The organism is Paractinoplanes bogorensis, from assembly GCF_018829635.1.
Lineage (GTDB): Bacteria > Actinomycetota > Actinomycetes > Mycobacteriales > Micromonosporaceae > Actinoplanes > Actinoplanes bogorensis.
Genome location: NZ_JAHKKG010000003.1, coordinates 285,036 through 342,706 on the forward strand (window position 1 = coordinate 285,036; position 57,671 = coordinate 342,706).

The following is a 57,671-nucleotide window of genomic DNA, read 5'->3' on the forward strand; positions in this document are numbered from 1 at the left end:
CGGCAGGCGGTCGCCGTGGCCCGGGTCGCGGCCTGGGCCACCAGCGTCGTCATCATGGACGAGCCCACGGCGGCCCTCGGCGTCCGCGAGACCAACCAGGTGCTCGGCCTGATCGAGCGGGTCCGCGAGAACGGGCTGCCGGTCGTACTGATCAGCCATAACATGCCCAACGTGTTCCAGGTCGCCGACCGGATCCACATTCACCGGCTGGGGCGGCGCATCGCCCTGGTCGACCCGAACAGCACCACGATGGAAGAGGCGGTGGCCGTGATGACCGGGGCCAAGTCACCCGAATCCCTGGGCGGTCGCGCATGAGCGACAACCTCGCCTCCCTGGTGGAGTCGGCCCGCGCGCTGGTGGCCGACGGGCAGCGGCGGATCCTCGGCATCACCGGGGCGCCCGGAGCCGGCAAGTCGACCCTGGCCCAGCAGCTCACCGAGGCCCTGGGCGACCAGGCCGTGCTGGTCGGCCTGGACAGCTTCCACCTGTCCAACGCCGAGCTGAACCGGCTCGGGCGGCACGCGCGCAAGGGCGCCGCCGACACCTTCGACGCGGCGGGCTATCAAGCACTGCTGCGCCGGTTGCGGCCGCAGACCGACGAGATCGTGTACGCGGCCGAGTTCGACCGGTCCATCGAGGAGTCGATCGCCTGCGTGGTTCCCGTACGCCGGGAGACGCCGCTCGTCGTCACCGAGGGCAACTACCTGCTCGTCGACGACGAACGCTGGGCCGCCACGGCCGCCCTGATCGACCAGGTCTGGTACGTGGACCCGGGCGAGGACGTCCGGATGGAACGGCTGATCGCCCGGCACGAGCGGTTCGGCCGCAGTCCGCAGGAAGCACACGACCGCTCGTACGGCTCGGATCAGGTCAACGCCGAACTGATCGGCTCGACCCGTCCGCGGGCCCACCGCATCGTTTCCCTGAAGGAGTCCGCATGAGCGTCCTCGACCTGTTCCGCCTCGACGGCAAGGTGGCCGTGGTGACCGGCGGCAACCGCGGCATCGGCAAGGCGATCGCGATCGCGCTGGCCGAGGCGGGCGCGTCGGTCGTGGTGGCCGCGCGGGACGCCGAGCGCAACGAGGAGGCCGTGGCCGAGCTGTCCAAGGTCGGCCCGGCCGCGCTCGCCGTCACCACCGACGTCACCGACCGGGCCGCGCTGGTCGCCATGCGCGAGACGGTCACCGAGCGGCTCGGCCCGATCGACGTGCTCATCAACAACGCCGGGGTGGGCATCCACGGCGAGTCGCTGACCCTCGACGACGAGGGCTGGCAGCGGGTGATGGCGACCAACCTGGACGCGGTCTGGAAGGCCAGCCAGGTGGTGGGGGAGCAGATGGTCGGCCGCCGCACCGGCTCGATCGTCAACATCGGCTCGATGTCCGGCATGATCATCAACCGGCCGCAGTGGCACGCCCCGTACGCCGTCTCCAAGGCCGGCGTGCACCACCTGACCCGGTCGCTGGCCGCCGAGTGGGCACCGCACGGCGTACGGGTGAATGCCCTGGCTCCCGGTTACACCAAGACCGAGATCTCCGACATCGACGACCCGAAGTGGAAGCACTACTGGATCGACGAGGTGCCGATGCAGCGGTACGCCCAGGCGGCCGAGATCGCGCCGTCCGCGTTGTATCTGGCCGCCGACGCCTCCTCGTTCGTCACCGGTTCGGTGCTCGTCATCGACGGCGGATACACGCTCTGGTGACATCCAGGTGAACAACTGCCATACTCCGCGGCCATGGGGATACGTCGATGCATCGCGATCTTGGTGCTGCTCGTGGCCGGCGGGGCGGGGCTCGGTGCCGCGCGGGCGCCCGAAGACCGAACGTTGACGCTGTCCGGCCCCGAACGGGCGGTACCCGGCCGGACCGCGGTGTTCACCCTCCAGGTCGATGGCGGGACGCCCGAAGTCACGGTCGCCCTCACGTTGCCTGTCGGCGTCTCTTACGAGAGTGACGGGCCCGGCGCGATCAGAACGGGGGAGGGTGGTGGCCGCAATTCCGGGCCATGCGCCGTCGACGATCAGGTGGTGACCTGCTCGGTCGACCACCCCGAGGACGGGCTCTTCGGTTGGACGGCGACGCTGCTCGTCTCCACCGCCGACCCGTTCACACTGACCGCCACGACCGGCGATCTCACCAAAACCCTTCAGGTCCTTCCCGTACGCGGTGCCGACCTCGCCGTCGCCGTCGAGAACCCGCCCTCGGGGCCGATAACCCCCGGCAGCACCTGGACTTATGACGTGGTCGTGCGGAACCTGGGTCCCGACCCGATCAGCGAGTTCACCCTGCACGAGTGGTTCGACGGCAACTGGTATCGCGGCGGGACGGTCGACTTCGAAGGCGCCCAGTGCACCCCCGATCCGGGGCAGCTCGCCTGCATCGTCCAGCACGAACTCCCGGCCGGGGGCGAGGTCCGGCTCCCGCACTCGATGCCGACCCTGGCCAACGATCGCACGTTCGGGCGTAGCGGAAAGGTCGAGCTCGACGTGGTCGACATCCCGGCGTCGATCGACCCCTCGAACGACAAGGTGACGTTCCCGGTCCGTTTCGCCGCCAAGCCGTCCACACCCACGGCCACACCCGCCACGCCGGCGGCACCGGGTGACGGGGGCGGACTGCCGATCACCGGACCGGCCGGGATGCCGCTGGCCCTGGGTGGTCTGGCCTTCGTGCTCGCCGGATTCGCCGCTCTGTGGCTGACCCGGCGTCGCTTCGCCCGGCCCTGAGGCGGCTCGCGTTCCGCGGGGTCGCTCACTGATGCTTGTCCATGTTTAGATATCGCTCGAAACGCGACGAGCCACGGGGGTAATCGTGAAGCGTGCCGAGCCGGGCATCCGTATGCCCATCTTCGACTCCACAGCCCGGGAACGGTGACGCGCGGCGTCGCCGGCTTCCGTTCGTACGTAATCAATTCTTTCTGACGCGGCGCGGGGGCCGTGGCGCTGCCGTGCGCCCTCCCGCCGCTCCCGGCTGTGGAGAAGGACGGCGTGAAGACTTCGATGAGGGCGGCCCGATCGGTCGCGCTGGCCGCGGCGCTCGCGGTGTTCGGCGGGGTCGGCGTGCACGCGCCGGCGGCCGCCGCACCCCCGGCGCCGCGTTCGCTGGTGGGAATGCTGCGCAGTGAAGGGGTGCCCCTTCCGCCGATCCCGCCGCTGGTGACCGAGTCGTGGAACGGCACGACCGGCGTCGACGCGACGGCCGAACGGTGGCGCAAGGCCGTCGCCGACGTGGCCGAACTGTCGCCCGAGCCCGAGGTGCGGGTGGCCGCACTGGCCGCGTTGTCGACCGGTGACCCGGTGGCGATCCAGCGCTTCGCCACGGTCGAGAAGCGTCAGCTCGAGACGGAGATCGCGGCCCGCCGGAAGCAGCAGGCGGCCGACAACCTGGTGACGATCCGGGCGATGGCCGGCACCGGCGGCGACTACTTCAACGCCGAGGTGACGCGGGTGCTGGCCGGCACCGACACCGACCGCGAGCTGTTCCTCGCGTACGGCGCCGACGTGGCCCGGCAGCGCGACGAGAAGGTGGCCGCGGACGCTCGTGAGCGGGCCACCCAGCTGCGGGAACGCGTGCGGGTGCTGGCCGCCGCGGCGCCGGCCGAATCACACGTCAAGGTGGCGGCCGAGCAGGCCCTGGCCGGTGACGACGCGGCGGTCGCGGCGTTCTGGAACTCCGGCTATCTGACCGCGGCCAAGGCCGACGCGGCCGAGCGCGAGCAGTATCTGAAGGACCTGGAGGCGCGCAACAAGGCGGCCGAGGAACTGTCCGATCTGGCCCAGCGGGCCAAGCGGGCCTCCGAGGCGCGCACCCGGCTGCTGCGGGCGCATGGCGACGCGGTGAAGGCGCTGCAGCGCGGCGCCAACGACATGGCCGGTGCGGCCAACGCGGCCCGGCACGCCGAACGGGTGCTTGCGCGGGCCGGTACGGCGGCGTCCAAGTCGGCCGACCTCGACGCGGCCAAGACCCAGACGACGAACTTCGTGAACGGCGCCCGGCTGTCGGCCGAGCAGGCGCGGGCGGCGGCGGCGATCGCGACATCCGCGGCGGACGAACTGATCGCCACCGGGCTCGACTACGGGGCCGAGTGGTCGCAGATCGCGCAGGGCATGAGCGAGGCGTCGGCGGCTGCCCTCGGCGCGGCGACCACGGCCCAGCACGCCATCGACGCGACCATCGCGACCAACAACGCGCAGGGCGCCCAGGCCCAGGCCGAGGCGCACGCCAAGCAGGCCGAGCAGTGGCGCAAGCACGCACAGGAGCACGCGGCGGCCGCGGCCAAGCTGGCTACCGCGGCGGCCAAGCAGGCCGCGGCGGCGAAGACGGCCGCACAGCGTACGAAGAAGGCCCGGGAAGAAGCCCAGGCGGCCGAGGCCAAGGCCTGGGCCGCGGCCGAGCGCACCCGCCAGCATCGGCAGACCGCCGAGGCCCGGGCGGCCGAGGCGAAGCAGGCCCGTCAGGTGGCCGAGGCCGAGCGGGCCAACGCCGCCCGCTTCCGGGCCGAGGCCGAGCAGCATGCGGCGACCGCCCGCTCGGCCCGGGGCAACGCCGAGGCCCAGGCGGCCGTGGCCAACCGGGCCCGGGGTAGCGCCGAGGGGGCCGACCGCAACGCCAAGGCGGCCCGCGACCGGTCGTGGAACCAGGAGCGCATCGCCGCCGGAGCCCGCGACGACGCCTTGGCCGCCGAGAAGGCCGAACAGGCGGCCAAGGCCCGCGCTCGCGCCCTGCAGGCGGTTGCGGCGTCGGCGGCCGGCAGCGCCGACTCGGCCGAGGCGCAGCGACAGGCCGACGAGGCCAACACGCAGGCCGGTGTGGCCGGCACGGCGGCCCGCAACGCGCGTTCGGCCGCGAACACGGCCACCGGCGCCGCGGCGAACTCGCGGGCGGCGGCGCACCAGGCGCAGCAGGCGGCCAACCGGGCCTGGGCGGCGGCCCGGCAGGCCGAGGCAGCGGCCCGCGCGGCCGACGCGGCGGCGGACAAGGCCGAGGCCACGGCCGCGCAGGCCCACTCGTGGCGGCTGCGTGCCGACGCCAAGGCAGCGGTGGCGACGACCCAGGAGATCCGCGCCGCTGAGGCGGCCACCGCGGCCGTGAACCTGGCCGCCCAGGCCGCCGAGGAGGCGGTCAAGTCGCTGTGGGCGGCCAACCGCACCCGCGACGAGGCCCAGGCCGCGACCAACGAGGCCGTGGCGGCGGCGGTGCAGGCCGACATCGCCATCGCCGCCGCGTCGGCGGCGTCCTCGTCGTCGGCCGGCATCGCCGAGCCGCACAACACGGCGATCGGCATGGTCACCCCGTTCACCGGGGCCGACATCGACGCCGACTTCGTGACGGTGGTGGCCGAGCAGGCCATGCGTATCGGCGAGGAGCAGGCCGCGGCGGCCCGCGCCCGGGCGGCCGAGGCGGTGCGCGCCGCGGAAGCAGCCGAGGCGGCCGCGCAGCGCGCCAACGAGCAGGTCAAGCCGGCCTACACGGCGGCCGCCCAGGCGGCCCGCTCGGCGGCCCAGGCGGCTCAGTCGGCGGCCGAGGCCAAGCAGTCAGCGGCCCAGGCGGCGGTCGACGGGGCCGCGGCCCGAGCCGCCGCGGCTTCGGCCGGCCGGGCCGACGCACAGGCTCGCGCCGACGCCCTGGCGGCCCGGCAGGCGGCCAACGAGGCCGCCAACGACGCGGCGATCGCCGGTCGCAGTGCGGCGGCGGCCCAGGCCGACGCCAACGCCGCCGACAGCGCGGCCACCCGGGCCGAGTCCGATGCGGCGGCCGCGCGCGGTGCGGCCGACCGGGCCGAGTCCGACGCGGCGGCGGCTCGTACGGCGGCGGACAGCGCCCAGAAGCACGCGGACAGCGCGGCCGAGGCGGCGAGCCGGGCCCTGGCTCACGCGACCGAGGCGCAGCAGGCGGCCGAGCGGGCCGAGGCGGCCGAACGCGCGAAACAGCAGCAGGCGGCGAGCAACGAGGGCGCACCCAACCCGGCCGACGAGGCGGACCTCCTCAAGTACCTGACGCCGGAGCAGCGGGCCGAGTACGAGAAGGCCAAGCAGGAGGCCGGGGAGTCGATCTGGGACTTCCTCAAGGCCGAGGGCCTGGACTTCCTGATCGGGCTGATCGTCCCGGAAGACCTGATGGAGTGCGTCAGCTCGCCCAACTTCGAGGCCTGCTTCTGGACGATCGTCGAGCTCATCCCGTGGGGCAAGCTCAAGAAGGTCGGCAACGTCTGGGACCTCTACAAGAAGTGGGAGAAGTTCGCCGAGAAGGTCCGCGACGGCCGCAAGAAGCGCGACAAGATCGCTGACGACGCCCGCCGCAACAAGGACGCCTGTGATCTCAAGATCCCGCCGAACCCGAACGCCCGCAAGGCGACCGGACCGGCGGCGGCGTCCGATCCCGACTCGATTCCGTGCGACCTCGGACCGAACGGCTGGCCGGTTCCGACCCAGTCCAACTGCCACGCCTGCGCCAAGAAGATCAAGGAGCTGATCGGCGGCGAGATCTACGAGGTCAAGGACTCGCTGGGCTCGGGCCGCCTCGGCCCCTCGACGAACGATCCGCACGGCCAGTGGCACAACCACTTCGTCGTCATCAAGGATGATCTTGTCTACGATGGGTTCACCGGGCGCAAAGGCATACCTTTCGCCCAATACAAGAAACAGTGGACCTACGGCGAATACCTGAGCTTCACCCGGGCGGATTGAGCGAACATGGATCTCACGGAGCTCTGCTTCCACCTGCGCCGACGCCGTCGGATGTATGTGCCGGACGATCGCTACGCGACCGCGGTCGCCTTCGTGCTGGGGTTCGACGCCGCTTCCGACGGCGTCGCCCTGGCCGGCTTCCAGGAATATGTGGGCGACCGGACGACCCACCGGAGCTCGCCCGTCCACTGGCCGTTCCTGATCCTGGAGTCGAAGCTGCCCGGCACCGCGATCGCCGACGTCCCACCCGAGAGCGAGGCCGAGCTGACCACCCTGATGCTCGACCTGCTGGAGGAATTCGAGGTCAGCCGACGCTGAGGCTGTCCAGGTTGGCACCACTCGCCCCGGTCGAGGTGGCGCGGATCCGCACCGCGCTGCCCGCCGGGAGCGTGGCGTTCAGGAGGACCGTGCGCCACGTCTTCCAGCCACCGGTGGGCGGGAACGACAGCGAGGCGGCGACGACCGTGTCGTTGACCGTGATGCGTAACGGCCGGTCCGTGGTGCCGCCGTTGGCGTAGCGGATGCCGAGGGGATAGGCGCCTGCGGTCGGCACGGTGACTGTCCACTCGACGAAGTCAACGGCGGCATTGGTGTAGTCGACGTAGCCGCTGCCGGTGTAGCCCGCGTGCTGCGAGGCGATGGTGACACCGCTGCGGAGGGCGTCCTCGGCTTCGTACACGGTCTGGCGAGCGGGCGCGGGGAAGGTCGCGCCGCTGGGCTCGACGATCGCCGCGACCCCGCCGCCCGAGCCCACGGTGATCAGCGGAGTGACGACGGTCAGGATCTTGCGGGTGGCGTTCCAGACCTGGCCGCTGCCGTTGAGCACGGCGGCCGATTCCCCGGTGTACGCGGGCAGCCCGCCCCCGCCGTTGACCCGCATCCCGACCGGCGCCGCCAGCCCGTGGATCCGGACGACGTAGCGCCGCGCGGTGGGCGCCCCGCTGTAGGTACCGGCCGGGTGTCCGACGGTGACCCGGAGCGCGGCGTGCGTGTAGACCAGCGAGGTCGTGCTGGACGCGCCGCCGGAGCGGAAGTCCTCGGTCACGCCGTCGTCCTCGTACAGGCTGAACGACCCGTCCCGCCCGGCGTACACGTCCATCTCGAGTTGCGTCTTGTCGAGGAACGCGGTGCTCTGTGCGTACTTGTACTTCGGCAGTACGGCACCCGCACGGACGTACATGATGATCTCGCCGGTGCTGGTGACGTAACTCTTCTCGGTCGTGTCGGAGCCCACGTTCTGCGCGTTCCGACCAGAAGTTGAACCACGTGTCGCCGGCCGGCAGCCACACCCGCTGCACCGCGCCGCCGGTGTCCGTGGTCACCGGCATCACCAGGATCGACGGGCCCCACATGTACTGCAGGTCGTGCGTGTACGCCATCGGGTTGCGCTGATGCTCGATCACCATCGCCCGGGCCATCGGCACACCGGTCGCGTACGCGGTATGGGCAATGCTGTAGATGTACGGCATCAGCGTGTACCGCACCTTGGCGTACTTGCGGAAATCGGCCTGATTGGCCGCACCCTGATCGATCGGCCAGCGTGAGGCGGCCGGCCCCTGCACCCCGGTGTCGCCGTTGGAATGCGGCCGCCAGATCGGGGACACGCTGGCCCATGCGGCCACCCAGTTGCGATAGAGCCCGTCCGAGATGATCGCCCCGAAGAAGCCGCCGGCGTCGATGTTGGCGAACGGGAAGCCACCGAGCCCGGCGTTCAGCATGCCGCGGATCTGTTCCTGCATTTCCCCGTACGTGGAATTGATGTCCCCGGTCCACAGATGCCCGTAGCGCTGTTGCCCGGCCGTAGCGCCCCGGGTGAACGTCCACGGCCGCTTCGTCCGGCCGATGGCACGATCCCAGCCCTCCTGGCCGACCCCCTTCTGGCAGTAGAGGAAGAACGCGTTGCGCAGTTCGGCCCAGCGCTGACCGTTGGCGGCGACGGCGTCGTACGGGATCGGGCCCATCTCGTCCGGCTCGTCGATCCACAGCGCGTCTCCCGGATAGCCCAGCGCGGGGTTGAACGCCTTGCTCCAGAACACGTTCCAGACCCAGGCGCGGGTGGCCGGGTTGCTCCAGTCGGGCACGGCGTCGCTGTTGTCGACCCCGGTCAGGTCGGCCGCACGGAAGCTGTAGCCGGGAGGGGGACCGCCGACCCAGCCCGCCATCTCGTTGGAGTTGTTGCGGTTGTAGTCGAGCGTGGTGAGCACGCCGTGCTCGTCGGCCCAGCGCTTGAAACCGGCCGGGTCGGGCCACCGCTGCGGGCTGAACTCGAACCACGACCCGCTCCACCCGCCGGACCCGGCCCGCCACCGGTTGTCGTGCACCTGCACGTCGAGCGGGTAGCCGGCGTCGCGCAGCGCGGTGATCCGGCTCGTCCACCAGTTCTGGTCGCTGACGTTCGGGAAGTTCTTGTCCGACAACTGCAGCCCGAAGACGCCGAGCCGGGGGAAGCGGGGCCGCCCGGTGAGCTGGGTGTAGCGGTCGAGCAGTTGGGTGAACTCCGGGCCCTTGATGAAGAAGTAGTCGAGCTGCGGCTGGGCCCCGGACGCGCCGTGAGCGTCGGCGGAGAACTCGTAGGTGCCGCCGTTGCCGAAGTTGAACGTCGTGTCGAACGTGGTGTTGAAGAACACGGCGTAGCCGCGCGACGAGAAGTACAGCGGCACGATCGCCGGGGCCTGGTCGATGTGGTTCGACTGCAACGGGTAGTTGTGCGCGACGATCTCGCCGGTGCGGTCCACTCTGGGGGCACGACCGTAGAGGCCGTGCCCCGCCTTGACGAAACGCTCGTCGGCTCCGGCCGGGGCGAACGTCTGCCGGACGGTCGCGCCCCAGCCCATGCTGTGCGTCGCGTCCTCGCCGGCCAGCACGGTGTCCTCGTCGCGGGCCGCGAACGTCAGACGAAGCGGATTCTTGCGCAGCACGACCCGCACACCGTCGAGCGGCCCGGTGGTGATGGTGAGCGTGTCACCGGTGTCGGCGACCTGCAGTGTGCCGCCCAGGCCCGAGTGGGCGGCCGGGTCGACCATCTCGTAGCGGTTGTCGGCGAAGAACTCCTCGCCCGCGCGCACCGCCTGAATGCGGACGAGGTGACCCCCGTACGCGGAAATCCTGAGTCTTTGCCCGGTCGTGCTGGTCACCGTGACGCTGCGGACACCGGTGACATGACTGGCGTAGCCGGTGAGCGACTCGTCCGCGGCGAGATCGGCCAGCGCGGGGAGGGGGACGGCGGCCAGCCCGGCCACTTTGAGAAGGTCCCGGCGTGTCGGCGGCATGGCCACAGATTGACTCACATCTATGCGCAATGTCAACGGAAGCCAACACGACCGCACAGGCTCAGCCGGCGGTCTGCCCGCCGTCGATCAGATGCTCGGCGCCCGTGATGTAGGACGACGTTCCGCGACCTACGGCTACAGCTGGACCGGCGTCGGGGTCATCGGTCTGCTGGTGCTCATCGCCGCCGTCATGCTCGCGGTGACCGGCCGCTATCCGCGCGGCCTGTTCGACGTCATCCTCGGCCTGAACCGCTGGGTGCTGCGGGTCGCCGCGTACACCGCGTTGATGACCGACGCCTACCCGCCGTTCCGGCTCGACATCGGCGGCGAGGAACCGGTCGCCCGGCCCGTCGCCGTACAGGGATCCGGGCAGCTCGGATATTAAGGAAAACTCGGTGCGAAGGCCGCTAGCTTCGAGCCCGTACAGGATCGACGGTGTTCGACGGCGAGGTGGCGTACGTGTCCAATGACGTAAAGACGAGCCGGGGCGTGACGGGGCAGCGACTGGTCACGATTCTGGTGGCCGCGGCGGCGACCGCGGTGGTGTGGGTGATCGTGCATCTGGTCTTCGGGGTCGAGCTGTCCGCGCAGTCGGGCGGCACGGTGCAGACCGTCGGCCTGGTCGCCGTCATCCTGGCGACTCTGGTGGCCGGCTTCGTGGCGTGGGGGCTGCTGGTTCTGTTGCAGCGCTTCACGAAGGCGCCGGCCCGGAACTTCCTGATCGTCAGCGCGATCGGTCTGCTGCTCTCGCTGGGCGGGCCGGCCGGCGGCGAGACCACGGGCGCGAAGGTCGGCCTGGCCGTCCTGCACCTGGTGGCGGCGCTGGTCCTGGTGCCCGGCCTGGCGCGTACGGCGGAAAAGCCTTAGAAGGCAACGTCCCCGGACCCCGAGCGAACGGGGGTCCGGGGACGGGCCCGGGTCAGGAGACGCGCAGCTGCGCCATCATGCCCATGGCGCTGTGGTCGACCATGTGGCAGTGGTACGGGAAGACGCCCTTGTAGGTGTCGAAGGTGGCCCGCAGCGTCACGAACTCGCCCGGCCAGAGCAGCACGGTGTCCTTGAGCCCGGTCTCGAAACCGGTCGCCGGACCGCCGTTGCGCCCGGTCACCCGGAACTGCACCAGGTGCGTGTGGAAGTTGTGCGGGATGGTCTGGCTCGTGTTGGTGAGGATCCACTCCTCGGTCGTGCCGTGCTTGATGTCGATGTCGATCCGGTCGGGGTCGAACGCCTTGCCGTTGAGGAACGCGTTGGTGCCGGCGCCGACCTCGTCCATGTACATCACCATCTGGCGGGTGGTGTCGGCCTCTCCGATGGCGGGCAGCGAGCGCAGCGTGGCCGGGATCGAGCTCTTGTCGGGAGCCGGCCTGCCCACGTCGAACCGGATGACCTGGCCGATCAGCTCGGGGTCGCCCGGGGGCAGGTCGTTCTTGAGGATGAGCTGGGTGCCGGGCGGGTACTTGGAGAAGTCGATGATCAGGTCGGCGCGCTCGCCGGGCGAGATCAAGAGCCTTTCCGTCTCGTACGGGGCGGGGAGCAGACCGCCGTCGGCGCCGATCACGGTCAGCGGGGTGCCGTCGGAGAGGCTGAGCCAGAACATGCGCAGGTTCGACGTGTTGACCAGGCGGAACCGGTACTTGCGGGCGTCCACCTTGAAGTAGGGGCGGGGCCGGCCGTTGACCAGCAGCGTGGTCCGCTGGAAGGCGTCGTCCATGGTGTAGACGAGCTGGCCCTTGTCGTCGAGCCGCGTGTCGCTGAGCATCAGCGGCACGTCGTACTTGCCCTTGGGCAGCGGCAGCGACTCCTCGATCTTGTCGGTGAGCAGGTAGAGGTTCGCGAGGCCGCGAAACAGGTGCTCCGACTCGAGGTGGTGGGTGTGGTCGTGCATCCACAGGTTCGCGTGCGGCTGCAGGTTGTGGTACGTGAAGATCTTCGACTCGCCCGCCTTGATCGGGTCCATCGCGCTGCCGTCGCTGGCCTGCTCGGTCGCGCCGCCGTGCAGGTGCACCGTGGCCGGCTCGTTCAGGTGGTTCTTCTGCCGGACGACGACCTTGCGGCCCGAGCGGGCGCGGATGGTCGGGCCGGGGAAGCTGCCGTTGTAGGTCAGCACCTCGGTGCGGGCACCGGGGACGATGTTGGCGTAGCTCTTGCCGATGGTGACGTCGTAGTAGTCGGTGTCGCGGGTGACCCGGGACGGGCGCAGCGTCGGCGGGACGCTCAGCGGGACCGTGAACGCGGCGGGCGTGGACACCGGCTTGGAGGTGGCCGGGGTCGGCTTCGGCTTGCCGACCTCGCCGGCCGAGGCGTTCTGGGTGTGCAGATAGGTGGCGCCGGCGCCGGACGCGGCGACGATGCCGGCCGCGCCGAGGCGCAATATCTGGCGGCGTGAGGACACGTTCGCTCCTGATGATGGTGGGGATGCGGCGCAGCCGCCGTCAGACTGAGATGGGACCGCTCCCGACGGCTGGAAATCACTAGAGCTGCGCAGAAGCCCCCGGGCACGGCCCCCGCTGGTACCCACACGTACCGAAACTTAATGAACGTTTTGGAAGGCTGTCGGAAGCGGTCGCGTAGGGCCCTCGTAGGGGGATTCGCCGGGTACCTGGCCCGGCCGGCCGTGGGCGCCGTCACAGTCGGTCGCACGCCGCGCATTGGCCCCGGCCGGGCGGCCCGGAAACCCGGCCCCGAGACCATACTTTCGGTCAGTCGGCACCGGCCGAACCGGCGGCCACCATCCTTCGAAAGGCCGTCTCACCTCGGTGTTCGTGCCGGAGGGGGTGCGGGCGCGTGCGCCCGTGAATGAACTACGGAGCGTGGCCGAAAATGGCCGGTAGATCATCTCCGGAATTGCGCTGAAGCGTTTTCTCAATGGTCGTCCAAAGTGAATTTGGCAAGCCTTTTCGAAAGATCTTCAGTCCGTGATTCAAGGCCTGAAGATAGTGCTCGACAATGGCCTGTGGAGCGTGTGGAAACCGGTCACGGGCCAGGGTGCGGGGAGCCCGCTGCATGTTGGAAACCTGCTCTGAGCTGCATGAATGCACCACCTCGGCGTGCCCGTATCGACAGCGGGTGCGCACCGGGAAAAGTGGTGTCAGGATCAGGAACGCGATTGCCTCAACGCGCAAGTTTCACTCAAGAAGCACTCAAGAGAGGGGGTCCGCATAGGCCGGGGGAGTTATCCCACGTAGGCTAGTTGTAGTTTCAATCGTTGCCCCGAGTGAGCCGGAAGATTACGGGGCGATGTCACGGGGATGCCAGCTTGCTCGTCGTTGCCGGGGCCGTGCTGTGCCACGGCCGGATGTCTGTAGGAAGGGACTGGTGCGGTATGAACACCCTGGGGGATCGCCCGAAGTTTCTGGAGAACGCTCCCGTCGCCGTGATGGACTCGAACGAGTTCGCCGACGGCTTCCGATCCCTGTTCGAGCAGTCCGGCCTGTGCATGGCCAACCTCGACGCCCGGCTCCGGGTGCGTGAGGCCAATGCCGACTTCCTGCGCGAGGTCAACCGGCGGCCGCAGGACACGTACGACCGCCCGTTCCTCGCCCTGCTGCACCGCAGCGTCCGCAGCACCGTCGAGCACGAGCTGACCGAGCTCGTCGCCGGCCGTCGCGAGCGGTTCACCGAGCGCATCCTGGCCGTGCAGCCGGACGGGACGCTGGTGCCGGCCGAGATGACCGGGATCGCGGTGGCCGACGCCACCGGCAAGATCGACACCGTGCTCGTCATCGTCATCGCCAAGCCGCGTGAGGACGAGCGGCCGTCGCCGGCCACGATCAAGGTGACCCTGCAGCCGATGGACGCCCGGATCCTCGAGGGCGTGGCGGCCGGGGTGTCGACCGTCAAGCTCGCCTCGTCGCTGTTCATGAGCCGGGGCGGAGTGGAATACCGGGTCACCGCTCTGCTGCGGATGATGCGCGCCCCGAATCGGCCGGCCCTGGTCTCCAAGGCGCATTCGATCGGCATCTTCAACACCGATGTGTGGCCGCCCAAGGTGCACCCGGAATACGTAAAGTGCTGAACGGTTGATCTGCTCGCAACAATGGACCCCCGCCGAATCGGCGAGGGTCCATAAGTGCGTACGGGGGGAAACAAAAAAGAGGGGACGCCGGTCGGCGCCCCCTCTCTTCGGTAATCAGTAGATGAATTGCGAATCGGCCCGCGGGGGCCAGGTGCCGGCGGTGAGAATTCCGAGCTTGTAGGCCCGGGACACCAGGGCCGGCCGGTTGGGCGCCTTGAGCCGCCGCAGCATCGCGCTCACGTGGTATTCCACGCCCTGGCGACTGAGGAACAACTGACCCGCCAGCTGCACCGTGGAGGCGCCGGCGGCGACCCCCTCGAGGATCCGGGCGTCCACCTCGCTGAGCACCTTGGTGCTGGCCACGACCGGCTCCGGAGCGACCGGCTTGCGTGCTCTGACCAGCACAATCATGATGGCCGCGGGGTCGGCGCCGCTGACCCGCAGCGGCACCGCGGTGAGGTGGCCCTCGGCGACACTGCCGTCCGGCCGATAGAGCTGGACGTGTTCGCCGAAGCGCCGCTCGCGGCCCGTACGCAGGCCGTCGAGGCTGTTCAGGAGGCGCCGGCGGCACTCGGTGGGCAGGAGTGAGGTGAACTCCAGGCCTTCGATCTCGGCCGCGTCGCGGTCAAGCAGGGACAGCAGATCGACATTGGCCTGCTGAATTCGACATCGCCCGTCGAGTACGGCGATACCGACGCCGGATCGCTCGAAGAGCGTGCGAAAGAGTTCTCCGCTCCGGCTGCCCGCCGGGAGTAGCGCGGACGAATACCCGAGAACGTCCAATGGTGACGTCGAGGGTCGTTGTGATGCGTCGAGCACGGTCATCCTTACGGCTCCTAGTAGGAGTTTTGCGGATCGTCCGTCAGCGATACTAGGAGAATACATCGAGACTGGGCAATCGAGACCGGGAAAGCACTCACGAACTGCCCGTGAACCGGGGTGGCGGGTGTGCTGAATGGAAACAAGGGCAAAACAAAGGACGTTGCCTAACAGTTTTGAACTAGGGAAAACCCTAAACGTCAGGCGCCGTGCAGACCGGCGTAGACGCCGCCGGCCGCGATCAGTTCGTCGTGGGTGCCGCGCTCGACGATGTCGCCCCGGTCGAGCACCAGGATCACGTCGGCCATCCGTACGGTGGAAAGCCGGTGCGCGATCACGAAGCTGGTGCGCCCGTTCCGCAGCCGGCCCATCGCCTGCTGCACGTAGGCCTCGGTGCGGGTGTCGATCGAGCTGGTGGCCTCGTCCAGGATCAGCACCGCGGCCGGGCTGAGGAACGCGCGGGCCAGTGTGATGAGCTGCTTCTCGCCGGCGCTGATGGTGGTCGTGTCGTCGTTGAGCACGGTGTCGTAGCCGTCCGGCAGGCCCTGCACGAACCGGTCGACCCCGGCGGCGCGGGCGGCGGCCACCATCTCGTCGCGGGTCGCGTCCGGACTGCCGTACGTGATGTTCTCGGCCACCGTGCCGTGGAACAGCCACGGGTCCTGCGGCACCAGCCGGATCTGGGAGCGCAGCTCGTCCCGGGTCATCTCGGCGATGTCGACGCCGTCGAGCAGGATGTGCCCCGAGTCCACCTCGTAGAAGCGCATCAGCAGGTTGCCCAGGGTGGTCTTGCCCGACCCGGTGGAGCCCACGATGGCGACCAGGGACCCCGGCTCGACGATCAGCGACAGATCGCGGATGAGCGGAACGTCGGGCACGTACCGGAAGTTGACCCGGTCGAACTTGATGCGCCCGCGCACCCAGTTCGGGCGGTCCGGGTTCTCCGGGTCGGGGCGCTGCTCCTCGGCGTCCATCAGCTCGAAGATGCGCGCGGCCGAGGCCAGGCCGGACTGCAACTGCCCGGCCACACCGGCCAGCACCACCATCGGGCGGGTGAACATGCCGGCGTACTGGGTGAAGGCCAGCACCTCGCCCAGCGACATCGAGCCCGACGCGACCCGGGCCGCACCGAACAGCGCGACCAGCACGTACGCAAAATCGGTGATGAACCGGGTAGACGGCTCGATCAGTCCGGTGAGCGCCTGCGCCTCCCGTTCCGCCTCCGCGAGGGCCGCGTTCTCCTTGTCGAAGGCGGCGCGCACCTGACGCTCCCGGCGGAAGCTGCGCACCAGGTTGTGGGCCGAGTAGACCTCCTCGACCCGAGCCGTGATGGCCCCGGTCCCGGCCCACTGCGCGGCGAACCGGGCGCCCGCCTTCTTACCCACGAGGAACCACAGCGCGCCCGCCATCGGCACGGTGATGAGCACGAGCAGCGCCAGGGTGGGGGAGAGGACCAGCATCACGACGAGGACGCTGAGGATCGCGAAGAGCATGTTGACGGTCTGGCCGACGGTCAGCTGCAGGGTCTGCTGCAGGTTGTCGACGTCGCTGGTGACCCGGCTGAGCACCTCGCCCGGCGGCGTGCGGTCGTAGTAGCTGAGCGGCAGCCGGGCGAGCTTGCGGTCGACCTGGTCGCGCAGGTCGAACAGCACCCGCTGCACGGCCAGCGCGACCACCCGGCCCTGCAACCACAGGCACAGCCCACCGACCAGGAACACGACCAGGCTGGCCAGGACGACGGTGGCCAGCTTGGCGAAGTCGACGCCCTCACCGGGCACCAGGTCCATCGTGCTGAAGACGTTGGCCAGCGTGCCGTCGCCCTGCCCACGCAACTGGGCGAGCACCTGGTCCTTGCTCAGCGCCGGGTCGAGGGTGCGGCCGACCATGCCGGCCGCGATCAGGTCGGTGGCCAGACCGAGCAGGTACGGGCCGAGCAGGCTGGTCCCGGTCGACACGAGCGCGAGCAGCAGGGCGCCGATCAGGGCGGCGCGTTGTGGACGGAACGTGGCGAAGAGACGGCGTGCGCTGCCGTCCTTAGTCGTGCCCGGCATCCACGGGTTCCCTTCCGAGCGGCTGGGACTGCACGATCTCGCGGTAGACGTGGCTCTGGGCCATCAGTTCGTCGTGGGTGCCGTTGCCGGCCACCCGGCCGCCGTCGAGCACGACGATGCGGTCGGCCTCGAGCACGGCGCCGATCCGCTGGCTGGTCATCACCACGGTGGTGCCGATCAACGCCTCGCGCAGCGCGGCCCGCAGCCGGGCCTCGGTGCCCGCGTCGAGCGCCGCGAAGCAGTCGTCGAGGAGCAGGATGTGCGGGCGGCGGAGCAGGGTCCGGGCGATGGCGAGCCGCTGCCGCTGACCGCCGGAGAGGCTGCGGCCGCCCTGGGCGAGCTCGGTGTCGAGGCCGTCCGGCATGGCGGCCACGAAGTCGGCGGCCTGCGCGATCCGCAGGGCGGCCCACATCAGCGAGTCCTCGGCGTCCGGTGACCCGAAGTGCAGGTTGGCCCGGACCGTGCCGGAGAACAGCTTGGTGGTCTGCGGCACGACGCCGACGAGCGTGCCGATCCGGTCGGCGCCCAGATCCCGGACGTCGGCGCCGTCGACCAGGACCGCGCCGCCGGTCACGTCGTACTGGCGCATGATCAGGTTGAGCAGCGTGGACTTGCCGCTGCCGGTGCCGCCGACCAGCGCCACGGTCTCGCCCGGGCGGGCGGTCATCGTGACGCCGTTCAGCACCGGCTTCTCCGACCCGGGGTGGGCGAAGTGCACGTTGCGCACCTCGAGCCAGCCGCTGCCGGCGGCCCGGGTGCGGAACGGCTCGGGCACGCTCGGCGACGAGTCGAGGACCTCGGTGATGCGGCGTACCGAGGCGAACGCGCGGGACAGACCGGTGATGACCACCAGGATCATCACCATCGCGAGCACGATCAGCGTCAGGTAGCCGATCAGCGCGCTCAGCGTGCCCAGCTGCAGCGAGCCGCCGTCGACCCGCCGGCCGCCGAACCAGACGAGCGCGGTCATGAAGACGTTGGTCACCAGCGTCACCATCGCGGCGAACGTCGTCATGAGCCGGCCGACCCGCAGCGACGGCTGGAAGATGAACGAGTTGGCCGCGGCGAACCGGTCGTGCTCCCGTTCCTGCTGCACCGACGCGCGGACGATCCGGGCCCCGTTGATCTGCTCACGCAGGATCTGCGAGATCAGGTCGATGCCGGTCTGCAACTTCTCGAACAGCGGCGACATCGTCGCGATCATGTAGCCGATGCAGCCACAGACCACCAGGAACATGGCGACCAGCAGCAGCCCGAGCCAGAAGTCCTGGGTGACGGCCAGCGCCACGCCGCCGAGCGACAGGATGGCGGTGGCCAGTGCGGTGTCGAACAGGGTCAGCGTGAGCGACTGCGCCTGCTTGACGTCGTTGACGGTCCGGGTGATGAGCGACGGGGCGCCGAACCGGTCGACCTCGCGCGCCGACAGGCTCAGCACGCGGCCGAACACCGCCGCCCGGAGGTCCCGGCCGAGCGCGGCGGACACTGCCGCGCCCTTGCGCTGGGCCGAGATCGCCACGGTCACCTGAATCCCGGTGACGACCGCCATCGCGATGCCGACGCTGACGATCCAGCTCATCCGGCCCTCGACCACACCCTTGTCGATGATGATCGCGTTGAGCGTGGGCAGCAGCAGGATGCAGACGGTCTGCAGCAGCTGCAGCACCGCGATGATGGCGATTCCCGACCGGTACGGCCGCAGATAGGCACGCAGAAATCCGGTGAGCACCGCTTGAGTCCACCCCATGATCAGCCGGTAAATCACTAGGTTTGCCGCGCCGATCTCCGCAGATTTCCCTAGTCGTGATCCCCCTAATGTCCTCCGGAGTTGCGGTGCTGGACGAAGCCCGGCCTCGCGTCTCAAGCGAAGTGACCAGGGAGACGACACCGATGCCCAAACGCGCGCTGATCACCGGAGTCACCGGCCAGGACGGTTCCTACCTGGCGGAATACCTGCTGGAGCTGGGCTACGAGGTGTGGGGTCTGGTGCGTGGACAGGCCAACCCCCGCAAGTCCCGGATCAGCCGGCTCGCCACCGACCTCAACTTCGTCAACGGCGACCTGATGGACCAGGCCAGCCTGGTGTCCGCCGTGGACAAGGTGCAGCCGGACGAGGTCTACAACCTGGGCGCCATCTCGTTCGTGCCGATGTCGTGGGAGCAGCCCGAACTCGTCACCGAGGTCAACGGCATGGGCGTGCTGCGCGTGCTCGAGGCGATCCGGATGGTCAGCGGGCTCAAGACGCCGCACCGCGACTCCAGCGGTCAGATCCGCTTCTACCAGGCCTCGTCGTCCGAGATGTTCGGCAAGGCGGCCGAGACCCCGCAGTCCGAGACGACCAACTTCCACCCCCGTTCCCCGTACGGCGTGGCGAAGGTCTACGGCCATTTCATCACCCGGAACTACCGCGAGTCCTTCGGGATGTACGCGGTCAGCGGCATGCTCTTCAACCACGAGTCCCCCCGCCGCGGCTCGGAGTTCGTCACCCGCAAGATCTCGCTGGCCGTGGCCCGGATCAAGCTCGGCGTGCAGGACAAACTCCACCTCGGCAACCTCGACGCGGTGCGCGACTGGGGCTTCGCCGGCGACTACGTGCGCGCCATGCACGCCATGCTCCAGCAGGAGGACCCGGGCGACTGGGTGATCGGCACCGGTGTCATGCACACCGTGCGCGACGCCGTCGAGATCGCCTTCGACCACGCCGGCCTGAACTGGAAGGACTACGTGGTCATCGATCCGGCCCTGGTCCGCCCGGCCGAGGTCGAGGTGCTCTGCGCCGACACCACCCGCGCCTGCGCCGCCCTGAACTGGAAGCCGCAGGTCGCGTTCCCCGAGCTCATGCAGATGATGGTCGACTCCGACCTGCGTCAGGTGGCGCGCGAGCACGAGTACGGCGATCTGCTCACCGCCGCCAACTGGTGACCCTGTTCTGACCTTGCTTCCCACGCTTTCCAGGCTTTCGACGCGCGAGACGGGCTGACGTAGATGGATACCGAAGACAAACTTCGCGACTATCTCAAGCGGGCGACCGCCGACCTGCGACGGTCGCGGCAGCGGCTGCAGGAGGTCGAGGAGGCGGCGGCCGAACCGATCGCCATCGTCGGCATGGCGTGCCGTTTCCCGGGCGGGGTGCGCAGCCCCGAAGACCTGTGGCAGCTCGTCGCCGACGGACGGCACGGCATCGGGCCGTTCCCGGACGACCGCGGCTGGGACCTGGCCGCCCTCGGCGCCGACCCGTCCGGCACGGCCGGTGGCTTCCTCTACGAGGCGCCCGACTTCGACGCCGACTTCTTCGGCATCTCACCCCGCGAGGCCACCGCCATGGACCCCCAGCAGCGGCTGCTGCTCGAGGTCACGTGGGAGGCCCTCGAGCGCGCGGGCATCGACCCGCACTCGGTCAAGGGCAGTGACACCGGTGTCTTCGCCGGGGCCATGTCGCAGCAGTACCGGGTCGATCCGGAGGAGGCCGAGGGCTTCTCGCTGACCGGTAACGCGAACAGCGTGCTCTCCGGCCGGCTCGCCTACACGCTGGGCACCGTGGGCCCGGCCGTCACGGTCGACACGGCCTGCTCGTCGTCGCTGGTCACTCTGCACCTGGCAGCACATTCCCTCCGTACGGGGGAAAGCCGGCTCGCGCTGGCCGGCGGCGTCACCGTGATGTCCAGCCCGGTCACGTTCTCGGAGATGGGCCGTCAGGGCGGTCTCGCGGCCGACGGCTTCTGCCGCGCCTTCGCGGACGACGCCAACGGCACCGGCTGGGCCGAGGGCGTCGGCATGCTCGTGCTGGAGAAGCTGTCCGACGCCCGCCGCAACGGGCACACCGTGCTGGCCGTGGTGCGCGGCAGCGCCATCAACTCGGACGGCGCCTCGAACGGGCTGACCGCCCCGAACGGCCCGTCCCAGCGCCGGGTCATCGAGCAGGCACTGATCAACGCCCGCCTGTCCAGCGACCAGATCGACGTGGTCGACGCGCACGGCACCGGCACCACACTGGGTGACCCGATCGAGGCCCAGGCACTGCTTTCCACATACGGGGTGTCGCGGCCGGCCGATCGTCCGCTGCTGCTCGGTTCGATCAAGTCGAACATCGGGCACACCCAGTCGGCGGCCGGTGTCGCCGGGATCATCAAGATGGTCATGGCGATCCGGGCCGGGATCGTGCCCAGGACGCTGCACGCGTCGCAGCCGTCGACCAAGGTGGACTGGTCGGCCGGCGCGGTGAAGCTCGTGCAGGAGACGATGGACTGGCCGTCGACCGGGGCTCCGCGTCGTGCGGCCGTCTCGTCGTTCGGTATCAGCGGCACCAACGCGCACGCCGTCATCGAGCAGGCCCCGGCTCTCGAGGACGCGACCGCTCCCGCCACTCCGTCCGCTCCCGCCGCCGCTCCGTCCGCTTCGGCCGGCCCGGCGCCCGTTCTGCTCTCCGGGCGCACGCGCGAGGCGTTGAGCGCGCAGGCACAAGCGCTCACGGATCGGTCCCACGATTCTCTCGCGGACCTCGCCCTCTCGCTGGCCACCACCCGCTCGTCCTTCGAGCACCGCGCCGCTATCGTCGCGAGCGACCTCGACCAGCTGCGTGCCGGTCTGGACGCGCTCGCCTCCTCCTCTCCCGCAGCCGGGCTCGTGACGGGTTCCGTCCGCCCGCGTGGCAAGCACGCCTTCCTCTTCACCGGACAGGGCGCCCAGCGGCTCGAGATGGGCCGTTCGCTGGCGGCGCGCTTCCCGGTATTCGCCTCGGGGCTCGACGCCGCGATCGCCGAGCTCGACCCACATCTCGAGCGGCCCCTGCGCGACGTCATGTGGGGCTCCGACGACACCGGCCTGCGTTCCACGGCGTACGCGCAACCGGCTCTTTTCGCCGTTGAAGTTGCTCTGTTCCGCCTGGCCGAATCGTGGGGGCTCAAGCCCGACTTCCTCGCCGGTCACTCGATCGGCGAGATCGCGGCCGCCCATGTCGCCGGTGTCTTCTCGCTGCCCGACGCGGCCCGGCTGGTCGCCGCGCGCGGCCGGCTCATGCAGGCGCTGCCGGCCGGTGGCGCGATGGTCGCGGTGCAGGGTTCGCCGTCTTCGGTGGAGCTGACGCCGGGCGTCTCGATCGCGGCCGTGAACGGGCCGCGCTCGTTCGTGTTCTCCGGGGTCGAGGACGAGGTGCTGGCGGTCGCCGCTCAGTTCGAGAAGACCAAGCGCCTCAACGTCTCGCACGCCTTCCACTCGTCGCTCATGGAGCCGATGCTCGACGAGTTCCGGGCGGTCGTCGCGGCCCTCGACGCGCAGCCGCCGCTGATCCCGATCGTCTCGACGGTCACCGGCGAACAAGCCACGGTCGAACAGCTCACCTCGGCCGACTACTGGGCCGGCCAGGTGCGGCAGCCGGTCGACTTCGCCGGAGCCGTCGGCTGGCTGGCCGAGCACGGCGTGGGCGTCTTCACCGAGCTCGGTCCGGACGCCGCCCTCACCCCGATGGTCGCCGAGTCGGCCCCCGACGCCACTGCCGTCGCCCTGCTGCGCGCCGGTCAGGATGAGGTGGCCACCAGCGCCACCGGACTCGCGCGCCTGCATGTCATCGGTGTCCCGGTGCGCTGGACCGACTGGTTCTCCGGCGCCCGCCGGGTCGACCTGCCGACGTACCCGTTCCAGCACCGCCGTTTCTGGCCGCGCTCGCCCCAGTCGTTCGGCGCCGACCCGCACGCCGACCACCCGCTGCTGGCCTCGGTCATCTCGCTCGCCGACTCGGACGGCGTGCTGCTGACCGGCCGGCTCTCGCTCGCGACGCACCCGTGGCTGGCCGACCACACCATCCACGGCACGGTTCCGCTGCCCGGCACCGCGGTGCTGGAACTGGCCATGCGCGCCGCCGAGGAGGCCGGCTGCGACCGGGTCGACGAGCTGACGCTGTCGGCCCCGATCGTGCTGCCCGCCACCGGCGCGGTGCAGGTGCAGCTGTGGATCGGCCGCCCGGACACGACTGGTCGCCGATCGGTGACGGTCTATTCGCGGCCGGACACCGAGGACGACCACCCGTGGCTGACCAACGCCACCGGTTCCGTCGCGGCCGGATCCTCCGCGGCCGGCTCTTCCGCGGCCGGCTTTCCGTGGCCGCCCTCCGGCGAGCCGGTCGACCTGACCGGCTTCTACGACAACCTCGCCGCCGCCGGATTCGGTTACGGCCCGGTCTTCCAGGGCCTGCGGGCGGCCTGGCGGTCCGGCGCCGACGTCTACGCCGAGGTGGCCCTGCCCGACGGCGCCGACGTGACCGGCTACGGCATCCACCCGGCGCTACTCGACGCGGTGCTGCACACGTCGGCGCTGATGGACTTCGGGGGCGGCCTGCCGTTCTCGTGGGAGGGCGTGTCGCTGCACGCCACCGGCGCGACCTCGGTGCGCGTCAAGGCGTCACCGATCGGCGAGACCGCGATGGCGATCAACGTCGTCGACCCGGCCGGCGAACCCGTGGCGTCGATCGATTCGCTCACGTTGCGCGCACCGGCCGAGCGCTCAGCGTCGGACGACGTGCGCGACTCACTGTTCGGCCTCGACTGGGTCCCGGTCGTCCCGGCCGCCGAGGCACCGGCGTCCGAGTTCCACGGCTCGCTTGGCGAGGTGATTCCGCCATACGTTCTCTACCCGGTCGCCGAGGGGGAGCCGCGCGCGGTCGTCGCGTCGCTGCTCGCAGTGGCCCAGGAGTGGATGGCCGACGAACGCTTCGCCGAGTCCTGCCTCGTCCTCGTCACCGACGGCGGGCTGGCGGGGGCGGCGGTCGGTGGGCTCATCCGGTCGGCGCAGGCCGAGAATCCGGGTCGGTTCGGGCTGATCGAGGCCGACACTCCGGCGCTCGTGCCCGCTGCCCTGGCGGCGCTCGCGGGCGGCGAACCGCGCGTTCGGGTGCGCGACGGCGAGATCCAGGCCCCGCGGCTCGCGCGGGTCGTCCCGGCCGGGAACGCAGCGGAGTTCGCCTCGTGGAACGATGACGACGTCGTGCTGATCACCGGTGGCACGGGTGGGCTGGGCGCGCTGCTCGCACGGCATCTGGCGGAGCATGGCGTCCGGGAACTCGTTCTGCTCAGCCGGCGCGGCACCGCCGACCCGGAGCTGCTCGCCGAGCTGGAGACGGCCGGTGCGGTGGCGCGCGTCGTGGCCTGCGACGCCACCGACCGGGATGCGCTGGCCGAGGTCTTCGCCGCGAACCGGATCACCGCCGTGGTGCACGCGGCCGGCGTTCTGGACGACGGAGTGCTCGCATCGCTCACTCCCGAGCGTCTGGACGCGGTGCTCGCGCCCAAGACGACGGGCGCCTGGAACCTGCACGAGCTTGCGCGGGAAGTGCGCGTTTTCGCGCTCTTCTCGTCCGCTGCGGGCGTTTTCGGCAACCCCGGACAGGGCAGCTACGCGGCCGGAAACGCCTACTTGGACGCCCTCGCTCAATACCGCCGCGACCTCGGCCTGCCCGCGGTCTCGATGGCGTGGGGCGCGTGGGAGACCGACGGCATGGCCGGTGACGAGCTGGCCGAGCGCCTGCGCCGGTCGGGCATGCCGCCGCTGACCGCCGACCAGGGGCTGGCGCTGTTCGACGCCGCGCTGACCGGCCCGGCGCTCGTGGTGCCGGTGCCGCTCGACCTGGCCGTCATGCGCGGCCTGCCCGAGGTGCCGCCGCTGCTGCGCGGTCTGGTGCGCACGCGCAACCGCCGCACCGCCGCCGGATCCGAGCGCGCCACCGGCCTCACCCGCCGCCTCGCCGGCCTGGACGAGACCGGTCGTTTCGAGGTCGTGCTCGACCTGCTGCGCGGCCAGGTCGCCGCCGTGCTCGGCCACGACGACGGCGCCGGCATCGACGCCGACCGCCAGTTCAAGGACCTCGGCTTCGACTCGCTGACCGCGGTCGACCTGCGCAACAACCTGTCCACGGTGACCGGGCTGCGGCTGCCCGCGACGCTCGTCTTCGACCACCCGACGCTGCGCGCGCTCACCACCTTTGTGCTCGGCGAACTGGTCGGCGCGGACGCGGGCGCCGTCGAGATCGTGACCGCCGCGGCCGACGACGACCCGATCGTCATCGTCGGCATGGGCTGCCGCTACCCGGGCGGCGTCGGCAACCCGGACGACCTGTGGAAGCTCGTCGAGGAGGGCCGCGACGCCATCTCCGGCCTGCCCGTCAACCGCGGCTGGGACCTCGAACGGCTCTACCACCCCGACCCCGACCACCCCGGCACGGCCTATGTGCGGTCGGGCGGTTACATGCACGACGCGGGCGAGTTCGACCCCGCGTTCTTCGGCATGTCGCCCCGCGAAGCCACGGCCACCGACGCGCAGCAGCGCCTGCTGCTCGAAACCGTGTGGGAGGCCGTCGAGCACGCCGGCATCGACCCGGTGTCGCTCCGGGGCAGCCAGACCGGCGTCTTCGCGGGCGTCATGTACAACGACTACGGCTCGGGGCTGCAGACCGACTCCGAGGGCATGCAGGGCAGCGGCACCTCGCCCAGCATCGTGAGCGGCCGGGTGTCGTACACGCTGGGTCTCGAGGGCCCGGCCGTCACCATCGACACCGCCTGCTCGTCGTCGCTCGTCGCCATGCACTGGGCCATGCAGGCCCTGCGCGCCGGTGAGTGCTCGCTCGCGCTCGCCGGTGGCGTCACGGTCATGTCGACGCCGCTCGCGCTCATCGAGTTCTCCCGGCAGCGCGGCCTCGCCCCCGACGGCCGCTCCAAGGCGTTCGCCGACGCGGCCGACGGCGTGAGCTGGTCCGAGGGCGTCGGCGTGGTCGTGCTCGAGCGCATGTCGGACGCCGTCCGCCACGGTCACCAGGTGCTTGCGGTCGTCCGCAGCAGCGCGGTCAACCAGGACGGCGCGTCCAACGGCCTGATGGCCCCGAACGGTCCGGCCCAGCAGCGGGTCATCCGGCGCGCGCTGGCCGCCGGCGGCCTCACGCCGAGCGACGTCGACGTGGTCGAGGCGCACGGCACCGGCACGTCGCTCGGTGACCCGATCGAGGCGCAGGCGCTGCTCGCCACGTATGGCCAGGACCGGGACGTGCCGCTGCTGCTCGGCTCGGTGAAGTCGAACATCGGCCACACCCAGGCCGCCGCCGGTGTCGCCGGCATCATCAAGATGGTTCAGGCCATGCGGCACGGCGTGGTGCCGAAGTCGCTGCACATCGACCAGCCGTCGACCCACGTGGACTGGACGGCGGGCGACATCGAGCTGCTCACCGCGGCCCGCGAGTGGCCGTCGGGCGCCGGACCGCGTCGTGCGGCCGTCTCGTCGTTCGGCATCAGCGGCACGAACGCGCACGTGATCCTGGAGCAGCCCGCGCTGCCGGCGCCCGCATCCGTAGAGCGCACCGAGAGCGGACCACTGCTCGTCTCGGGCCGCACCCCGGCCGCCCTGCGTGACCAGGCCGCGCGCCTGCGGGCGGCGCTGGAGGGCCAGGAGCTGGCCGACGTCGCCTTCTCGCTGGCCACCACCCGCTCCGCGTTCGAGCGCCGGGCCGCGATCGTCGCCGACGACCGCGAATCGGCCCTGGCCGCACTCACCGCGCTGGCCACCGGCGTTCCCAACCCGGCCGTCATCGAGGACGAGGCCGGCGGCACCGGCCGGATCGCCGCCCTGTTCACCGGTCAGGGCTCCCAGCGTGCGGGCATGGGCGCTGAACTGCACGCGCGGTTCCCGGTCTTCGCCGCGGCTTACGACGAGGTCACCGCGCTGCTGGAGATCGGTGGAGACCTCGACCGGACCGGCAACGCGCAGCCCGCCATCTTCGCGTTCGAGGTCGCGCTCTACCGCCTGGCCGAGTCGTTCGGCCTGCGGCCCGCGCAGCTCGCCGGTCACTCCATCGGCGAGATCGCCGCGGCCCACGTCGCCGGCGTGCTCTCGCTGGCCGACGCGGCCACGCTTGTCGCCGCGCGCGGCCGCCTCATGCAGGCCCTGCCGGTCGGCGGCGCGATGATCGCGGTGCAGGCCACGCCGGACGATATTGCTTTGACGCCTGGCGTCTCGATCGCGGCGATCAACGGCCCGCGCTCGATCGTGCTGTCCGGCCTCGAGGACGAGGTCGTCGCGCTGGCCGCCGGGTTCGAGAAGACCAAGCGCCTCAACGTGTCGCACGCGTTCCACTCGGTGCTGATGGAGCCGATGCTCGACGACTTCCGCGCGGTGGTCGAGGGCCTCACGTTCCACGAGCCGCGGATCCCCGTCGTGGCGGCGGGCGACGTGACGACGCCCGACTACTGGGTCAACCACGTGCGCGATGCCGTTCGGTTCGCCGACACGGTGACCAAGCTGCACGAGAGCGGCATCGGGACGTACGTGGAGATCGGTCCCGACGGCGTGCTCTCGGCCATGGTGCAGGACGTGCTCGGCGACGACGCCGTGGCCGTGCCGCTGCAGCGGGCCAAGCGGACCGAGCGCCAGGCCCTCACGTCGGCCCTGTCCCGCCTGTGGGCGCGCGGCGCGACGGTCGACTGGACGGCCTGGTTCGCGGGCACCGGGGCACAGACCACAAGCCTTCCCACGTACGCCTTCCAGCACTCGTTCTTCTGGCCGGTGGGCACGATCGCCCCCGCCGGAGCACGGGGCGGGGCGGCCGAGGACGAGTTCTGGAGCCTCGTCGAGAGCGGCGGCCTGGCCGAGGCCCTGCACCTCGACGACGAGCTGGCGGCCGTGCTGCGTCCCGCCCTCACGTCGTGGCGCGCGAGCAACCAGCGCAGCAAGCAGGCCGACGCGTGGCGATACCGCACGGCCTGGGCGCCGTTGCGGGTGGCCGACAGCCCCATCTTCGGCGGCACGTGGCTGGTGCTGTCCACCGAGGCCACCGACGCCGGCCTGGCCGAGGGGCTGCGCGACACGCTCACCACCTATGGCGCGACCGTCGAGCACGTCGTGCTGGACGAGACCTGCACCGACCCGGCCGTGCTGGCCGAGCGGCTGCCCGAGGGCGTCAGCGCGGTCGTGTCGCTGGTCGCCCTGGACGAGCGCCCGCACCCGATGATCTCCGTCGGCCTGGCCCTCACCGTGGCCCTGGCCCGCATCCTCGAAGCTCCGCAGTGGACGGTCACCCGCGGCGCGGTCACGACCGGCCCCGGCGACACCGCGATCAGCCCGGCCCAGGCCGCGATCTGGGGCCTCGGCCGCGTGCTGGCCCTGGAGAAGCCGCAGCAGTGGGCCGGCCTGATCGACCTGCCGGCCGGCGACGACGCGATCGGCAAGCTGGTCGGCGTGCTCGGCGGCCGCACCGGCGAGGACCAGGTGGCCGTCCGCGACACCGGGCTGCTCGGCCGGCGCGTGGTGCGCCGCCCGATCGACGCCCCGGCCACCCCGTTCGCCGCGCGCGGCACGATCCTGGTCACCGGCGGCACGGGTGGCATCGGCGCCGCCACCGCCCGCTGGCTCCTCGAGCGCGGCGCGGACAAGGTCGTGCTCACCAGCCGCCGTGGACCGGATGCCCCGGGCGCCGACGCGCTGCGCGCCGAGCTGGGCGACCGCGCCGAGCTGGTGGCCTGCGACGCCGCCGACCGGGACTCCCTCGAAGCTGTGCTGGCGGCCATCGGCGACGACCTGACCGGTGTCGTGCACGCCGCCGGCGCGGGCCAGAACACGTCGCTCGAAGAGACGAGCAACGAGGAGTTCGCCGCGCTGCTGGCGGCCAAGGCGTACGGCGCGGCCCACCTCGACGCGCTGCTGGGCGACCGCGAGCTCGACCTGTTCGTGCTGGTCGGCTCCATCGCCGGTGGCTGGGGCGGTGGCGGCCAGACCGCGTACGCGGCCGGGAACGCCTTCCTCGACGGGCTGGCCGAGCAGCGCCGCGCCCGCGGCCTGACGGCCACCACGATCTCGTGGGGACCGTGGGCCGAGGTCGGCATGGCCACCGACGAGGCCATCGCGGCCAGCTTCGCCCGGCGCGGCCTGCGGATGCTCGACCCCGCGGCGGCCATGGACGAGCTCAACCGCGCGATCGTGCAGGGCGACGTCACGGTCACCGTGGCCGACGTCGACTGGGACCGCTACCACCCGCTGTTCACCTCGGTGCGCCCGAGCCCGCTCTTCGCCGACCTGCCGGACGTGCGTGCGCTGGCCCGCAGCGCCCGCGAGACCACCGAGCAGGGCGCCGAGTTCGCCCGCGGGCTGCGCGAGATGAGCGAGGATGCGCGCCGGCGCGCGCTGCTCGACCTGGTGCGCGGGCAGGCCGCGGCCGTGCTCGGGCACAGCAGCGTCGACGAGGTGGGCGCGCAGCTGGCGTTCCGTGACCTCGGCTTCGACTCGCTCACCGCGGTCGAACTGCGCAAGGCACTGAGCGATGCCACCGGTGTCGAGCTGAGCGCCACGCTCGTCTTCGACTACCCGACGCCGCAGGTGCTGGCCGAACACCTCGAGTCCGAGCTGCTGGGCGTGGGCGCGGCGGCCGTCACCGCGGTGCGTGAGGACGGCGCCGACGGCGAACCGATCGCCATCATCGGCATGGCCTGCCGGTTCCCGGGCGGCGCGAGCTCGCCCGAGGAGTTCTTCGCGATGATCCGGGACGGCGTCGACGCCATCACCGAGTTCCCGGCCGACCGCGGCTGGAACGTGGCCGCCCTCTACGACGCCGACCCCGACCGGTCCGGCGCCACCTACTCCCTGGCCGGCGGCTTCCTGGCCGACGCGGGCGACTTCGACCCGGCGTTCTTCGGCATCTCGCCCCGCGAGGCGCTCGGCATGGACCCGCAGCAGCGGCTCCTGCTGGAGACGTCGTGGGAGGCCGCCGAGCGGGCCGGCATCGACCCGTCGACCCTGCGCGGCAGCCGTACCGGCGTCTTCATCGGATCCTCGTACGCGGAATACGGCGGCGACTCCGACGGCGGCGAGGGCTACCAGGTCACCGGCACGATCCCGAGCGTCATCTCGGGCCGGTTGTCCTACGTGCTCGGCCTCGAGGGCCCGGCGCTGACCGTCGACACCGCCTGCTCGTCCTCGCTCGTGTCGATGCACATCGCGTGCCAGTCGCTGCGATCCGGCGAGAGCACCCTGGCCCTGGCCGGCGGCGCGACGATCATGCCGAACCCGAAGCCGCTCATCGCGTTCAGCCGCCAGCGGGCCTTGGCCCAGGACGGCCGCTGCAAGGCGTTCAGCGACTCGGCCGACGGCATGACGGTCGCCGAGGGCATCGGCATGCTGGTGCTCGAACGGCTGTCCGACGCGCAGCGCAACGGGCACGAGGTGCTCGCGGTCATCCGCGGCAGCGCGGTCAACCAGGACGGCGCGTCCAACGGGCTCACCGCCCCCAACGGGCCATCCCAGCAGCGCGTCATCATGCAGGCGCTGGCCAACGCCGGTCTCGCCCCGAGCGACATCGACGCCGTCGACGCCCACGGCACTGGCACCGCCCTCGGTGACCCGATCGAAGCCCAGGCGCTGCTGGCTACGTACGGAAGGGAAAGGGAACCGGATCGGCCCCTCTATCTCGGCTCGGTCAAGTCGAACATCGGCCACACCCAGTCGGCCGCGGGTGTCGCCAGCGTCATCAAGATGGTGATGGCGCTGCGGCAGAACGTCATGCCGCGCACCCTGCACGTCGAGACGCCGACCACGCACGTGGACTGGAGCTCGGGCACGGTGGCCCTGCTGGCCGACCAGCGCGACTGGGTCACCGGCGACCGGCCGCGGCGCTGCGGTGTCTCCGCCTTCGGCATCAGCGGCACCAACGCGCACGCCCTGCTCGAAGAGGCGCCGGCGCACTCGGCGAAGCAAGCACCGGCCGACGGCCCGGCGCCGTGGATTGTCTCGGCCCGCACCCCGGCCGCGCTGACCGCGCAGATCGCCAACCTGGCCGCAGTGGAGACTGCGCACCCGGTCGATGTCGCGCACTCGCTGGCCACCACCCGTACGCTCTTCGACCACCGCGCGGTCGTCGTCGGCGGCGAGACGGCCACCGGCGTCGCCGACCTGGCCGGCCGCATCACGTTCGTCTTCCCCGGCCAGGGCACCGCCTGGGCCGGGATGGGCGCGCAGCTGATGGACGAGTCGCCGGTGTTCGCCGCGCGGATCGCCGAATGCGCCGCCGCGCTCGCCCCGCACACCGACTGGTCGCTGATCGACGTGCTGCGTCAGGCCCCCGGCGCGCCCGGCCTCGACCGGGTCGACGTGGTGCAGCCCGCCTCGTGGGCCGTCATGGTCTCGCTGGCCGAGCTGTGGAAGAGCCTCGGCGTCGTCCCGGACGCGGTGGTCGGCCACTCCCAGGGCGAGATCGCGGCCGCCGCCGTCAGTGGCGCACTGTCGCTGGCCGACGCCGCTCATGTGGTCGCCCGGCGCAGCCAGGTGATCGGCCGGGTCATGTCCGGCCGGGGCGGCATCGCCTCGATCGCCCTGCCCGCGGCCGAGATCCTGGAGCGGATCGCCGAGTACGACGGCCAGGTCTCCCTGGCCGCCGACAACGGGCCCCTCGCCGTGGCCGTCTCGGGTGAGACCGCCGCGCTGGACGACCTGTGCGCCAAGCTGACCGACGAGGGCGTACGGGTCCGCCGGATCAAGGTGGACTACGCCTCGCACTCGGCGCTGGTCGAGGAACTGCACGAGGAGCTGCTGCCCGAGCTGGCCGGCATCACCCCGCGCGTACCGGAGATCCCGTTCCGGTCGACCGTCACCGGCGACTGGGTGACCGAGCCGATCACCGGGCCCGACTACTGGTACAACAACCTGCGCCAGACCGTACGGCTGCGCGACGCCGTCACCACCCTGCTCGACGAGGGCCACCGCGCGTTCGTCGAGGTCTCGTCACACCCCGTGCTCGCGGTCGGCCTCGAGGACACGATTGCCGATGCGGGCGTACGGGCCGTGGTCGTCGGCAGTGTCCGCCGCGATCTCGGCACCCTGCAGCGGCTGCTGCTCTCGGCCGGCGAGCTGTTCGTCCGCGGCCTCCCGGTCGACTTCGGCTCGCTGTTCACCGGCGGCCGGACGATCGACCTTCCCACGTACGCCTTCCAGCACGAGCACTACTGGGCCATGCCCGCCGCCCCGGCCGCTCCCGGCGAGGGCGGCGACGACGCCGAGTTCTGGGCCGCGGTCGAGGACGCCGACGTGGACGCGCTGAGCGCCCGCCTCGACGTCGACGGCGCTTCGCTCGCGGCCGTGCTGCCCGCGCTGGCCAACTGGCGCAAGCAGAAGAAGGACCGCTCCACCACCGACTCGTGGCGTTACCGGCCGGGCTGGAAGCCGATCGGCACCCTGCCGATGGCCGCCCTCAGTGGCACCTGGCTGCTGGTCACCACCGACGCGATCGACGACACCGACGTGGCCGCCGCGATCACCGGTCACGGCGCCTCGATCGAGCGTCTGGTGCTTTCCGACCTCGACCGCGCCTCCATCGTGATTCCGGACGGCCTCGCGGGCATCGTGTCGGTGCTGGCCGCCGACGCGCGCCCGGTCGAGGGTCTGCCGGCCACGTCGCTCGGCCTCGGCCTCAGCCTGGCGCTGGCCCAAGCGGTCACCGACCAGGAGGTCACCGCGCCGGTCTGGACGATCACCCGCGGCGCCGCCGCCACCGGCCGGGCCGACCGCATCACCGACCCGACCCAGGCCGAGGTCGCCGGCCTCGCGTGGTCGGCCGCCCTGGAGGCGCCGTCACGCTGGGGCGGCGTCATCGACCTGCCCGCCGAGCTCGACCAGCGCGCCGCACAGCGCCTGGCCGCCCTTCTGACCGGCGGCACCGGCGAGGACCAGCTGGCCATCCGAGCCTCCGGCGCCCTGGCCCGGCGGCTCAACCGGGCTCCGGCCGGGCCCGAGCGGTCCCGCGAGTGGACGTTCGCCGGCACCACGCTCATCACCGGCGGCACCGGCACCCTCGGCCCGCACATCGCCGGCTGGGCCGCCCACCACGGCGCCGAGCACATCGTGCTGGTCAGCCGCAGCGGGATGGACGCGCCCGGCGCCGAGCAGATCGTCGAACAGATCTCGGCGCTCGGCGCGCACATCGAGATCCGCTCGTGCGACATCACGGACAAGGACGCCCTCTCGGCCCTGCTCGGCACGCTCACCGACGTCCGTACGGTCGTGCACACCGCCGCCGTGATCGAGCTGGCCATGGTCGCCGGCACCAACGCCGAGCAGTTCGACCGGGTGCTGCACGCCAAGACGGTCGGCGCCCGCAACCTCGACGAGCTGCTCGGCGCCGAGGTCGAGACGTTCGTGATGTACTCGTCGATCTCCGGCGCCTGGGGCAGCGGCAACCACTCCTCCTACGTGGCCGCCAACGCCTACCTCAACGCCCTGGCGCACGAGCGGCGGGCCCGCGGGCTGCACGCCACCGCCGTCTCGTGGGGCATCTGGGCCGACGACCTCGGCCTGGGCCGGGTCGACCCGGAGCAGATCCGCAACAGCGGCCTGGTCTTCATGAACGCCCGCCTGTCGCTGGACGCCATGCGCCAGGCCGTCGAGACCGACGAGACCGAACTGGTCGTGGCCGACATCGACTGGTCGCGCTACCACCCGGTGTTCACCGCGGCCCGGCCGTCGACGTTCTTCGACGACGTGCCCGAGGTGGGGCAGCTGGCCGAGGCGGCCGCCGCCGTGGTCACCGACGACGGATTCGCCGGGCGCCTGCTGGCCCAGCCGCCGGCCGAACGGGACCGGGTGCTGCTCGACCTCGTCCGCACCACCGCCGCCCAGGTGCTCGGCCACTCCGGCAGCGACGCGCTCAGCGAGCACACCGCGTTCCGGGACGTCGGCTTCGACTCGCTGACCGCGGTCGACCTGCGTAACCGCCTGATCGCCGCCACCGGTCTCACGTTGCCCACCACGATGGTCTTCGACCACCCGAGCCCGCTCGCGCTGGCCGCGTTCCTGCGCTCGCAGATCGAGGGCTCGGACTCGGGCGTCGCCGGACCGGTCGTCACGGCCGCCTCGCTCGACGACGACCCGATCGTCATCATCGGCATGGGCTGCCGCTATCCCGGCGGCGTCACCTCGCCCGACGAGCTGTGGGACCTGGTCTCCGGCGGCGTCGACGCCATCTCACCGTTCCCGGCCGACCGCGGCTGGGACGCCGACCTGCTGTTCAACGACGACCCGGATGCGGCCGGTGCCACCTACTCGGTGCAGGGCGGCTTCCTGCGCGGGGTGGCCGACTTCGACCCCGGCTTCTTCGGCATCAGCCCGCGCGAGGCCCTCGCGATGGACCCGCAGCAGCGCCTGCTGCTCGAGACCACCTGGGAGACCATCGAGCGGGCCGGGATCGACCCGCGCACGCTGCGCGGCAGCCTCACCGGCGCGTTCATCGGCGCCAGCTACCAGGACTACTCGAACGCCCAGGCCGGGTCGCCCGACTCGGCCGACGGCGCCGAGGGCTACATGGTCACCGGCTCGCTGTCGAGCATCCTCAGCGGCCGGGTCAACTACCTGCTCGGGCTGGAAGGGCCGGCCGTCACGCTCGACACCGCCTGCTCGTCGTCGCTGGTCGCGCTGCACCTGGCCTGCCGCTCGCTGCGCGACGGGGAGAGCTCGCTCGCCCTGGCGGGTGGAGTCAGCATCATGGCCACGCCCGGCGCGTTCGTCGGGTTCAGCCGCCAGCGGGCGCTCGCGGTCGACGGGCGTTGCAAGGCGTACGCGGAAGCAGCCGACGGCATGACGCTGGCCGAAGGTGTCGGCCTGGTGCTGCTCGAGCGCATGTCGGACGCCAAGCGCAACGGCCACCAGATCCTGGCCGTGGTCAAAGGCACCGCGATCAACCAGGACGGCGCGTCGAACGGGCTCACCGCGCCCAGCGGGCCGGCCCAGCAGCGGGTCATCCGCAGCGCGCTGGCCGCCGCGGGCGTGACCGGCAACGACATCGACGTCCTGGAGGGCCACGGCACCGGCACCGCGCTCGGTGACCCGATCGAGGCCGGGGCGCTGTTCGCCACCTACGGCGCTTCACGATCGGCCGAAAGCCCGCTGCTGCTCGGCTCGGTCAAGTCGAACATCGGCCATACCCAGATGGCGTCCGGCGTCGCCAGCGTCATCAAGCTCGTCCTGGCCATGCGGCGCGGGCAGGTGCCGCAGTCGCTGCACATCGACCAGCCGTCGTCGCACGTGGACTGGTCGTCCGGTGCCATCCAGCTGCTCAGCGACGCAGTTTCATGGCCTGACACCGGCCGGGTCCGGCGCAGTGCGGTGTCGTCGTTCGGCCTGAGCGGTACGAACGCGCACGCCATTCTCGAGGCCTACGACGCTCCTGTTCAGGAGGCGCCGGCAACGGGCGGTCTGCTCCCGGTTCCGGTCTCGGCCCGCTCCGAAGACGCGTTGCGGGCCCAGGCCGGTCGACTGCTCGACCTGCTGGCTCGCGAGGACCTGCGGGTGGCCGACCTGGCCGTGGCGCAGGCGACCACCCGGTCGGCGTTCGAGCGCCGGGCCGTCGTTCTCGCGTCCGACCACGATGATCTCGTTCGCGGTCTGACCGCCCTGCGCGATGACACGCCGGCCGCCACGCTGGTCACCGGATCCGCCGGCCGTGGACGCCTCGCGATGCTCTTCACCGGGCAGGGCGCGCAGCGGCTCGGCATGGGCCGCGAGCTGTACGACACGTACGCGGTCTTCGCCGACACGTTCGACGAGGTCGCCGCGCACCTCGACCTGCCGCTGCACGACCTGGTGTTCGGCACCGACGCCGAGGCGCTCGACCAGACCGCGGCGACCCAGCCGGCGCTGTTCGCGGTCGAGGTCGCGCTGGCCCGGCTCCTCGAGTCGTGGGGGCTGCGCCCGGCGTACCTGGTCGGCCACTCGATCGGCGAGCTGGCCGCCGCGCACATCGCCGGGATCCTCTCGCTGCCCGACGCGGCCCGGCTCGTGGCCGCTCGCGGCGCGCTCATGCAGGCGCTGCCGACCGGCGGGGCGATGGTCGCGGTGCAGGCAGCCTCGTCATCCGTCGACTTGACGCCCGGAGTCTCGATCGCGGCTATCAACGGGCCGAACTCCCTGGTGCTTTCCGGCGTTGAGGATGAGGTGGTCGCCGCGGCGGCGCGCTTCGAGAAGACGAAGCGCCTCACCGTCTCGCACGCGTTCCACTCGGCCCTGATGGAGCCGATGCTGGACGAGTTCCGCACCGTTGCGGAGAGCGTCACGTACGAGCGGCCGTCGATCCCGATCGTCTCGACCGTCACCGGCGAGCCGGCCGACATGAGCAACGCGGACTACTGGGTCAACCAGGTGCGAGCCACGGTCCGGTTCGCCGACGCGGTGTCGTGGCTCGAGGGTGAGGGCATCCGCGCGTTCGTCGAGGCGGGTCCGGCCGGCGTGCTCTGCGGCATGGCTCAGGAGACGCTGACCGCCGAGGCCGTGCTCGTGCCCGCGCTGCGCCCGGAACGGGCCGAGGCGGGGACGCTGCTCGCGGCGGTCGCGGGGCTGCACGCGTCTGGCGTGGACGTGGACTTCACCGCGGTGCTGGCCGGCTCCGGGGGACGGGCGATCGACCTTCCCACGTATGCCTTCCAGCGTCAGCGTTTCTGGCCCGAGAACCCGATGGGTGTCGGCGCCGCGTTGCCGGGCACGTCGTCCTCCTCGTCCGCGGGCACCGACGAGCTCTGGGACGCGATCGACCGCGCCGACCTCGAGGCCGTCGCCGCCACCCTGCGCCTCGACGGCGTCACGGTCGCCGAGATGGTGCCCGCGCTCGCCTCGTGGCGCCGCGCCAGCAAGGAGCGCGCGCAGCTCGACGGCTGGCGTTACGCCATCACGTACAAGCCGTTCACCGCTTCCGGGACGCCCGCGCCCGGCCCGTGGATCGTGCTCTCCAGCGGCGCCACGCTGGACCCGGGCCTGCCGACCGTCCAGGTGACGGTCACCGGCGACCGGCACGCGATCGCCGAGCAACTCCGTGAGGTCACGGCCGGCGGCGACCGCTTCGCCGGCGTGCTGTCGCTGCTGGACGGCCCGGACGCGACGCTGGCGGCGATCCAGGCCGTCGGCGACGCCGGGATCAAGGCCAAGATGTGGGTCGTCACCCGCGGCGCGGTCTCGGTCGGCCGCTCCGACAAGCTGACCGACCCGTCGCAGGCCATGCTGTGGGGCCTCGGCCGGGTCGCCGCGCTCGAACTGCCGGAACGCTGGGGCGGCCTCATCGACCTGCCCGCTACGGCCGACCCCGCGGCTGAGCGCCGCATCGCCGGTGTGCTCGCGCAGACCGCCGAGGACCAGATCGCCGTACGGGCCTCGGGTGTCTACGCCCGTCGTCTCGTGCCCGCGCCCGTCCGTGGTGGCGACCGCACCCCGCTCGACCTGACCGGCACGACGCTCATCACCGGCGGCACCGGGGGAGTGGGCGCGCACGTGGCCCGCGACCTGGCCCGCCGGGGCGCCACGCACCTCGTGCTGGTTTCACGCCGCGGCTCGGACGCCCCGGGCGCGACCGAGCTGCGCGACGAGCTGACCGCCCTGGGCGCGACCGTCGACGTGGTCGCGGTCGACCTGGCCGATCGCGACGAGGTCGAGGCACTGCTCACCGTGCACCCGGCCGATGCGGTCTTCCACGCCGCCGGGGTGGTCGCCGACGGCCTGCTCGACCAGCTCACGCCCGAGACGCTGGCCGCGGTGCTCGGTCCCAAGGCCGACGCCGCCCGCCATCTGCACGAGCTCGCGGGCGACGTGAGCGCGTTCGTGCTGTTCGCCTCGACCGCCGGCGTCATCGGCGGCGCCGGGCAGGGCAACTACGCCGCGGCCAACGCCTATCTGGACGCGCTCGCCGAGCACCGCCGCGCGAACGGGCTCCCGGCCACCTCGGTGGCGTGGGGCGCCTGGGCCGAGGGCGGCATGGTCGCCGACGGTGGCCTGGGTGACCGGATGCGCCGCGGCGGCCTGCTGCCGATGCCGACCGAGCCCGCCCTCGCCTCGCTGCACCAGGCGATCGAGCTCGGCGACACCACGGTGACGGTGGCCGACATCGACTGGGCGCGCTACGTTCCCGCGCTCACCATGACCCGGCCGCTGCCGTTGCTCGAGAGCTTCACCGCCGCGCCAGTGGCGGACAAGCAGGTCGAACGGCCGGCGCTGGTCGACCGGGCCGCCGTGCTCGGTCTCGTCCGCGACCAGGCCGCCGCCGTGCTCGGGCACGACGGGGCGGCGCAGGTCGAGCCGGACAAGGCGTTCAAGGACCTCGGCTTCGACTCGCTGACCACGCTCGAACTGCGCAACCGGCTGCAGGTCGCGACCGGGCTCACGCTGCCCGCGTCGCTCGTGTTCGACTACCCGACGCCGATCGAGATGGCCGACTTCCTGCACGGTTCGCTCACCGGCGGCACATCCTCGGACGTGACCCCGGCCGCGACCGTCACCCGGGACGCGGCCGAGGACCCGATCGTCGTGGTCGGTATCGGCGTCCGGATGCCCGGCGGCGTGTCCTCGCCCGACGACTACTGGCAGCTGCTCGCGAACGGCCGGGACGCCGTCTCGCCGTTCCCGGCCGACCGCAACTGGGACCTCGACCTGCTCGCGCAGGGCCACTCGGCCACCCGCGAGGCCGGCTTCCTGGACGGGGTCGCCGACTTCGACGCCGCGTTCTTCGGCATCTCGCCGCGCGAGGCCCTCGCCATGGACCCGCAGCAGCGGCTCGTGCTCGAGACCGCGTGGGAGGCCCTGGAGCGGGCCGGCATCGACGCCGGAACCCTGCGCGGCAGCCAGACCGGCGTCTACGTGGGTACCAACGGCCAGGACTACGGCGAGATGCTGCGCCGCCACGCCGACGCCGAAGTGCTCGGCTACATCGCCACCGGCACCACGGCCAGCGTCTTGTCCGGCCGGCTCTCGTACGCGCTCGGCCTGGAGGGCCCGACCGTCACCGTCGACACGGCCTGCTCGTCGTCGCTGGTCGCCATCCACCTCGCGTCCCGCGCCCTCGCGGCCGGTGAGTGCGGGCTGGCCTTGGCCGGTGGCGTGTCGGTGATGTCCAGCCCCGACTCGTTCATCGAGTTCACCAGCCAGGGCGGGCTCGCCGCGGACGGCCGGATCAAGGCGTTCGCCGAGGCCGCCGACGGAACCTCGTGGGCCGAGGGCGTGGGCGTACTCGTGCTCGAACGGCTCAGCGAGGCCCGGCGCAACGGACACGACGTGTGGGGCATCGTGCGCGGGTCGGCGGTCAACTCCGACGGCGCCTCGAACGGGCTCACCGCACCCAACAGCCTGTCCCAGCAGCGGGTCATCCGGGCCGCGCTGGCCGACGCCGGGCTCGCCCCGGCCGACATCGACGCGATCGAGGCGCACGGCACCGGCACCACGCTGGGCGACCCGATCGAGGCCCAGGCCCTGCTGGCCACGTTCGGCCCCGACCGGCCCGCCGAGCGTCCGTTGCTGCTCGGCTCGGTCAAGTCGAACATCGGCCACACCCAGGGCGCGGCCGGCATGGCCGGTGTCATCAAGATGCTGCTGGCCATGCGCCACGGCCAGTTGCCGCAGACGCTGCACGTCGACGCGCCCTCGTCGCACGTCGACTGGAGCTCGGGCACGGTCTCGCTGATCACCACGGACCAGGAGTGGCCGTCGACCGGGCGCCCGCGCCGGTCCGGCGTCTCCGCCTTCGGCCTCAGCGGCACGAACGCGCACGTGGTCCTCGAGCAGGCCCCGCCGGCGCCGGCCGGGGAGGCGCCGGCGATCCGGCCCGCCGCGGTGCCGTTCGTCCGGTCGGCCCGCACGCGGGAGGCCCTGGAGGCGCTGCCCCTGATCGACGGGGACGCGCTCGACGTGGCGTACACGCTGGCCGTGGGCCGCGCCCAGCTCCAGCACCGCGTCGCGACGGTCGACGGTGTCGAGGTCGCCCGCGGTCAGAGCCGTGGCGCCGGCCCGATGGCCTTCCTGTTCACCGGCCAGGGCTCGCAGCGCCTCGGCATGGGCCGTGAGCTGTACACCCGATTCCCGGTGTTCGCCGCCGCGTTCGACGAGGTGTCCGCCTACCTCGACGTGCTTCTCGAGGTCCCGCTGCGGTCGGTGATCTGGGGCGACGACGCCGACATCCTCGGGCAGACCGGGTGGGCCCAGCCCGCGCTGTTCGCCGTCGAGGTCGCGCTGTTCCGCCTGGCCGAGTCGCTCGGCCTGCGGCCCAGCTATGTGGCCGGCCACTCGATCGGCGAGATCGCCGCGGCCCACGTGTCCGGCGTGCTCTCGCTGCCCGACGCGGCCCTGCTCGTCACCGAGCGCGGCCGTCTCATGCAGGCCCTGCCCGCCGGCGGTGCGATGGTCGCCGTCCAGGCCGCGCCGCACGAGATCGAGCTCACCGACGGCGTCTCCATCGCCGCCATCAACGGTCCGAACGCGGTCGTGCTGTCCGGCGACGAGGCTTCCGTTCTGGCGGCGGCATCCGGCTTCGAACGCACCCGCCGCCTCAACGTGTCGCACGCGTTCCACTCGGCGCTGATGGAGCCGATGCTCGCCGAGTTCCGCTCGGTGGTCGCTACGCTCACCTTCGAGCAGCCGGTCATCCCGTTCGTCGCGTCCGGTGACGTCACCGACCCCGAGTTCTGGGTGCGGCACGTGCGCGACACCGTCCGGCACGCCGAGCATCTGCGGACGCTTACCGAGTCCGGCGTCACCACGTTCGTCGAGCTCGGACCGGACGCCGCCCTGGCCGCGATGGCCGGGGACCTGCCCGTCATCCCGGTGCTGCGCCGCGACCGGCACGAGGAGACGGCGTTCGCCACGGCGCTCGGCCGGCTCTTCGTCGCGGGCGTGGACCTGGACTGGGCGGCCTACTTCGCCGGCACCGGCGCCCGCCGTACGGACCTCCCGACCTACCCGTTCCAGCGTCAGCGGTTCTGGCCCGGCGGCGGCGCTCTTGAGGCGCCCGCTGCCGTGGACGTCAGCAAGTGGCGCTACCGCGTCAGCTGGGCGCCCGTCGCGGTCAAGCCGGCCGACGCGCTGGCCGGCCGCTGGCTCGTCCTGCATGACGGCTCTGTTCTCGCGGACGAGGTGGTCACGGCAGCCGGCCCGGACGCGGTTGTCGTCCGCCCGGGCGAGGAGCCTTCGGGGTCCTTCGACGGCGTGCTGTCGCTGCTCTCCGAGCCGGTCACCGGCCACGGTCCGCTGTGGACGGTCTCGGCCGACCCAGCGGCGTGGGGCGCGGGCCAGGTGGCCGCGCTCGAGGAGCCGGAGCTGCACCGCGGCCTGATCGACCTGGCCGAGGGCTTCGACGCGGGCACGCTGCGTGCCGCGCTGGCGTCGGGCGAGACCCAGTTCCGCGTACGGGGAACCGCAGTGGAAGCCCGTCGCATTCAGCGCGCGGCTCCGGTCGCCGCGCCGTGGCAGCCGGACGGCAAGGTCGTCGTCATCGGCTCCGAGGCCGCGGCGAGCTGGGTCCCCGAGGCGGTCGGCCTCGACGAGCTCGACGACGCGACCGCCGTCATCTACGGCGGGGACCTCGACGGACTGGTCGAGCTGGACGCCACGATCGGCGACCGCCTGCTGGTCGTGCTCGCTTCGGTCGCCGGCGTGTGGGGCTTCCGCGGCCAGTCCGACGAGTCCGCCGCCCAGGCCGAACTGCTGGCCTTCGCCCGGCAGCGCAACGAGAGCGGCCGGCCCACGGTCGCCGTCGCGTTCGGGCCGCTCGCCGAGAGCACCCCTCCCGCCATGGCCTCGCACCTCGCGCTCAACGGCCTGCCCGCGATCGGCTCGTCGCTCGCGATGACCGCCCTCGCGGCGGCCGTCGCCGCCGGGGACCCCGAGGCGATCGTGGCCGACGTCGACTGGGCCCGCTTCGCCGAGTCGTGCAACCGGCGCCTGCTGGCCGAGCTGCCCGAGGCGGCCAAGGTCGAGTCGTCGTTCCGCCGCCGGCTGCTCACGCTGCCCGAGGAGACCTGGAACGACGAGCTGCTCGGCCTGGTTCGTAGCGCCGCGGCGACCGTTCTGGGCCACGCCGGCCAGGACGCCGTCGAGGAGGACGTGCCGTTCCGTGACCTCGGGTTCGACTCGCTCACCGCGGTCGATCTGCGCAACCAGCTCAACGCGGCGACCGGCCTGAGCCTGCCGGCCACGTTGGTGTTCGACTATCCGACGCCGGTCGAGCTGGCTTCCTACCTGCGTTCCGAATTGGTGGGAAGCGCCCCCGAGATCGTTGCGCCGGTGACCCAGACGACCGGGCAGGACCTCATCGCGATCGTCGGCATGGCCTGCCGCTACCCGGGCGGCGTCACGTCGCCCGAGGAGCTGTGGCAGCTGCTGGTCGACGAGGTCGACGCCGTCGGCCCGATGCCGACCGACCGCGGCTGGGACCTCGACAACCTGCGCAGCGTCAGCCACCAGGGCGGATTCCTCTACGACGCGGCCGACTTCGACCCCGACTTCTTCGCCATCTCGCCGCGCGAGGCCGTGGTGATGGACCCGCAGCAGCGGATCGTCCTCGAATCGGCCTGGGAAGCCCTCGAGCGGGCCGGCATCGACCCGGCCGGGCTGCGGGGCACCGACGCCGGTGTGTTCATCGGTGGTGGCAGCGGCGAATACCGGGTGGACGCGGAGACGTACGGGCAGGAATGGCAGACCGCGCAGGCGGCGAGCCTGCTCTCCGGCCGCCTCGCCTACACGTTCGGGCTGCAGGGCCCGACGGTCTCGGTCGACACCGCCTGCTCGTCCTCGCTCGTCGCCCTGCACCTCGCCGGGCAGGCGCTGCGGACCGGTGAGTGCTCGCTGGCCCTGGCCGGTGGCGTCACGGTCATGTCGACGCCGGTCGGGTTCGAGGAGTTCAGCACGCAGGGCGCGCTCTCCGAGGACGGCCGCTGCAAAGCGTTCTCGGAGAACGCCGACGGCACCGGCTGGAGCGAGGGTGTCGGCATGCTCGTGCTCGAGCGGCTCGACGACGCCCGCCGCAACGGTCACCGGGTGCTCGCGGTCGTCCGCGGCACGGCCATCAACTCGGACGGTGCTTCCAACGGCCTCACCGCCCCGAGCGGCCCGGCCCAGCAGCGTGTGATCCGCAAGGCCCTCGCCGCCGCGCGGCTCGCCCCGACCGAGGTCGACGTCGTCGAGGCGCACGGAACGGGCACCAAGCTCGGTGACCCGATCGAGGCCCAGGCGCTGCTGGCCACCTACGGTCAGGGCCGCTCGCAGGCGCTGCGGCTCGGCGCGGTCAAGTCGAACCTCGGCCACACGCAGGCCGCCTCGGGCGTCGCCGGCGTCATCAAGATGGTCCTCGCCATGCAGCACGGGCAGCTGCCCAAGACGCTGCACGCCGACCAGCCGACCACGCACGTGGACTGGTCGTCGGGGGCGATCGAGCTGCAGACGGCGGCCGGGGCCTGGCCCGCGGTCGACCGGGCCCGCCGCGCGGCGGTCTCGTCGTTCGGCGCGAGCGGCACCAACGCCCACGTGATCCTGGAACAGGGCGACGCCTACGCCGACCGCTCGTCGGCGACCGACGGTTCGGCGGTGGCAGCGGACGGCACGGCGGTGGCGGCGGACGGTTCGGCGGTGGCGGCGGACGGTTCGGCCACGGTGGTCGCCGGCAGCGAGGCCGCGGCCCTTCTGCCGGTCGCGGTCTCCGGGCGTACCCCGCAGGCCCTGCGCGCCCAAGCGGCGGCCCTGCTGCCCCTGGCCCGCACCGGCCTCCCGCTCGGCGACCTGGCCTGGTCGCTGGCGACCGGACGCGCCAACTTCGAACACCGCGCCGTCGTCCTGGCCGGTGACCGGGACCAGCTGCTCGACGGGCTCGCCGCCCTGGCCGAGGGCCGCACCGCCACAGGCGTCGTGACCGACGAGGCAGCCCGCTCGGGCAAGCTCGCGTTCGTCTTCGCCGGGCAGGGCAGCCAGCGAGCCGGTATGGGCCGCACCCTCGCCGACCGCTTCCCGGCCTTCGCCCGCGCCTACGACGAGGTCGTCGCGAAGCTCGGCGTCGAGTTGCCGGACGACCAGGAGACACTCAACAACACCGGGTTCGCCCAGCCGGCGATCTTCGCGTTCGAGGTGGCGCTGTTCCGCCTGCTCGAGTCGTGGGGCGTCAAGCCGGCCCTGATCGCCGGTCACTCGATCGGCGAGATCGCGGCCGCCCACGTGGCCGGCGTGCTCACGCTGGACGACGCCTGCACGCTCGTGACCGCGCGGGCCCGGCTCATGGCCGCCCTGCCGACCGGCGGCGCGATGGTCGCGGTCCAGGCCGCACCGAACGAGGTCGAATTGACCGCGGGCGTGTCGATCGCGGCGGTGAACGGGCCGCGCTCGATCGTGCTGTCCGGTGTCGAGGACGAGGTGCTCGCTGCGGCCTCCGGGTTCGAGAAGACGAAGCGGTTGAGCGTGTCGCACGCCTTCCATTCGTCGCTCATGGAGCCGATGCTCGACGAGTTCCGCGTGATCGTCGGTGCTCTTTCGTTCGCGGCACCGCGTATCCCGATGGTGGCGAGCGGCGAGGTGACGGATCCCGAGTTCTGGGTCGGCCACGTGCGGGACACGGTCTGGTTCGCCGCGAACGTGGAGACGCTGCACGAGCGCGGCGCACGCACGTTCCTGGAGGTCGGACCGGACGCGACCCTCTCCTCGATGATCGAATCCGGCCCGGCGATCCCGTCGCTGCGCAAGGACCGCGACGAGGAGCGGGAACTGCTGACGGCCCTGGCCCGGCTGCACGCTCACGGCGTACGGGTGGATTGGTCGTCGTTCTTCGCCGGTCGCGACGTGGCGTGGACCGACCTGCCCACCTATGCGTTCCAGCGCGAGCGTTTCTGGGCCGACCAGAAGCCGCGTTCCGCCGCGACGAGCACCGGCGGCGGGGACGGGCTGTGGGAGGCCCTCACGAGCGGCAAGCTCGGCATCGACGGCGACGTCCTGGAAGGCATGCTGCCCGCCCTGAACGACTGGCGGCAGCGCCGCGACGAGCAGGCCGGTCTCGACGCCATCCGGCACCGCATCGGCTGGAAGCGGCTCACGCTGCCGCAGACGGCCGCGCTGCCCGGCACGTGGTTGGCGCTCGTCGCCCCCGGCGCGGCGGGCACGCAGGACCCGGCGACCACGGCGGCGATCGGCGGCCTCGGCGACGGTGTGGTGACGGTTGAGGTGACCGGTCGCGAGGCCCTGGCCGCGGCGATCGCCCAGGCCGGCCCGTTGCAGGGTGTGCTCTCGTTCATGCCGGACGCCGAGCGGACCGCAACCGTGCTGCAGGCCCTCGGCGACGCCGGCCAGCGGGCGCCCCTGTGGGCAGTGACCCGTGGCGCAGTGACCACGGGCCCGGGCGACCCGGTGGTGAACATCGACCAGGCCGCCGTGTGGGGCCTCGGCCGGGTCGCCGCCATGGAGTACCCGGACCGCTGGGGTGGCCTGATCGACCTACCGGCCGGCGAGACCCCGCGCGGCCTGATCGCGGCGCTCACCGGCCCGGCCGGCGAGGACCAGCTCGCGATCCGCGCGGCCGGCATCTTCGGACGCCGCCTGCTCCCGGCCCCGGCGCCCGACCCGGCCACGCCGTGGACGCCGACCGGCAGCGTGCTCATCACGGGCGGCACCGGCGCTCTCGGTGCCCACGTCGCCCGCACGCTGGCCACCCGCGGGGCCGAGCGACTGGTCCTGGTGAGCCGCCGCGGCATCGACGCACCCGGTGCCGTCGAGCTGCGCGACGAGCTGGCCGGTCTCGGTGCCGAGGTGGTGGTGGCCCAGGCCGACGCCGCCGACCGCCAGGCCATGACCGACCTGGTCGACGGCCTGCCCGACCTGACCGCCGTGGTGCACACCGCGGGCGTGCTGGACGACGGCGTGATCGACCGGCTCACCCCGGACCGGTTCGCCGGGGTGTTCCAGGCCAAGGTGACGCCGGCGCTGCTCCTCGATGAGCTGACCGCCGGGCGCGACCTGGACGCGTTCGTGCTGTTCTCGTCGGCGTCGTCGGCGGTCGGCAACCCCGGCCAGGGCAACTACGCGGCGGCCAACGCCGTGCTGGACGCCCTGGCCGAGCGCCGCCGCGAGAACGGACAGGCGGCCACCTCGATCGCCTGGGGCGCCTGGGGCGGTGACGGCATGGCGGCCGGCGCCGACGCCGAGGCGCACGCCAAGCGGGCCGGCATCGCCGCGCTCGACCCCGGCGAGGCCTGCGCGGTCATGCTGCAGCTGACCGGCGAGCCGCTCGCCACGGCCGTGGTGGTCGCGGTGCAGAGCGGCCCGTCGGCACCGATGCTGCGGCCGAGCAACCTGCTCAGCGACATGCCGGGCTGGACCGAGCCGGCGGCCGCGGCGGCGCCGGTGGAGACGAGCGCGTTCCGGGAGAAGCTCACGGCGATGCCGGAGGGCCGCCGCCTGGAGGCCGTGCTCGACCTCATCCGCGAGCAGGCGGCCGAAGTGCTGGGCCGGGACGACGCCGACGCGATCACCGCCGAGCGGCCGTTCCGCGACCTGGGCTTCGACTCGCTGGCCACCGTCGAGCTGCGGAACCGGCTCAACGCCGCGACCGGCCTCGACCTGGCGGCGACGCTCGTGTTCGACCACCCGACGTCGCTCGCACTGGCCGAGTACGTGCTGGAGGAGCTGGCTCCGTCGGCCGTCGAGGACGACGAGGAGGCCACCGTCCGGCGACTGCTGGCGAGCCTCCCGCTCGACCGGCTGCGCGAACTCGGCGTACTGCAAGCGGTCTTGAAGGATGCCGGCGCCGAGCCGGCCGACGAGTCCGAGTCGATTGACGAGATGTCCGTGGACGACCTGGTGCGAGCCGCGCTCGAGGGCGCCGGCGAGGAGGACCGATGACCAGCCCCGGTGACAAGGTCGTAGAGGCGCTCCGTGCCTCGATGAAGGAGACCGAGCGCCTGCGCCGGCAGAACCGCGACCTGATGGCCACGATCAGCGAGCCCATCGCGATCGTGGGCATGAGCTGCCGCTACCCCGGTGGCGTGAACTCGCCCGAGGACCTGTGGCAGCTCGTGGCGGACGGCCGTGACGCGATCGGGGACTTCCCCACCGATCGTGGCTGGGACCTGGAGGCGCTGGGCGCGTCCAGCGTGGACGAGCGTGGCATGGCGGTCAGCCTGCAGGGCGGGTTCCTCGGCGGGGTCGCCGACTTCGACCCCGGGTTCTTCGGCATCTCGCCGCGCGAGGCGGTCACCATGGACCCCCAGCAGCGCCTGCTGCTGGAGACCGCGTGGGAGGCGTTCGAACGGGCCGGCGTCGACCCGGTGGGCCTGCGCGGCAGCCGTACGGGCGTCTTCATGGGCACCAACGGGCAGGACTACGCCCACCTGATGATCCGGTCGGTCGCGGACGCCACCGGTGACATCGGCACCGGCATCGCGGCCAGCGCCACGTCGGGCCGGCTCTCCTACGAGCTCGGCCTCGAGGGTCCGACGGTCACCGTCGACACCGCCTGCTCGTCGTCGCTCGTCGCGCTGCACCTGGCCGCCCACGCGCTGCGCAACGGCGAGTGCACGCTCGCGATCGCGGGTGGCGTCAACGTGATGGCCACGCCGGGCTCGCTGGTCGAGTTCAGCCGGCAGGGCGGCCTGGCCCGCGACGGCCGCTGCAAGTCGTTCAGCGACGACGCCGACGGCACCGGCTGGTCCGAGGGCGTCGGCGTCCTCGTGCTCGAGCGGCTGTCCGACGCCGAGCGCAACGGCCACAAGGTGCTCGCGGTCGTCCGCGGCTCGGCGGTCAACTCCGACGGTGCCTCCAACGGCTTCACCGCCCCCAACGGCCGGGCCCAGCAGCGTGTCGTACGGCAGGCGCTGTCCAAGGCGGGCCTGCAGCCGGGCGACGTCGACGTGGTCGAGGCGCACGGCACGGGCACCCGTCTCGGTGACCCGATCGAGGCGCAGGCGCTGCTCGCCACGTACGGGAAGGACCGCTCCGAACCGCTGCGGCTCGGCTCGATCAAGTCGAACCTCGGCCACACCCAGGCCGCCGCCGGTGTCGCCGGTGTCATCAAGATGGTCATGGCCATGCGGCACGGCGTCATCCCGCGCACGCTGCACGTCGGCACGCCGTCGAGCCAGGTCGACTGGACGCGCGGCGCGATCCGCCTGGCCACCGACCAGGAGGCGTGGCCCTCGGTGGACCGGCCGCGGCGGTCCGCCGTGTCGTCGTTCGGCGTCAGCGGCACCAACGCGCACGTCATCCTCGAGCACGTCGACGCGAAGGTCATCGCCGAGGAGCCGTCGGTCACCCCGTCGGCGCTGCCGTGGCTGCTGTCGGCACGCACGCCCGAGGCACTGCGCGGTCAGATCGACAACCTTTCCCCGTACGCGGGCAGCCTCGACCTTTCGTACTCGCTCGCGGTGACCAGGTCCGCCTTCGAGGAGCGCCTCGCCGCACCGGACCTCGACGCACTTGCGCGCTGGGCCGAGAACGGCACCGCCCCCGGCGTCGTCACCGGCACCGCCTCGTCGCGGGTCAAGCTCGCCGTCCTCTTCGCGGGTCAGGGTTCGCAGCGTCTGGCGATGGGCCAGGGCTTGGCGGCCCGTTTCCCGCTGTTCGCCTCGGTGTTCGACGACATCCTCGGCCGGCTCGGCATCACGGTGCCGGACGACGAAGACCTCCTTTCCCGTACGGGCATGGCCCAGCCGATCCTTTTCGCGTACGAGGTGGCGCTGTTCCGCCTGATCGAGTCGCTCGGCATCCGGGTCGACTTCCTCGGCGGTCACTCGGTCGGCGAGATCGCCGCCGCGCACGTGGCCGGTGTCCTGTCGCTCGACGACGCCTGCACGTTGGTCGGCGCCCGCGCGCGGCTGATGGACGCACTCCCGCCCGGCGGCGCGATGGTGGCGGTGCAGGCCACGCCCTCCGAGGTTCTCCCGCACCTGACCCCCGGCGTGTCGATCGCAGCGGTGAACGGCCCGCGCTCGCTCGTGCTTTCGGGTGTCGAGGACGAGGTGCTCGTTCTGGCGGCCCGTTTCGAGAAGTCGAAGCGTCTGAGGGTGTCGCACGCCTTCCATTCGCCGCTGATGGAACCGATGTTGGACGACTTCCGCGTGATCGTCGACGGATTGACGTTCAACGACCCGCAGATTCCGTTCGTCGCCGCCGGGGACGTGACCGATCCTTCGTTCTGGGTGTCGCACGTCCGCGACGCCGTGCAGTTCCACGACACCGTCACCCGGCTCTCGGCCCAGACGACCACGTTCCTCGAGCTCGGCCCGGACGGCACGCTGTCCGGCCTGGTCGAACTAGCCGCCGCGTCGGCCCCCGTCGGCCAACCGTGGACGGCCGTTCCCGCGGTCCGCCGGGATCGCGACGAGGAATCGGCTTTCGTCGCCGCGCTGTCCCGCCTCCACGTGGCCGGCGTGGGTGTCGACTGGCGGGCGTTCTTCGCGGGTACCGGCGCCACCTGGATCGACCTGCCCACCTATGCGTTCGAGCACGCGCCGTACTGGCCCAAGCTCGCCCCGGCCGCCGCGGGCGACGTCGCCTCGCTCGGCCTGACCGACGCCGGGCACCCGCTGCTCGGCGCGGCCACGAGTGTGGCCGGCTCGGGTGAACTGCTGCTGACCGGCCGGCTGTCGACGCTGACCCAGCCCTGGCTGGCCGACCACGTCGTCGCGGGCGAGGTCACGCTGCCCGCCGGCGCCGTGCTCGACATGGCCCTGCGCGCGGCCGACCAGCTCGGCCACGCCGCCGTCGACCTCGATCTCGACCTCGCGACGCCGGTGACGCTGCCCGGCGGCCGCGGCGGCGTGCAGGTGCAGCTGTGGGTCGGCGGCCTGGACGAGAACGGCGACCGCGCGCTGCGCTTCCACTCCCGGCCGTCGGCCGAGGACGAGTGGGTCCAGCACGCCGGCGGCCGCATGCATTCGGACGCCTCCGCGGTGGACGGGGACTTCGTCGCCTGGCCGCCCGCCGGGGCGACCGTGGCCGACCTCGACGGCTTCTACGACGACCTGGCCGAGGCGGGACTGGCCTACGGGCCGGCGCTGCGCGGGGTGCGGGCGGCGTGGCGGCGCGGGGCCGAGATCTTCGCCGAGGTCGCGCTGCCGTCGTCGATCGAGGACGGGGCCGCCTACGGAGTGCACCCGGCCCTGCTCGACGCGGCCGTGCAGCCGTCCGCCCTGGACGGCGAGCCCGGCACGGCAACCGCCTGGCGGTCGGTGACCCTGCACGCGGCCGGCGCCTCGGTGCTGCGCGTCCGGCTGGCCCGCACCGGCGACGACCTGACCCTTAACGCCGCCGACGTCGAGGGCCGGGCCGTGCTTTCGGCCGCGGCGATCACCGTCGCCCCGCCCGTCGCGCGCGCCGCCACCCGGCAGAGCCCGCTCTTCGGCCTCACCTGGGCGCCGATCACGCTGAACCCGGCCGCCCCGACCCCCGACGTCATCACCGTCGCGATCGACGGCGAGGACGATGTGCACGCCGCCCTGGCCTCGGCGCTCGCACTCCTGCAGGAGCACCTCCCGCAGGACACTCGTCTGGTTTTCACCGGGCGCGGCGACAACCTGGCCGCGGCCGCGGTGCAGGGCCTCGTGCGCTCGGCCCAGACCGAGAACCCGGGCCGCTTCCTCATCGTCGACGCCGACGACATCCCGGCCACCACCGGAGTTCTGCCGCTCCTGCCCGCGCTGCTGGCCGACGGCGAGACCCACCTGCGCGTACGCGACGGCGAAGTCACCGCCGCCCGCCTGGCCCCCCTGACCGACGCCGGTCCCGGCGACGCGACGGCCTGGGACCCGGACGGCACCGTGCTCATCACCGGTGGCACCGGCGGGCTCGGGGCCGAGCTGGCCAAGCACCTGGTCGCGACGCACGGCGTACGGAAGCTCCTGCTCCTCAGCCGCCGCGGCCCGGACGCGCCCGGCGCGGATGAGTTGCAGCAGCTCGCGGCGACGGTCGACATCGTGGCCGCCGACGTGTCCGACCGCGACCAGCTCGCCGCCGCGATCGCCGGCCACCGTCTCACCGCCGTCATCCACACCGCCGGCGTGCTCGACGACGGTGTGATCTCGTCGCTGACGCCCGAGCGGCTCGACACCGTGCTGCGGCCCAAGGTGGACGCGGCGCAGCACCTCCATGAGCTGACGCGCGACCAGGATCTGGCCGCCTTCGTGCTCTACAGCTCGATCTCCGGGCTGATGGGCGCGGCCGGGCAGGGCAACTACGCCGCCGGCAACGCCTTCCTCGACGCGCTCGCGGCCCAGCGTCGTGCCGCGGGCCTTCCCGCCCTGTCGATCGCGTGGGGCGCCTGGGCGCAGGACCGCGGCATGACCGCCACGCTCGGCGAGCGCGACGCCCGCCGTATCGCCGACGCGGGCGCGCCGCTGCTCACCGTGGAGCAGGGCCTGGCTGCGTTCGACGCCGCGCTGACCCGCGACGAACCCGTCGTGGCCGCCCTCCCGGCCGGTGCCGGCCGCGCTGCCGCCAACGGTCCCGTTCCGGCGCTGCTGCGCGGCATCGTCCGCGCCGGACGCCGGCAGGCCGCCAGCGGACGCGGCCCGGTCGCCGGTGGGCTCGCCCGTCGCCTGGCCGAGACCCGCGAGGCCGACCGCGAACGCCTCGTCACCGACATCGTGCGGGCCGAGGCCGCCGCCGTGCTGGGCCACGAGTCGGCCACCGCGGTCAGCGCCGAACGCGAGTTCCGCCAGCTCGGCTTCGACTCGCTCACCGCCCTCGAACTGCGCAACCGGGTCAGCGCGGCCACCGGCCTCACGCTGCCCGCCACGCTCGTCTTCGACTATCCGACGCCGCGCGTGCTCGCCGCCCACCTGCTCGCCGAGCTGGTCGGGTCGGGTGGGGATGTCGCGGACATCCCCGCGGCCGCGGACGACAGCGACGACCCGATCGTCATCGTCGGCATGGCCTGCCGCTTCCCGGGTGGCGTGCGCAGCCCCGAGGACCTGTGGCGGTTGCTCACCGACGGCACCGACGCGATGTCCGGCTTCCCGGGTGACCGCGGCTGGTCCGACGGCCCGCTGGCCGAAGTCACCGGCCAGGGCGGCTTCCTCGACACCGCGACCCGCTTCGACCCGGCGTTCTTCGGCATCTCGCCGCGCGAGGCGACCGCCATGGACCCGCAGCAGCGGCAGCTCCTCGAGGTCTCCTGGGAGGCCGTCGAGCGGGCCGGCATCGACGCCGGAACGCTGCGCGGCACCCGTACGGGCGTCTTCATGGGCACCAACGGCCAGGACTACACGCAGCTCGTCATGCAGACCCGCCGCGAGGTCGAGGGCCACGCCAGCACCGGTCTGGCCGCGGCCGTCATCTCGGGCCGCCTGTCGTACACGTTCGGGTTCGAGGGTCCGGCCCTCACCGTCGACACCGCCTGCTCGTCGTCGCTGGTCGCCCTGCACCTGGCCGCCCAGTCGCTGCGCCGCGGCGAGTCGACCCTGGCCCTGGTCGGCGGCGTCACCGTGATGTCGACGCCGATGAACTTCGTCGGCTTCACCGCGCAGGGCGGCCTGGCCCAGGACGGCCGTTGCCGCGCGTTCTCGGACGACGCCGACGGCACCGGCTGGAGCGAAGGCGTAGGCGTGCTCGTCGTCGAACGGGCCTCCGACGCCCGCAAGCACGGCCACCCGATCCTCGCCGTCGTGCGCGGTTCGGCCCTCAACCAGGACGGCGCCTCCAACGGCCTCACCGCCCCCAACGGCCCGTCGCAGCAGCGCGTCATCCGCCAGGCGCTCGCCGCCGCCGGGCTGCAAGGCTCCGACGTGGACCTGGTCGAGGCGCACGGCACCGGCACCAAGCTCGGCGATCCGATCGAGGCCCAGGCGCTGCTCGCCACGTACGGACAGGACCGCACCGGCCCGTTGCACCTCGGCTCGATCAAGTCGAACATCGGCCACACCCAGGCCGCCGCGGGCGTCGCCGGCATCATCAAGTCGGTCCTCGCCATCGGCCACGCCACGTTGCCGCGCACCCTGCACGTCAGCGCCCCGACCACGCACGTCGACTGGTCGGCGGGCGACATCGCGCTGCTCACCGAGCAGACTCCGTGGCCCGCGACCGGCCACCCGCGGCGTGCCGGCGTCTCGTCGTTCGGCTTGAGCGGCACCAACGCCCACATCATTCTCGAAGAGCCGCCCACCGACGCAGTCGCGGCCCAGGAAGGCACTGCGTCTGCCGATGTGGCGCCGTGGATCGTCTCGGGTGCCACCGAGGCGGCGCTGGCGGCGCAGATCGAGCACCTCGGCGGGGTCGAGGGTTCGCCGGTCGACGTCGCCTGGTCCCTGGCCACCGGTCGCGCCGCGCTCGAGCACCGGGCCGCGCTGATCGACGGCCGTGAGGTTGCTCGTGGCGTCGCGACCGAGCAGTCCGTCGCCGCGCTGTTCGCGGGCCAGGGCTCGCAGCGGGCGGGCATGGGTCAGGGCCTGGCGGCTCGGTTCCCGCTGTTCGCGGCCACGTTCGACGACATCCTCGGCCGTCTCGGGGTCACCGTTCCCGACGACGAGGACCTCCTTTCCCGTACGGGCTTTGCCCAGCCCATTCTTTTCGCGTACGAGGTGGCACTGTTCCGCCTGGTCGAGTCGCTCGGTATCCGGGTCGACGCGGTCGGCGGTCACTCGGTCGGTGAGATCGCCGCCGCGCACGTGGCCGGCGTCCTCTCGCTGGACGACGCCTGCACGCTCGTCGCCGCGCGGGCCCGGTTGATGGACGCGCTGCCCGAGGGCGGCGCGATGGTCGCCGTGCCGGCCACCGAGGACGAGGTTCTCCCGCTGCTGACGCCCGGCGTGTCGATCGCGGCGATCAACGGCCCGCGCTCGCTCGTGCTGTCCGGTGCCGAGGACGAGGTACTCGCTCTGGCGGCCCGTTTCGAGAAGTCGAAGCGGCTGAACGTCTCGCACGCCTTCCATTCGTCGCTGATGGACCCGATGTTGGACGACTTCCGCGCGGCGATCGCCGGACTTACGTTCAACGAACCGCAAATCTCCTTCGTTGCTGCCGGACAGGTGACGGATCCGGAGTTCTGGGTGCGGCACGTGCGCGACGCCGTCCGCTTCCACGACACCGTCACCCGGCTGTCCGACGCCACCACGTTCCTCGAGATCGGCCCCGACGGCACGCTGTCCGGCTTGGTGGAGTCGGGCGCTGTCCCCGCGGTCCGACGCGACCGCGACGAGGAGACCGGCTTCGTCACCGCGCTGGCCCGCCTCCACGTCAGCGGCGTGCGGGTCGACTGGCGCGCGTTCTTCGCCGGCACCGGCGCCCGGTGGACCACGCTGCCCACCTACGCCTTCCAGCACGACCGCTACTGGCTCGACCCCAGCCCGATGCCGATGGGCGCTGACCCGGTCGACGCCGAGTTCTGGGCCGCCGTCGAGAGCGCCGACCCCGCCGAGATGGCCTCCGAGTGGGGCCTGGACGCCGACGCGGTGTCCGCCGTCCTGCCCGCGCTGGCCGCCTGGCGCGGCCGCCGGCGCGGCGAGTCCACCATCGACTCCTGGCTCTTCCACGAGACCTGGCAGCCCCTGACCGACCTGGGCACACCCACCCCCGGCCGCTGGCTGGTCATCGACCCGACCGGCGACCCCGACGCCCCACGCATCGCCGCCACCCTCGGCGCGACCGTGATGGCCGAGCTTCCGAACGCCGCGACCGACTCCGACGGTGCGACCGCGGCTGACGGCGCGACCGTGGCTGACGGCGCGACCGCGGCTGACGTCCTGGCCGACGGCATCGTCGTGCTTCCGGGGCGGGCCGGTGACGGTGTGGTTCCGGCTGGGATCGCGCACGTGCTGGCGGCGTTGCACGCGTCGGCCGCGCCGGTCTGGGTGCTCACCCGCGGTGCGGTCGCGACCGGCCGGGCTGACGCCGTGACCGACCCGCGCGAGGCCGCGCTGTGGGGCTTCGGCCGCGTCGCCGCCCTGGAACAGCCCGCGCGTTGGGGTGGCGTGGCCGACCTGCCCGCCGACCTCGACGACCGGGCTCTGCGTCGCCTCGCCGCAGTCCTGACGAGCGGCTCGGGCGAGGATCAGGTCGCTGTCCGTGCCACCGGTGTCTTCGGCCGCCGCCTCGTCCCCGCCGCTGCAAGCAAGAACGCCGCCGCAAGCGTGAGTGCCACGGCTAGCGCGAATGCCATGGCAAACGGGAACGCCGCCGCAAGCACGAACGCCGCCGCAAGCACGAATGCCGCCGCAAGCGGGAACGGCGCCGCAAGCGGGAACGCCGACGGCAACGCGGACACGGCCCGGAGTATGGACGCCACCGCGACCGCGACCCCGACCCCCGCTGCTGTGCTGATCACGGGTGGTACCGGCGCGCTGGGCGCCCGCGTCGCCCGTGAGCTGGCGGCCAAGGGGGTCGCCAAGCTGGTGCTCGCGAGCCGCCGCGGCCTCGACGCCCCCGGCGCGGCCGAGCTGCGCGACGAACTCGCCGGCACCGAAGTGGTGGTGGCCAAGGCCGACACCGCCGACCGCGACGCCCTCACCGCCCTGCTGGCCGAGCACCCGGTCACCGGTGTCATCCACACGGCGGGTGTGCTCGACGACGGCGCGATCGAAGGCCTCACCCCGGAGCGCTTCACCGACGTCTTCCGGGCCAAGGTCTCCTCGGCGCTGCTGCTGGACGAGCTGCTTCCCGATGCCGAATTGTTTGTGCTGTTCTCGTCGTCGGCCGGTGCGGTCGGCAACCCGGGACAGGCCAACTACGCCGCGGCCAACGCCGTCCTGGATGCGCTCGCCGCGGCCCGCCGGGCCCGGGGCGCGGCCGCCACCTCGATCGGCTGGGGTGCCTGGGGCGGCGACGGCATGGCCGCCCGCACCGAGGTCGGCGACGCCATGGGCCGGGTTGGCGTGTCCGCCCTCGACCCGGAACTCGCCCTGAAGGCGCTGTGGCGGGTCGCCGACGGCCCGGCCGCCGCGCCGGTCGTCGCCGAGCTGCAGCAGCCGCAGCTGCTCGCCTCGCTGCTGAGCCTGCGCCCCAGCCCGCTGCTGTCCGGCCTGCCCGGCGCGCGGCAGGCGGCCGAAGCGGTCGAGGCTGCCCGCAAGCAGACCGCCGAGGCCGGATCGGAGCTGCACCAGAAGCTGCGGACGCTGCCCGAGCGGGACCGGCTCGAACCGGTGCTCGACCTCGTGCGTACGGTGGCCGCGGCCGTTCTGGGTCATGCCGGCCCGGACGCCATCGGCACCGACCGGGCGTTCCGCGACCTCGGCTTCGACTCGCTCACCGCGGTCGAGCTGCGCAACCAGCTCGCCGCCGTCACCGGTCTCACGCTGAGCGCCGGCCTGGTGTTCGACTTCCCGACTCCGACTGTGCTGGCCGAGCACCTCCTGAACGAGATCGTCGGCACGCAGCGGAACAACGAGGAAGAGACAGTAGGACAGAGCGACGACGCGATCGCCATCGTGGCCATGGCCTGCCGGTTCCCGGGTGGCATCACGACGCCCGAGGAACTGTGGACGGCGCTGGCCGACGGGCAGGAGATGATCGGCCCGTTCCCGGGTGACCGCGGCTGGGATCTGGCCGGCTACGCCGACTTCCGGGGCGGCTTCCTGGAGGGCGCGGCCGACTTCGACCCCGAGTTCTTCGGCATCTCGCCCCGCGAGGCGCTCGCCATGGACCCGCAGCAGCGCCTGCTCCTCGAGACCTCGTGGGAGGCGATCGAACGGGCCGGCATCGACCCGCGCTCGCTCCGCGGCAGCCGTACGGGCGTGTTCGTCGGCACCAACGGCCAGGACTACCAGCGGCTCGTGCTGGCCGCCCGCGAGGACCTCGAGGGCCACGCCGGTGTCGGCCTGGCCGCCAGCGTCATCTCGGGCCGGCTGTCGTACACGTTCGGGCTCGAGGGCCCGGCCGTCACCGTCGACACCGCCTGCTCGTCCGCGCTGGTCGCCCTGCATCTGGCCGGCCAGGCACTGCGGGCGGGGGAGTGTGGGCTGGCCCTCGTCGGTGGCGTGACCGTGATGGCCACGCCGACCAGCTTCGGCGGGTTCGACCGGCAGGGCGGCCTGTCCGCCGACGGCCGGGTCAAGGCCTTCTCGGCCGACGCCGACGGCACCACGTGGAGCGAGGGCGCGGGCATCCTGCTCGTCGAACGGCTCGCCGACGCCGAACGGCTGGGCCACACCGTGCTCGCCGTCGTGCGGGGAAGCGCAGTCAACCAGGACGGCGCCTCCAACGGGCTCACCGCCCCCAACGGCCCGTCCCAGCAGCGCGTCATCCGCCAGGCCCTCGCCAGCGCCGGGCTCACGGCGAAAGACGTGGACGCGATCGAGGCGCACGGCACCGGCACCCGCCTGGGCGACCCGATCGAGGCCGAGGCGCTGCTCGCCACCTATGGCCAGGACCGCACGACGAGAGTCAAGCTGGGCTCGGTCAAATCCAACCTCGGCCACACCCAGGCCGCCGCGGGCGCCGCCGGTCTGATGAAGATGATCCTGGCCTTCCGGCACGAGGAACTGCCGCGCACGCTGCACGTGGGCGAGCCCTCGCCGCACATCGACTGGACCGCGGGCGCCGTCGAGCTGCTCACCGAACCGTCGGCGTGGCCGCGCGGCGAGCACCCGCGCCGGGCCGGCGTCTCGTCGTTCGGCATCAGCGGCACCAACGCCCACGTCATCATCGAGGAGCCGCCAACGTCGGAAAGCCAGGCGTGGCAAGGCGATCCCGTCCCGTACGCCCCCTGGCCCGTCTCGGCCCGCAGCGACAACGCTCTCCAGGCCCAGCTCCAGCGCCTGCACGGGGATTCGCTCGATGTCGGCTTCTCGCTGGCCACCACCCGCGCCGAGCTGCCGCGCCGGGCGGTGCTGGTGAACGGGACCGAGGTCGCCCGGGGTGCTGCCACCGACCGTACGGTGGCCGTGCTCTTCTCCGGCCAGGGCAGCCAGCGGCTCGGCATGGGCCGTGAGCTCTACCAGCGGTTCGACGTGTTCGCCGACGCGCTCGACCAGGTCGCCGGCGAGCTCGACGCCTACCTGCCCCGCCCGCTGCGCGAGGTGATGTGGGGCGACGACGCCGAGCAGCTCGACCGCACCGGATTCACCCAGCCCGCCCTGTTCGCGATCGAGGTGGCGCTGTTCCGGCTGGCCGAGTCGTTCGGG

Annotated in this window: 17 protein-coding genes and 2 pseudogenes (2 of these 19 cut by a window edge); 12 read left to right on the plus strand and 7 right to left on the minus strand. The window is 72.4% G+C overall.

Going from position 1 to position 57,671, the window contains the following annotated elements; all coding sequences use genetic code 11:
- From KOI35_RS09925 to KOI35_RS09950, 6 genes are all read left to right on the plus strand, one after another.
- A protein-coding gene (locus KOI35_RS09925) for an ATP-binding cassette domain-containing protein (RefSeq protein ID WP_215785820.1) crosses the window boundary here: on the plus strand, positions 1-315 show its 3' end. It extends 459 nt beyond the left edge of the window; 315 of the gene's 774 nt are visible here — the last part of the coding sequence; the start codon falls outside the window, past its left edge; its stop codon occupies positions 313-315.
- Positions 312-941, plus strand: a complete 630-nt coding sequence (locus KOI35_RS09930) for a nucleoside/nucleotide kinase family protein (RefSeq protein WP_215785822.1) — start codon at positions 312-314, stop codon at positions 939-941. The genes KOI35_RS09925 and KOI35_RS09930 overlap by 4 nt, the downstream gene beginning before the upstream one ends.
- Entirely contained in the window at positions 938-1,705 is a 768-nt protein-coding gene (locus tag KOI35_RS09935; protein WP_215785824.1) for an SDR family NAD(P)-dependent oxidoreductase, read from the plus strand. The genes KOI35_RS09930 and KOI35_RS09935 overlap by 4 nt, the downstream gene beginning before the upstream one ends.
- Positions 1,706-1,738: 33 nt before the next feature.
- Positions 1,739-2,728, plus strand: coding sequence for a hypothetical protein (locus tag KOI35_RS09940; protein ID WP_215785826.1), 990 nt, complete (start codon positions 1,739-1,741; stop codon positions 2,726-2,728).
- Between the two features lie 261 nt (positions 2,729-2,989).
- Positions 2,990-6,688, plus strand: coding sequence for an ATP-binding protein (locus KOI35_RS09945; protein ID WP_215785828.1), 3,699 nt, complete (start codon positions 2,990-2,992; stop codon positions 6,686-6,688).
- Positions 6,689-6,694: 6 nt separating this feature from the next.
- Positions 6,695-7,006 (plus strand): hypothetical protein, encoded by a 312-nt coding sequence (locus tag KOI35_RS09950; RefSeq protein WP_215785830.1) that lies wholly within the window; start codon positions 6,695-6,697, stop codon positions 7,004-7,006.
- Here KOI35_RS09950 and KOI35_RS49235 read toward each other — a convergent pair.
- The 3 genes and pseudogenes from KOI35_RS49235 to KOI35_RS48835 form a co-directional block, all read right to left on the minus strand.
- A complete protein-coding gene (locus KOI35_RS49235; protein WP_246612867.1) occupies positions 6,993-7,568 on the minus strand; it encodes a CBM35 domain-containing protein in 576 nt (191 codons plus the stop codon). The genes KOI35_RS09950 and KOI35_RS49235 overlap by 14 nt on opposite strands.
- A gap of 78 nt (positions 7,569-7,646) precedes the next feature.
- Positions 7,647-7,868: pseudogene (locus KOI35_RS49300) on the minus strand (DUF5110 domain-containing protein); the annotation flags it as partial.
- Between the two features lie 55 nt (positions 7,869-7,923).
- Positions 7,924-9,957, minus strand: a pseudogene (locus KOI35_RS48835) (glycoside hydrolase family 31 protein); the annotation flags it as partial.
- A gap of 22 nt (positions 9,958-9,979) precedes the next feature.
- On the opposite strand from KOI35_RS48835, the gene KOI35_RS09960 reads away from it, so the two are divergent.
- Positions 9,980-10,342: a DUF4389 domain-containing protein gene (locus tag KOI35_RS09960; protein WP_215785834.1), complete on the plus strand. Its 363-nt coding sequence runs from the start codon at positions 9,980-9,982 to the stop codon at positions 10,340-10,342.
- 74 nt (positions 10,343-10,416) lie between these two features.
- Positions 10,417-10,824: a DUF6069 family protein gene (locus tag KOI35_RS09965; protein ID WP_215785836.1), complete on the plus strand. Its 408-nt coding sequence runs from the start codon at positions 10,417-10,419 to the stop codon at positions 10,822-10,824.
- A 52-nt stretch (positions 10,825-10,876) separates the two neighbouring features.
- Here the strand turns inward: KOI35_RS09965 and KOI35_RS09970 are convergent, their stop codons facing one another.
- Entirely contained in the window at positions 10,877-12,349 is a 1,473-nt protein-coding gene (locus tag KOI35_RS09970; protein WP_215785838.1) for a multicopper oxidase family protein, read from the minus strand.
- 930 nt (positions 12,350-13,279) lie between these two features.
- Here KOI35_RS09970 and KOI35_RS09975 point away from each other — a divergent pair.
- Positions 13,280-13,972, plus strand: a complete 693-nt coding sequence (locus KOI35_RS09975; protein WP_215785840.1) for a PAS domain-containing protein — start codon at positions 13,280-13,282, stop codon at positions 13,970-13,972.
- Positions 13,973-14,086: 114 nt separating this feature from the next.
- On the opposite strand, the gene KOI35_RS09980 is transcribed toward KOI35_RS09975, so the two are convergent.
- The 3 genes from KOI35_RS09980 to KOI35_RS09990 all read right to left on the minus strand — a co-directional run bounded on the left by KOI35_RS09980 (position 14,087) and on the right by KOI35_RS09990 (position 18,586).
- Positions 14,087-14,797 carry a LuxR C-terminal-related transcriptional regulator gene (locus tag KOI35_RS09980; protein ID WP_215785842.1) on the minus strand — a complete coding sequence of 237 codons (711 nt, stop codon included), beginning with the start codon at positions 14,795-14,797 and terminating at the stop codon, positions 14,087-14,089.
- Between the two features lie 194 nt (positions 14,798-14,991).
- Complete coding sequence (locus tag KOI35_RS09985; protein ID WP_215785844.1) at positions 14,992-16,842, minus strand: ABC transporter ATP-binding protein; 1,851 nt, start codon at positions 16,840-16,842, stop codon at positions 14,992-14,994.
- On the minus strand, positions 16,826-18,586 hold the full coding sequence (locus tag KOI35_RS09990; RefSeq protein WP_246612868.1) for an ABC transporter ATP-binding protein: 1,761 nt from the start codon (positions 18,584-18,586) through the stop codon (positions 16,826-16,828). The genes KOI35_RS09985 and KOI35_RS09990 overlap by 17 nt, the downstream gene beginning before the upstream one ends.
- 143 nt (positions 18,587-18,729) lie before the next feature.
- On the opposite strand from KOI35_RS09990, the gene KOI35_RS09995 reads away from it, so the two are divergent.
- From KOI35_RS09995 to KOI35_RS10005, 3 genes are all read left to right on the plus strand, one after another.
- Complete coding sequence (locus KOI35_RS09995) at positions 18,730-19,761, plus strand: GDP-mannose 4,6-dehydratase (protein ID WP_215785846.1); 1,032 nt, start codon at positions 18,730-18,732, stop codon at positions 19,759-19,761.
- Positions 19,762-19,824: 63 nt separating this feature from the next.
- Positions 19,825-46,464, plus strand: coding sequence for a type I polyketide synthase (locus KOI35_RS10000; RefSeq protein ID WP_215785854.1), 26,640 nt, complete (start codon positions 19,825-19,827; stop codon positions 46,462-46,464).
- Positions 46,461-57,671 carry the 5' portion of a type I polyketide synthase gene (locus tag KOI35_RS10005; protein WP_215785857.1) on the plus strand. It continues 9,066 nt past the right edge of the window, so 11,211 of the gene's 20,277 nt are visible here — the first part of the coding sequence; the start codon lies at positions 46,461-46,463; the stop codon falls past the right edge of the window. The genes KOI35_RS10000 and KOI35_RS10005 overlap by 4 nt, the downstream gene beginning before the upstream one ends.

Bases quoted from the DNA above. Each gene is read 5' to 3' on its own strand.
- KOI35_RS09930 (WP_215785822.1), top strand. From the start codon at position 312: ATGAGCGACAACCTCGCCTCCCTGGTGGAGTCGGCCCGCGCGCTGGTG.
- KOI35_RS09935 (WP_215785824.1), top strand. From the start codon at position 938: ATGAGCGTCCTCGACCTGTTCCGCCTCGACGGCAAGGTGGCCGTGGTG.
- KOI35_RS09940 (WP_215785826.1), top strand. From the start codon at position 1,739: ATGGGGATACGTCGATGCATCGCGATCTTGGTGCTGCTCGTGGCCGGC.
- KOI35_RS09950 (WP_215785830.1), top strand. From the start codon at position 6,695: ATGGATCTCACGGAGCTCTGCTTCCACCTGCGCCGACGCCGTCGGATG.
- KOI35_RS49235 (WP_246612867.1), bottom strand. From the start codon at position 7,568: ATGCGGGTCAACGGCGGGGGCGGGCTGCCCGCGTACACCGGGGAATCG.
- KOI35_RS09960 (WP_215785834.1), top strand. From the start codon at position 9,980: ATGCGCAATGTCAACGGAAGCCAACACGACCGCACAGGCTCAGCCGGC.
- KOI35_RS09975 (WP_215785840.1), top strand. From the start codon at position 13,280: ATGAACACCCTGGGGGATCGCCCGAAGTTTCTGGAGAACGCTCCCGTC.
- KOI35_RS09980 (WP_215785842.1), bottom strand. From the start codon at position 14,797: ATGACCGTGCTCGACGCATCACAACGACCCTCGACGTCACCATTGGAC.
- KOI35_RS09985 (WP_215785844.1), bottom strand. From the start codon at position 16,842: ATGCCGGGCACGACTAAGGACGGCAGCGCACGCCGTCTCTTCGCCACG.
- KOI35_RS09990 (WP_246612868.1), bottom strand. From the start codon at position 18,586: ATGGGGTGGACTCAAGCGGTGCTCACCGGATTTCTGCGTGCCTATCTG.
- KOI35_RS09995 (WP_215785846.1), top strand. From the start codon at position 18,730: ATGCCCAAACGCGCGCTGATCACCGGAGTCACCGGCCAGGACGGTTCC.
- KOI35_RS10000 (WP_215785854.1), top strand. From the start codon at position 19,825: ATGGATACCGAAGACAAACTTCGCGACTATCTCAAGCGGGCGACCGCC.